The 56,859-nt window shown below is 63.9% G+C and carries 54 protein-coding genes (1 of these 54 only partly in view); 13 read left to right on the top strand and 41 right to left on the bottom strand.

From position 1 onward, the window contains the following. The 29 genes from trbF to QQK25_RS08465 form a co-directional block, all read right to left on the bottom strand. Positions 1-448 carry the 5' portion of a conjugal transfer protein TrbF gene (trbF, locus tag QQK25_RS08605; RefSeq protein ID WP_284187554.1) on the bottom strand. It extends 257 nt beyond the left edge of the window, so 448 of the gene's 705 nt are visible here — the first part of the coding sequence; its start codon is at positions 446-448; its stop codon lies beyond the left edge, outside the window. A gap of 11 nt (positions 449-459) precedes the next feature. Beyond that, a complete protein-coding gene (gene trbL / locus QQK25_RS08600; RefSeq protein WP_284187553.1) occupies positions 460-1,836 on the bottom strand; it encodes a P-type conjugative transfer protein TrbL in 1,377 nt (458 codons plus the stop codon). A gap of 11 nt (positions 1,837-1,847) precedes the next feature. Continuing rightward, positions 1,848-2,588 carry a P-type conjugative transfer protein TrbJ gene (gene trbJ / locus QQK25_RS08595; protein WP_284187552.1) on the bottom strand — a complete coding sequence of 247 codons (741 nt, stop codon included), beginning with the start codon at positions 2,586-2,588 and terminating at the stop codon, positions 1,848-1,850. After that, positions 2,585-5,035, bottom strand: a complete 2,451-nt coding sequence (gene trbE / locus QQK25_RS08590; RefSeq protein WP_284187551.1) for a conjugal transfer protein TrbE — start codon at positions 5,033-5,035, stop codon at positions 2,585-2,587. Before trbE ends, trbJ begins: the two co-directional genes overlap by 4 nt. Positions 5,036-5,045: 10 nt before the next feature. Continuing rightward, positions 5,046-5,315 (bottom strand): VirB3 family type IV secretion system protein, encoded by a 270-nt coding sequence (locus tag QQK25_RS08585; RefSeq protein WP_284187550.1) that lies wholly within the window; start codon positions 5,313-5,315, stop codon positions 5,046-5,048. Next, positions 5,312-5,695: a TrbC/VirB2 family type IV secretion system protein gene (locus QQK25_RS08580; protein WP_284187549.1), complete on the bottom strand. Its 384-nt coding sequence runs from the start codon at positions 5,693-5,695 to the stop codon at positions 5,312-5,314. The genes QQK25_RS08585 and QQK25_RS08580 overlap by 4 nt, the downstream gene beginning before the upstream one ends. Further along, positions 5,692-6,744 (bottom strand): P-type conjugative transfer ATPase TrbB, encoded by a 1,053-nt coding sequence (gene trbB / locus QQK25_RS08575; protein WP_284187548.1) that lies wholly within the window; start codon positions 6,742-6,744, stop codon positions 5,692-5,694. Before trbB ends, QQK25_RS08580 begins: the two co-directional genes overlap by 4 nt. After that, on the bottom strand, positions 6,741-7,205 hold the full coding sequence (locus tag QQK25_RS08570; protein ID WP_284187547.1) for a CopG family transcriptional regulator: 465 nt from the start codon (positions 7,203-7,205) through the stop codon (positions 6,741-6,743). Before QQK25_RS08570 ends, trbB begins: the two co-directional genes overlap by 4 nt. Next, positions 7,202-9,205 carry a conjugal transfer protein TraG gene (locus tag QQK25_RS08565; protein ID WP_284187546.1) on the bottom strand — a complete coding sequence of 668 codons (2,004 nt, stop codon included), beginning with the start codon at positions 9,203-9,205 and terminating at the stop codon, positions 7,202-7,204. Before QQK25_RS08565 ends, QQK25_RS08570 begins: the two co-directional genes overlap by 4 nt. A 221-nt stretch (positions 9,206-9,426) precedes the next feature. Beyond that, positions 9,427-9,702: an EexN family lipoprotein gene (locus QQK25_RS08560; RefSeq protein ID WP_284187545.1), complete on the bottom strand. Its 276-nt coding sequence runs from the start codon at positions 9,700-9,702 to the stop codon at positions 9,427-9,429. Beyond that, positions 9,699-10,643 carry a LysR family transcriptional regulator gene (locus tag QQK25_RS08555; RefSeq protein WP_284187544.1) on the bottom strand — a complete coding sequence of 315 codons (945 nt, stop codon included), beginning with the start codon at positions 10,641-10,643 and terminating at the stop codon, positions 9,699-9,701. Before QQK25_RS08555 ends, QQK25_RS08560 begins: the two co-directional genes overlap by 4 nt. Before the next feature lie 80 nt (positions 10,644-10,723). Next, the gene (locus QQK25_RS08550; RefSeq protein WP_284187543.1) at positions 10,724-11,431 is read right to left on the bottom strand and encodes a hypothetical protein; all 708 of its coding nucleotides are present in this window, start codon (positions 11,429-11,431) and stop codon (positions 10,724-10,726) included. Positions 11,432-11,479: 48 nt separating this feature from the next. Further along, positions 11,480-12,088 (bottom strand): hypothetical protein, encoded by a 609-nt coding sequence (locus tag QQK25_RS08545; protein WP_284187542.1) that lies wholly within the window; start codon positions 12,086-12,088, stop codon positions 11,480-11,482. Positions 12,089-12,124: 36 nt separating this feature from the next. Continuing rightward, positions 12,125-12,826: a CerR family C-terminal domain-containing protein gene (locus tag QQK25_RS08540; protein ID WP_284187541.1), complete on the bottom strand. Its 702-nt coding sequence runs from the start codon at positions 12,824-12,826 to the stop codon at positions 12,125-12,127. Between the two features lie 49 nt (positions 12,827-12,875). Next, positions 12,876-15,614: an MGDG synthase family glycosyltransferase gene (locus QQK25_RS24320; protein ID WP_284187540.1), complete on the bottom strand. Its 2,739-nt coding sequence runs from the start codon at positions 15,612-15,614 to the stop codon at positions 12,876-12,878. After that, positions 15,611-17,356 carry an ABC1 kinase family protein gene (locus QQK25_RS08530; protein WP_284187539.1) on the bottom strand — a complete coding sequence of 582 codons (1,746 nt, stop codon included), beginning with the start codon at positions 17,354-17,356 and terminating at the stop codon, positions 15,611-15,613. Before QQK25_RS08530 ends, QQK25_RS24320 begins: the two co-directional genes overlap by 4 nt. Positions 17,357-17,365: 9 nt before the next feature. After that, positions 17,366-18,856, bottom strand: a complete 1,491-nt coding sequence (locus QQK25_RS08525; RefSeq protein WP_284187538.1) for an efflux transporter outer membrane subunit — start codon at positions 18,854-18,856, stop codon at positions 17,366-17,368. After that, positions 18,849-22,172, bottom strand: a complete 3,324-nt coding sequence (locus QQK25_RS08520; protein ID WP_284187537.1) for an efflux RND transporter permease subunit — start codon at positions 22,170-22,172, stop codon at positions 18,849-18,851. The genes QQK25_RS08525 and QQK25_RS08520 overlap by 8 nt, the downstream gene beginning before the upstream one ends. Then, on the bottom strand, positions 22,169-23,227 hold the full coding sequence (locus QQK25_RS08515) for an efflux RND transporter periplasmic adaptor subunit (protein WP_284187536.1): 1,059 nt from the start codon (positions 23,225-23,227) through the stop codon (positions 22,169-22,171). The genes QQK25_RS08520 and QQK25_RS08515 overlap by 4 nt, the downstream gene beginning before the upstream one ends. Positions 23,228-23,503: 276 nt before the next feature. Beyond that, positions 23,504-25,462 (bottom strand): relaxase/mobilization nuclease and DUF3363 domain-containing protein, encoded by a 1,959-nt coding sequence (locus QQK25_RS08510; protein WP_284187535.1) that lies wholly within the window; start codon positions 25,460-25,462, stop codon positions 23,504-23,506. Next, positions 25,459-25,902, bottom strand: a complete 444-nt coding sequence (locus tag QQK25_RS08505) for a hypothetical protein (protein WP_284187534.1) — start codon at positions 25,900-25,902, stop codon at positions 25,459-25,461. The genes QQK25_RS08510 and QQK25_RS08505 overlap by 4 nt, the downstream gene beginning before the upstream one ends. Next, positions 25,899-26,498, bottom strand: a complete 600-nt coding sequence (locus QQK25_RS08500; protein WP_205230718.1) for a S26 family signal peptidase — start codon at positions 26,496-26,498, stop codon at positions 25,899-25,901. The genes QQK25_RS08505 and QQK25_RS08500 overlap by 4 nt, the downstream gene beginning before the upstream one ends. Then, positions 26,495-27,040 carry a DUF2840 domain-containing protein gene (locus QQK25_RS08495; RefSeq protein WP_205230717.1) on the bottom strand — a complete coding sequence of 182 codons (546 nt, stop codon included), beginning with the start codon at positions 27,038-27,040 and terminating at the stop codon, positions 26,495-26,497. Before QQK25_RS08495 ends, QQK25_RS08500 begins: the two co-directional genes overlap by 4 nt. Continuing rightward, positions 27,037-27,309: a chromosome partitioning protein ParB gene (locus QQK25_RS08490; protein ID WP_205230721.1), complete on the bottom strand. Its 273-nt coding sequence runs from the start codon at positions 27,307-27,309 to the stop codon at positions 27,037-27,039. Before QQK25_RS08490 ends, QQK25_RS08495 begins: the two co-directional genes overlap by 4 nt. Continuing rightward, the gene (gene parA / locus QQK25_RS08485) at positions 27,306-27,944 is read right to left on the bottom strand and encodes a ParA family partition ATPase (protein WP_205230716.1); all 639 of its coding nucleotides are present in this window, start codon (positions 27,942-27,944) and stop codon (positions 27,306-27,308) included. Before parA ends, QQK25_RS08490 begins: the two co-directional genes overlap by 4 nt. 265 nt (positions 27,945-28,209) lie before the next feature. Then, positions 28,210-29,088: a replication initiator protein A gene (locus QQK25_RS08480; RefSeq protein WP_438696431.1), complete on the bottom strand. Its 879-nt coding sequence runs from the start codon at positions 29,086-29,088 to the stop codon at positions 28,210-28,212. A 14-nt stretch (positions 29,089-29,102) separates the two neighbouring features. Beyond that, positions 29,103-29,399: a helix-turn-helix domain-containing protein gene (locus QQK25_RS08475; RefSeq protein WP_205230715.1), complete on the bottom strand. Its 297-nt coding sequence runs from the start codon at positions 29,397-29,399 to the stop codon at positions 29,103-29,105. A 125-nt stretch (positions 29,400-29,524) separates the two neighbouring features. Then, a complete protein-coding gene (locus tag QQK25_RS08470; protein ID WP_205230714.1) occupies positions 29,525-30,280 on the bottom strand; it encodes a DUF2285 domain-containing protein in 756 nt (251 codons plus the stop codon). Positions 30,281-30,650: 370 nt separating this feature from the next. After that, positions 30,651-31,001, bottom strand: coding sequence for a DUF2958 domain-containing protein (locus tag QQK25_RS08465; RefSeq protein ID WP_205230713.1), 351 nt, complete (start codon positions 30,999-31,001; stop codon positions 30,651-30,653). Between the two features lie 318 nt (positions 31,002-31,319). On the opposite strand from QQK25_RS08465, the gene QQK25_RS08460 reads away from it, so the two are divergent. Together QQK25_RS08460 and QQK25_RS08455 are read left to right on the top strand one after the other, a co-directional pair. Beyond that, entirely contained in the window at positions 31,320-31,610 is a 291-nt protein-coding gene (locus QQK25_RS08460) for a helix-turn-helix domain-containing protein (RefSeq protein WP_205230712.1), read from the top strand. Continuing rightward, complete coding sequence (locus QQK25_RS08455) at positions 31,607-33,388, top strand: SIR2 family protein (protein WP_205230711.1); 1,782 nt, start codon at positions 31,607-31,609, stop codon at positions 33,386-33,388. The genes QQK25_RS08460 and QQK25_RS08455 overlap by 4 nt, the downstream gene beginning before the upstream one ends. Before the next feature lie 37 nt (positions 33,389-33,425). Here QQK25_RS08455 and QQK25_RS08450 read toward each other — a convergent pair whose 3' ends face one another. The 5 genes from QQK25_RS08450 to radC form a co-directional block, all read right to left on the bottom strand. Beyond that, positions 33,426-33,740 carry a DUF736 domain-containing protein gene (locus QQK25_RS08450; RefSeq protein WP_070155852.1) on the bottom strand — a complete coding sequence of 105 codons (315 nt, stop codon included), beginning with the start codon at positions 33,738-33,740 and terminating at the stop codon, positions 33,426-33,428. 1,255 nt (positions 33,741-34,995) lie between these two features. Next, on the bottom strand, positions 34,996-37,041 hold the full coding sequence (locus QQK25_RS08440; RefSeq protein ID WP_205230710.1) for a ParB/RepB/Spo0J family partition protein: 2,046 nt from the start codon (positions 37,039-37,041) through the stop codon (positions 34,996-34,998). A 75-nt stretch (positions 37,042-37,116) separates the two neighbouring features. Beyond that, on the bottom strand, positions 37,117-37,944 hold the full coding sequence (locus QQK25_RS08435; protein ID WP_205230709.1) for a DUF932 domain-containing protein: 828 nt from the start codon (positions 37,942-37,944) through the stop codon (positions 37,117-37,119). A 792-nt stretch (positions 37,945-38,736) separates the two neighbouring features. Next, a complete protein-coding gene (locus QQK25_RS08430) occupies positions 38,737-39,129 on the bottom strand; it encodes an ATPase (RefSeq protein ID WP_205230708.1) in 393 nt (130 codons plus the stop codon). A 279-nt stretch (positions 39,130-39,408) separates the two neighbouring features. Next, positions 39,409-39,915 carry a RadC family protein gene (gene radC / locus QQK25_RS08425; protein WP_205230707.1) on the bottom strand — a complete coding sequence of 169 codons (507 nt, stop codon included), beginning with the start codon at positions 39,913-39,915 and terminating at the stop codon, positions 39,409-39,411. 397 nt (positions 39,916-40,312) lie between these two features. Between radC and QQK25_RS08420 the strand changes: the two genes are divergently transcribed. The 6 genes from QQK25_RS08420 (at position 40,313) to QQK25_RS08395 (ending at position 45,821) form a co-directional block, all read left to right on the top strand. Further along, positions 40,313-40,507 (top strand): type II toxin-antitoxin system RelB/DinJ family antitoxin, encoded by a 195-nt coding sequence (locus QQK25_RS08420; protein ID WP_205230706.1) that lies wholly within the window; start codon positions 40,313-40,315, stop codon positions 40,505-40,507. A gap of 48 nt (positions 40,508-40,555) precedes the next feature. Continuing rightward, positions 40,556-41,476 carry an ABC-three component system protein gene (locus QQK25_RS08415; RefSeq protein ID WP_205230705.1) on the top strand — a complete coding sequence of 307 codons (921 nt, stop codon included), beginning with the start codon at positions 40,556-40,558 and terminating at the stop codon, positions 41,474-41,476. After that, complete coding sequence (locus tag QQK25_RS08410; protein ID WP_205230704.1) at positions 41,473-41,721, top strand: ABC-three component system middle component 6; 249 nt, start codon at positions 41,473-41,475, stop codon at positions 41,719-41,721. The genes QQK25_RS08415 and QQK25_RS08410 overlap by 4 nt, the downstream gene beginning before the upstream one ends. Then, positions 41,718-43,439: an ABC-three component system protein gene (locus QQK25_RS08405; protein ID WP_205230703.1), complete on the top strand. Its 1,722-nt coding sequence runs from the start codon at positions 41,718-41,720 to the stop codon at positions 43,437-43,439. The genes QQK25_RS08410 and QQK25_RS08405 overlap by 4 nt, the downstream gene beginning before the upstream one ends. Positions 43,440-43,500: 61 nt before the next feature. Further along, entirely contained in the window at positions 43,501-44,763 is a 1,263-nt protein-coding gene (locus tag QQK25_RS08400; RefSeq protein WP_205230702.1) for a hypothetical protein, read from the top strand. Beyond that, positions 44,760-45,821 carry a hypothetical protein gene (locus QQK25_RS08395; protein ID WP_205230701.1) on the top strand — a complete coding sequence of 354 codons (1,062 nt, stop codon included), beginning with the start codon at positions 44,760-44,762 and terminating at the stop codon, positions 45,819-45,821. Before QQK25_RS08400 ends, QQK25_RS08395 begins: the two co-directional genes overlap by 4 nt. Positions 45,822-45,872: 51 nt before the next feature. Here QQK25_RS08395 and QQK25_RS08390 read toward each other — a convergent pair whose 3' ends face one another. The 5 genes from QQK25_RS08390 to QQK25_RS08370 form a co-directional block, all read right to left on the bottom strand. Then, on the bottom strand, positions 45,873-47,156 hold the full coding sequence (locus tag QQK25_RS08390; protein WP_205230700.1) for a hypothetical protein: 1,284 nt from the start codon (positions 47,154-47,156) through the stop codon (positions 45,873-45,875). Beyond that, positions 47,149-47,934, bottom strand: coding sequence for a TIGR02391 family protein (locus QQK25_RS08385; protein ID WP_240190311.1), 786 nt, complete (start codon positions 47,932-47,934; stop codon positions 47,149-47,151). Before QQK25_RS08385 ends, QQK25_RS08390 begins: the two co-directional genes overlap by 8 nt. A gap of 76 nt (positions 47,935-48,010) precedes the next feature. Then, on the bottom strand, positions 48,011-48,313 hold the full coding sequence (locus QQK25_RS08380) for a helix-turn-helix domain-containing protein (RefSeq protein ID WP_137819144.1): 303 nt from the start codon (positions 48,311-48,313) through the stop codon (positions 48,011-48,013). Beyond that, a complete protein-coding gene (locus QQK25_RS08375) occupies positions 48,297-48,680 on the bottom strand; it encodes a type II toxin-antitoxin system RelE/ParE family toxin (RefSeq protein WP_284187533.1) in 384 nt (127 codons plus the stop codon). Before QQK25_RS08375 ends, QQK25_RS08380 begins: the two co-directional genes overlap by 17 nt. Positions 48,681-48,819: 139 nt before the next feature. Beyond that, positions 48,820-50,022 (bottom strand): tyrosine-type recombinase/integrase, encoded by a 1,203-nt coding sequence (locus QQK25_RS08370; protein ID WP_205230697.1) that lies wholly within the window; start codon positions 50,020-50,022, stop codon positions 48,820-48,822. Between the two features lie 248 nt (positions 50,023-50,270). Here QQK25_RS08370 and QQK25_RS08365 point away from each other — a divergent pair, with 248 nt between their 5' ends. Then, positions 50,271-50,690: a DUF1178 family protein gene (locus QQK25_RS08365; protein WP_284187532.1), complete on the top strand. Its 420-nt coding sequence runs from the start codon at positions 50,271-50,273 to the stop codon at positions 50,688-50,690. A gap of 71 nt (positions 50,691-50,761) precedes the next feature. Here the strand turns inward: QQK25_RS08365 and QQK25_RS08360 are convergent, their stop codons facing one another. Next, entirely contained in the window at positions 50,762-51,316 is a 555-nt protein-coding gene (locus QQK25_RS08360) for a flavodoxin family protein (RefSeq protein ID WP_284187531.1), read from the bottom strand. Positions 51,317-51,359: 43 nt separating this feature from the next. Further along, positions 51,360-52,061, bottom strand: a complete 702-nt coding sequence (locus QQK25_RS08355) for a pirin family protein (RefSeq protein WP_284187530.1) — start codon at positions 52,059-52,061, stop codon at positions 51,360-51,362. Between the two features lie 104 nt (positions 52,062-52,165). On the opposite strand from QQK25_RS08355, the gene QQK25_RS08350 reads away from it, so the two are divergent. From QQK25_RS08350 to QQK25_RS08335, 4 genes are all read left to right on the top strand, one after another. After that, complete coding sequence (locus QQK25_RS08350; RefSeq protein ID WP_284187529.1) at positions 52,166-53,113, top strand: LysR family transcriptional regulator; 948 nt, start codon at positions 52,166-52,168, stop codon at positions 53,111-53,113. Continuing rightward, positions 53,110-53,928 carry a helix-turn-helix domain-containing protein gene (locus QQK25_RS08345; protein WP_284187528.1) on the top strand — a complete coding sequence of 273 codons (819 nt, stop codon included), beginning with the start codon at positions 53,110-53,112 and terminating at the stop codon, positions 53,926-53,928. The genes QQK25_RS08350 and QQK25_RS08345 overlap by 4 nt, the downstream gene beginning before the upstream one ends. Before the next feature lie 105 nt (positions 53,929-54,033). Beyond that, a complete protein-coding gene (locus QQK25_RS08340; protein WP_284187527.1) occupies positions 54,034-55,794 on the top strand; it encodes an arylsulfatase in 1,761 nt (586 codons plus the stop codon). Between the two features lie 10 nt (positions 55,795-55,804). Next, positions 55,805-56,859 (top strand): multiheme c-type cytochrome (locus QQK25_RS08335; RefSeq protein WP_284187526.1); only part of this gene is annotated, 1,055 nt, incomplete at its 3' end.

The following is a 56,859-nucleotide window of genomic DNA, read 5'->3' as shown; positions in this document are numbered from 1 at the left end:
GGGTGAACGGGTCATGGGTGCGTGCGTAGTCGTTGAGTACGGCCGCGCCCCGGTCGGTGGTGCAGTCGTAGGCGTCGAGCCAGTTCTGCCGCACGACGATGGGGTCGATGGACAATGAGCGCACCAGCGTGACGAAGTGCGCCAGGTGGTAAGCGATCTGCGCATCGTTCGGCCGGTACGGCGTGGCGGCCTCGCCGACAGCACGCACCTGGCCGGTCTTGTCCACCTCCACTACGAAGGGCGTGACTATGGACTGCGCCGAGCGCCAGACCAGTCCCCCGGCCATCAATAGCGCGAGCACCAGACAGCCAAAGGCCATCAATCGCCAGTTTTTGGCCTGCACGCGGGCGGAGCCAATGCGCTCGTCCCACACCTGCGCGGCGGATTGGTAGGGCGTAGCAGGCTGCGGCGTATCGGCGTAGCGCACCTGCGGTCGTTTGAATCGCATGGTTGTTCTCCTTATGAATCAGAATCGTGCAGGCTCGGGCCGCTGCTTGAACCACCGCCGTCGCCCCCACGCAGCGTGTGGGCGGCAGTGGATGCGGCATGGCTGATCTGTTGGCGACGGTGCAAGCGCTTGGCCCAGGCGGGTTGCGCCTGCTGCTGGTCGGCTGCGCCGGAATTGGCTTCGTTGGCGGTGGATTGGCCTGATGCGGCAGCGCCGCCAGATGCCGGCCCCGCATCCTCGGAACGGAAGGCAGCCGCCGCCCGCTCCTTAAGCGAGCGCATGCCATCGGCGGCTTTCTGGCCAACCGCCTGCGCGCCGGTCTTGGCGACATTGCCCAAGCCAGCAGCGGCACCCTTGAAGCCACCGCCAGCGGCTGCGGAACCGGCTTGATAGGCCGAGCGCGCACTGCCTGCGGTCGAGGCCGCAGTACGCGCACCGCTGGCGGCCATCTTGGCGGCAGCGGGTGCCATGCGCGCCCCGGCCGCCACAGCGCTGCCCACGCCGGTCGCGGCAGCACCAACCGCGACAGCCGTACCGGCCGCGCCCATCGCTGCACCCGCCATCGCACCCGCGCCGAGTTGCGGCGCTCCGGACACCAGCCCGGTAGCGATGCCCGGCCCGAAGATGCCGAGCGCGAGCATAGCGAGCGAGGCCAGCATCACCACCAGTGCGTGGTCGATGGACGGTTCACTGGGTGTGACTTGGAACTCGGCGAAGAGGCCAGTGCCGATGCCTACGATCACGGCCAGCACCAGCACCTTGATGCCTGAGGACACCACGTTGCCGAGCACCTTTTCGGCGAGGAAGGCGGTTTTGTTCCACAGCGCGAACGGTACCAACACGAAGCCGGCAAGCGTGGTCAGCTTGAATTCGATCAACGTAACGAAGAGCTGCACCGCCAGCACGAAGAAGCTGATGATGACGATCAGCCAGGCGAGGAACATCACGACGATGGGCGCGATGTTGATGAACACCTCCGGGAACCCAGCCATCTCGCTGATCTGCTGCAGGATGGGCGCAGCGGCGTCGATGCCGGTCTTGGCGAGGCGCCCCGGCTGCAGGAAGGTCGCCATGGTCAACGTCGAACCGGAAGCCGTCAGGCCGAGGCCGGCGAAGGACCGGAACACGATGCCGGACAACCAGTTGAAATTGCCGATGATGTAGGCGAAGGCTCCCACGTAGAGCACCTTGCGCAGGAGCTTGGCCATCACGTCTTCGCCCTGGCCGGTGGCATGCCCCAGGGCCCAATAGAGGCCGGCCAGGGTCATGTCGACCGCCACCAGCGTCGCGGTCAGGAAAGCGACTTCACCGTGCAGCAGGCCGAACCCCGAATCGATGTACGTGGAGAAGACATTGAGGAAACGGTCGATGACGGAGACGTCGTTCATGGCCGCATCCGTCAGTTGCCGTAGAAGTTCACGGATTGCGGCGTGTACGCCGTGCCACTGCCGATGAAGCGGCGCGTCACCTCACGTCCACGCTCAACAGCGGCGGCTTGCCGCGCCAGTTCCAACGAGGCCGCACGGCCCTGCGTGAGTTGGAGTTGCTGGGTCTGGATGGACTGCTTGGCTTGCAGGGCCAGGAGCTGGTTGGTGGCCTGCATGGCCTGCAAGGCGCCGGTGGCCGATTGACTCTGGTCGACCAGATCGGCCAGCACACCCTCATCCTGGTTCAGGTTCTGCGACACCTGCGCCTGCATGCGCATGGCGGTCTGCAAGCCCTGGAGCGTGTTTTGCCAACGCTGGTGCGCATCCTGGAACATCTGGTTCCCGCTCACGCTGGCGGCGTACTGCTCCGGGTAGAGTTGCGCGAACTGCTGGTCCATGTTTTGGATGTCGAAGGCCAGCCCACGCGCCTGGGCGATCAGTTGCCGCGTCGTGTCCAGATTGGACCGCAGACGATTGACCACGTTGAACGGCAGACTTGCAAGGTTGCGAGCCTCGTTCATCAAAGACTGCGCTTCGTTCTGGAGCTGCTTGATCTGGTTGTTGATCTGCTCCAGCGTGTGCGCGGCAGTCAGGATGTTTTGGGCCAGATTCGTGGGATCGATGACGACCCATTGCGCCTGAGCGACGGGTACGACGCCGACGAATGTGACAACAACAGCAGCGACTGCAACGGCAAGAAGACGTGTTTTCATGGCGAAACCTCCAGAGGTTGGGAAGCAAGAAAGGACGCGGCCGAGGGGGCGGACGGCAACAGGTCGGCCGCCCAATCGAGGCCGCGATGGCGCAGCCAGGCACCGGCGAAGCCGGGTGTTCCGACATCGCGCAGCATGCCGTCGATGGCGCGCTGGTCTTGGGGCGTCGAAGCACCTGCGAAGGCGAGCGTGACCGGCCCGAGGTCCAGATCGAACAGGCGGTTACCCAGGCGCGACTGGTAGTAGTAATCGCGCTTGGGCTGCGCAGTGGCGACGATCTCGATTTGCCGACTGTTGAGTCCGAAGCCCTCGTAGATCGTGCGAATCTGCGGCTCGGTCGCCTGCGGATTCGGCAGGAAGATGCGGCTGGCGCAGCTCTCGATGATCGCGGGCGCAATGGTCGAGTCCTTGATGTCGGCCAGCGACTGCGTGGCGAAGATGACGCTGACGTTCTTCTTGCGCAGGGTCTTGAGCCATTGGCGAATGCGCGCCGCGAACACCGGGTCATCGAGGAACAGCCAGGCTTCGTCGAGGATCAGGAGCGTGGGCGCGCCGTCGAAACGCTCATCGAAGCGCGCGAACAGATAGCCCAGCACGGCCAATACTGCGGCCTTGCTGTGCATCAGCTCCTCCATCTCGAAGCACTGCACGTCACCCACACCCAGCCGATCGCTGTCGGCATCCAGCAGCTTTCCGTGGGCGCCGCCGAGCACATAGGGTGCGAGCGCCTGGCGCAGTGCGTTGGATTGCAGCAGCACGGAGAACCCGGTCAGCGTACGTTGCTCCACAGGGGCACCGGCAAGACTGCCGAGCGCCGACCAGATCGCCACCTTCTCATCGGGGCCGATGGTCACGCCCTCGTGCCGCAGCCGGCCTTCGATCCATTCGGCCGCCCAGGTGCGGTAGCCTTCCCGGTCGATGCGCGCGAGCGGTTGGAAAGCAATGGCTCCGTCAGCACCCAGGTCGTAGTGCTCGCCCCCCAGGCCGAGGATGGTGGCGCGCATCGAGCGCCCCATGTCGAACGCGAAGATGCGCGAGCCGGGATAGCGGCGGAACTGCATCGCCAGCGTAGCGAGCAGCACCGACTTGCCCGTGCCGGTCGGGCCGGCCAGCAGCGTGTGCCCCACGTCGCCGATATGCGTCACCAGCCGGAACGGCGTCGCACCCTCGGTGCGCGTGACGATCAGCGGCGGTCCGTCGAGGTGATCGTTCTTCTCCGGCCCGGCCCACACCGCCGACACCGGCATCAGGTGCGCGAGATTCAGCGTCGAGACGATGGGCTGGCGTACATTGGCGTAGGCATTGCCCGGCACCGACGACAGCCAGGCCTCCACGGCGTTCAACGTCTCCGGGATCGTCACGAACCCACGACCTTGGATGACACGTTCCACCCGGCGCAGCTTCTCGTCGGCCACGTTGCCGTCGATATCGAATACCGTCACGGTCGCCGTGACGTAGCCGAAGGCGACTTGATCGCCGCCCAACTCTTGCAAGGCCGCATCGGCGTCGCCAGCCTTGTTGTTGGCGTCGGTATCGACCAGCGGGCTTTCCTGCTGGAAGATGGTTTCGCGCAGTAGCGCGAGGACGTTCTTGCGCTTGGCGAACCACTGTCGGCGCAAGCGGCCCAGCTCCTTCTCGGCCTCGGCCTTGTCCATGCAGAGGAAGCGCGTGCTCCAACGGTAGGCGAAGCCCAGCCGGTTGAGGTCGTCCAAAATTCCCGGCCAGGTCGAGGTCGGGAATCCACGCACCGTTACGACGCGCAGGTGCTGGTCGCCCAGCATGGGTGCGAGGCCGCCGACCAGCGGTGCGTCGGCCAGCAGCGCATCGAGATGGAACGGCACTTCCGGCACACCGATCCGATAGCGTCGCGTCGAGACGGTCGCGTGCAGGTAGGTCAGCGTTTGGCTGTCGTCAAGCCAGGCGATCTCCGGCATCACACCGTCGAGCAGGTCATAGATACGGCAGGTTTCCGCGACGAAAGCCGACAGGCGTTCGCGCCAGTCCACACCTTGCGTGGGGGTGTTCTCGTAAAGCAGCTTGGCCGCACGGGCGCGGGATTCTTCCGCCGGGAGGTATTGCAGCGTCAGGTGATAGACGCTCTCGAAGTGGCTGCCAGATTCTTCGAAGTTAGCGCGTCGCTCCTCGTCCACCAGCCAGGACAGCGGTTCCGGGAAATCCGAGTGCGGATAGTCCGCAGCGGGCCGGCGTTCGGCTTCGATGAACAGTGCCCAGCCCGAGCCAAGCCGACGTAGCGCGTTGTTCAGCCGCGCCGTGGTGGCGATCAGCTCGCCTTGCGTTGCACTGTCCAGGTCCGGCCCACGAAAGCGTGCCGTGCGCTGGAAACTGCCATCCTTGTTGAGCACCACGCCCGGCGCGACCAGACCGGCCCACGGCAGCCAGTCGGCAAGCAAGGCCGGGCGCTGGCGGTATTCGGTGAGGTTCAGCATCGCATGGTCCTCACACGTCCAGCAGCGGCTTGTGCTTGATGTGGCGGGCGAACACCTGCATGAACTGGGCATCGGCACGCGCGCCCCACATCGCCAGCGATTGGCCGACGATCCAGAGCACCAGTCCGGGAATCCACAGTTGCAGGCCCAGGCCCACGGCGGCGGCCAGCGTGCCGTTGGCGATTGCCACGGTGCGCGGCGCGCCGCCCAGCAGAATCGGCTCGGTCAGCGAGCGGTGCAGCGGAATCTCGAAGCCCGGCAGATCGTTGGCCGTGCTCATACGACGGCCCCACCGGAGAAGCTGAAGAACGACAAGAAGAACGAGGACGCGGCGAATGCGATGGACAGACCGAACACGATCTGGATCAGCTTGCGAAAGCCTCCTGACGTGTCGCCGAAGGCCAGCGCCAGGCCCGTCGAGATGATGATGATCACCGCGATAATCCGCGCCACCGGCCCCTGGATGGATTCGAGAATGGACTGCAGCGGTCCTTCCCAAGGCATCGAGGAACCAGCCGCTTTCGCGGTGCCTGCGGTCATCAGCATCACGGCGGCTAGCAACAGACCGTGGTGGGCCGGCGCGGCCAGATGGCGCAGGCGAGCGAGGATCGAAGCCGGATTTACGGAAAAGCGGAAAGCATGGGCGTGCAGTTGCGTCATGGAAGTTCTCCAGGTTGGTTGGGGGACAGGGAAGAAATGGCGGAAGTCAGCGGCAGCAGTTCGGGAAACGGCGTTTCCTGTGCGTCCGCCAGGCCATCGATGAGCCGGTAGCCCACGCCGTCGAAACCAGCGATGCGGGCAATGGTTTCGATGCGGCGTTTGCGGCCGCGGCCGACGATGAAAACGACGACGTTCACCGCCTCGGCGATCAGGGCGCGAGGCGGATTCACCGCGACTTCGAGGATCAACTGCTCCAGCCGCAGCAACGCGCCCAGCGCGGAGCCGGCATGGATCGTGGCAATGCCGCCAGGGTGGCCGGTACCCCAGACCTTGATGAGATCCAGCGCCTCGCCGCCGCGCACTTCGCCAACGACCACGCGGTCGGGGCGCAGCCGCATCGTGGCGCGCACCAGCTCGGTCATGGAGACGACACCCGCGCGCGTGCGCAGCGGTACGTGGTCACGCGCGGCGCATTGCAGCTCGATGGTGTCTTCGAGCACCAGCACGCGATCGCCGGTGGCGGCAATCTCGGCGAGCAAGGCGTTCGCCAACGTGGTCTTGCCGGTGCTGGTGCCGCCAGCGATCAGGATGTTGTGTCGCTCGCGCACCGCGCGGCGCAGGAAATCGGCCTGTGCGGCGGACAGGATACCGTCGGCGACGTAGCGATCCAGGCCGATGATGTTCACGGCGCGCTTGCGCAGCGCGAAGGCCGGCCCCGGCGCAGCGGGCGGAAGGATGCCCTCGAAGCGTTCGCCCGTCTCGGGCAACTCGGCGGTCAGGAGCGGTTGGCCGCGATGGACCTCCGCGCCGACGTGGGCCGCCACCAGCCGGATGATGCGTTCGCCATCCGCTTCGGACAGTTCCACGCCCAGCGGTGCGCGGCCAGAGGACAGACGATCCACCCACAGCGACCGGTCGGGGTTGAGCATGATTTCCACCACGTCCGGGTCTTCCAGTGCGTTGGCGATCACTGGTCCCATGGCCGTGCGCAGCATGCGGATACGGCGGTCCAGCGACGTGGCGATGGGTGACTGCGGAATGATACTCACTGGGCACGCTCCTGCGCTTCGGCCAGTGCAGCCGCGTCATCCATCCACGCACTATCGGGTTGAAGTTCCTCCACCACGTCGCGCACCAGGCTGCGCCCGCGCAGCAGGTGGCGGCCAAGCTGTTCGACGAACTGCTCGAAGCGCGCCTTGCCCTGGGCGCGGGCCGCTTCCTGGTGTGCCTCGGGAACCGGCGTGCTGACGGTGAGGAAGTAGCGAACGAACAGCGCCAGCGTCTCGATCTCGATGTTCTGGTCGCGCTCCAGCCGCTCGAACTGGCGAGACAGCCGATCCAGCCGCTTGGCAATCGCCGCCTCTCGCTGGTCGCCGGCGTCCGGCGACAACCAGGACGCCAGTGCCGCCGCGACGATGGACGACTTGGACACGCCTTTCTTGGCGGCCAGTTCGTCCAGGCGCTTGGCGTGTTCGGGCGGGATGAACAGATTGAGGCGGTATTGGCTCATAGCTGGATTCCGTCGTCGGGGTCGAGGGAGGCCAGCCGGGCCGTGCGCTGCATGGCCGGATCGAGCTGGCGGGGAAGCGGCAGTGGCAGGTCGTCGTCATCGAGTAGCGCCAGGTCGTTGCTCGCGGGCTCCTGCTCGGGGTGGTACCCGGTGACTTCGGACAGCTCCGGCTGACGGCGCGGGCCACCGTCATCGGCGGTGCCGGTGTCGTTGCCGGTCAGGCCCGGGGCAGCAGGCGCGGCGGGTATGGCGGGAATCGCCAGTCCGTTCCAGTCGTTGGGCCGCAACGGCGGCGCATCCGCATAACGCCCTGCCGCGAGCGCGGGCGGCGGCAGCACGCGCCGCTTGAAGTTGGCGTCCGCGAAGTAGCGCAGCTTCTTCGCGCGGATCGGTGCCACGCTGGACACCATCACCACGGCTTCGTCAGGTGGGAGCTGCATCACCTCGCCCGGTGTGAGCAACGGGCGCGCTGTCTCCTGGCGCGACACCATGAGATGCCCCAGCCACGGGGCCAGCCGATGGCCAGCGTAGTTGCGCTGTGCGCGCAGCTCGGTGGCGGTGCCCAGCGTCTCGGAGATGCGCTTGGCCGTGCGTTCGTCGTTGGTGGCGAACGTCACCCGGACATGGCAATTGTCGAGGATGGAATGGTTCTGGCCGTAGGCCTTGTCGATCTGGTTGAGCGACTGAGCAATCAGGAAGCTGCGAATACCGTAGCCCGCAATGAAGGCCAGGGCCGTCTCGAAGAAGTCGAGCCGACCCAGCGCAGGAAACTCATCGAGCATCAGCAGGAGCTTGTGGCGGCTGGCAATGCCGTCAGAGCCGTCCAGCGATTCGGTGAGCCGCCGGCCAATCTGGTTGAGGATCAGCCGCACCAGCGGTTTGGTGCGGCTGATGTCCGAAGGTGGCACCACCAGGTACAACGACACAGGATGCTCGGACGAAATCAGGTCGGCGATGCGCCAATCGCAGCGCGAGGTGACTTCGGCCACCGTGGGGTCGCGGTACAGCCCCAGGAAGGACATGGCCGTGGACAGCACGCCCGAACGCTCGTTGTCCGATTTGTTCAACACCTCGCGCGCGGCAGATGCGACAACGGGATGCGGGGCATCGCCCAGGTGGCGCGTCGTCATCATCCGATGCAGCGTCAGCTCGAAGGGACACGCCGGGTCGGATAGGAAGTTGGCAACCCCGCGCAGCGTCTTGTCCTCGCCCGCATAGAGCACGTGAAGGATGGCGCCGACCAGCAGCGCGTGCGAAGTCTTTTCCCAATGATTGCGACGTTCGAGCGCGCCTTCGGGATCGACCAGGATGTCGGCGATGTTCTGCACGTCGCGCACTTCATGCGCGCCACGACGGACCTCCAGCAGCGGGTTGTAGGCGGCCGACTTCGCATCGGTCGGGTTGAACAGCAGGCAGTGCGAGAAGCGCGAGCGCCAGCCTGCGGTGATTTGCCAGTTCTCGCCTTTGATGTCGTGGATGACGGCGGACGCAGGCCACGACAGCAGCGTGGGCACCACCAGGCCGACGCCTTTGCCCGAACGCGTCGGCGCGAAGGTCAGGATGTGTTCCGGTCCTTCATGCCGCAGGTAATGACCGTCATGCAGACCGAGAAGAACACCGGCCTGCTGATTCAGCCCGGCTTTGCGGATGTCGGTAGCATCAGCCCAGCGCGCGGAACCGTAGGTCGTGACCAGTTTCGATTGCCGCGAGCGCCACACCGACATAGCGATGGCGACGACGACGGCAATCAGCCCGCTGCCACCCGCGAGCGCGCCGCCGATGTCGAAGACATGCGGCGCGTAGCCATCGAAGAAGAACCACCACTCGAACAGCCGCCAAGGGTGATAGACCGGCGTGCCGAAGAAATCGAACCAAGGCGAGCCCAGGCGTAGTTGGTAGCCCAGGGCGGCGGCTGTCCATTGCGTGGCGCCCCACACGCCGGCGATCACGATGCTGAATACAGCAACGATCTGCCCGAACAGCACACCTTGACCTTGCATCCTGACCTCCCGATTTCTCCTGCGCGGCAAGCGGCACGAAAACGTGCCGCATGCGCGAGATTCAAGGCTGGATCAAGGACGGTCAAAGACCGTTATCGGGACAAAGTTCTCCCAAAATGCATTAATTCATGCTGGGGTCAAGAGAAGGAAAGTGCTTCAAGCGAAAGCGCGTTGCGGCGTGTTGAGAATACAAGCGAAGTCTTGCTGCAAATCGGCCGCGGTCAGAACTTCGGCCGCTCCTTCGGCGGCGTGTACGGCGCCTTACCGTCGCCGAGAAAGCGGCGGTTCGTCTCCTCGGCCACTCGATTGCAAAGTTCATCGCCGAGCCTTGCACGATCGGTTTTGCACCGCTGGCGTAAATCTTTCAGCCGCTCGGGATTGGCTACGAGCGATTCGACCGTTTCGGTCTGGCCAGACGCACTCGGCGTTGCAGTAGGTTCGGATTTGCCACAGGCTACAAGCATTGCAGCAAGTAGAAATGGGATGATCTTCTTCATGATTCGATTTCCTCCAACGGATCAGGTTTTGCTCGTGTAGCAGACGTCTTTCCATATGGGGGTTCAACGGCATAGACCCGTTCTATGAAACGCGCCAAAGCATCCGACGGTTCGCCCCCGACACGCAGCAGGTACGTCGTTAGTTTGTGCGAACCACCGGCCAGCGGCCGTGCTACGACACTTGGTTCTCGGCTGGCGGCAATTTGCGAAGCGCCAGCTAGTCCGAGAGCAAATCCCGCTGACACCAACGTCACCATCAGATCGAAGGACGCGACCCGTTCGGCGATTAAAGGCTCCATTCTTGATTGACGCAAAGCTCGTTCAATTTGACGAGCGTGTCCTTCACATGTATGCGCGTCGCCGAGTGCCAGGGGATAGCGCAAAACCTCGTCCAGCGGAACACGCTTGTAGGCGAGCAAGGGATGGCGTGCCGGAACTGCCACCATCAATGGATCGTGCCAAATGGCTTCAGCAACAAGTCCATCTCCGACTTCATCCAATTGAGCAAACCCTACGTCGTAAAGATCGTCATGCAGCCCCTTGACCTGCTGCGATAAGGGCACCTCAGATAGACGAATCTCGATTTCAGGCTCTTCCTGTCGGCAAAGTGCCAGGAGGGCTGAGAAGCACGTCGGTGTAATGCAGTCGGATAAAGCGACGCGCAGTTGGCCGTGGAAGCCGTTGGCGGCGGCTTTCACACTATCGCGAGCCTGCTGAATAGCAGCGAAGACACGAGGTACGTGCTCAAGAAAGAGCATCCCAGCTCGCGTTAGACGAGTGCTGCGTGTTGTGCGGGAAAACAGTTGGGTCCCCAACTCATCTTCCAGATCCTTGATAGCACGCGACAGCGGCGACTGCTCGATATGTAACCGCTCGGCCGCACGGGCGAAATGGAGTTCTTCGGCCACGGCCAGAAAACAGCGCAAGTGACGAAGTTCCATACGTCACCTTCCTGAGTATGTGCCCGTGAGCCGGAGACGTAAATGCGTATAGCATGTTCACGTCCCCGGCGTTGGGGAAATTACTTCGACGCCTCGTCGATAGACTGACGGATGGACGCGTAGGTCTCGGAGAAGAGCCGCTGGGCCTCCCCATAGCTCTTTTTTGTGGTCTCCCATACCTCGGCCGAGGCTTTTGAGACCCGGGCCTTGGTTTCCTCCACATCTGCATTCAGTGCGGCAATACGCGCTTCAATGGCTGTGCGCTGATCCCCGGCGAGCTTGGCCGCGTCGGCACGCAATCCAGCAAGCGCTTTCTGCTGCGCATTCAGTTCAGCCTCCAGTACGGCACGCTGCGTAGCGATACTGGCCTTGCTTTCTTCAAGATACTTGTCTCGGGCGGCCTGGAAGGCGGCCCAATCATTGTCGAGTGCCTGACGTGCTTCGGCGACCTGGGCATCGCTCCAGTTCTTTGCGTTGGCTGCGGCATCTTGAGCCCGGCGGCGATAAGCGTCCCGCTGCTTGCGCAGGTCCGCCAACGCCGCATCAGCTTTAGTGCGCGCCTCGCCACGAAGCTTGCTGGCATCCTTTTCCAGGGCAGTAATGTTGGCATCAAGCTGGGCCAGCCGGTCCTGCGACCACGCCAGTGCTTGGTGAACCCTTGAGGGCTTCTTCTGTGTGGCGGCTGAATCGGCCTGTGCTTCTGCATTCTGTGCCAGGGCGGGAGGAGCCGACAGCAACGCTGCCTGAGCAATCAGCGCCAAGGCGATCGTGTAAAGGCGAAGTTTCATGGTGATTTCTCCTGATGAGCCAAAACAAAAGCAACGTGGCGCCTAGGTTCAGAGAACCTTGGAAAAGGCATCCTTGATTTTCTGGACCGTGATGGCGTGAGCGGCCTTGGCATCAGCGAACCCCTGCTTGACGGCACGCCAGGATTCATCGCCAGCGTCCCTGACCTCACCGATGCGCGCCTGGAACTTTTCGGCCTCGATAGACAGTTGATCGAACGCGGTATCGAGTTCACCGCGGGCCTTCTCGACGGCATCGGCCGCCTGGTCATGCAAATCCTTTAGGTAGTTTTGCCACGCTTGCCGCTGTGCGCGCGCACGGACGACGACGATGCTGCGCACGGTCTTCACCTGATCGCCGGTCGTGGCGACAAATTGCTGGAGGGCAGACTCGACCTCGATCCATTCGGCTTCGAGCTTGTCCTGAATTTCGCCCGCTTCCTGCTTCGCGGTATCCGCTTGGGCGCGCAGATCGTCGTAGTACTGCTGCAGCTTCGCGCGAGATGCCGCGAGGCGTGCGCGAGCTGCATCGGCTTGCTTGCGGGCATCCTCCTTGATACTGGCGGCCGATTTCTCGACCTCGGAGAGAATGGCATCGGTCTCATCGAGACGCTGCTTCGCCCATGCGATGGTCTGGTGTACGTAGGATTGGAGAGTCATGATGCATTTCCTTTCAGTTGAGAGGGATTGATGGAATCAAGTGGGGCCTGTTTTTCGGTTCGCGCTGTCATCAGCCGGCCGAACAGCAAGAAAGCCGCTTCGGCAGAGATCGCGGACCATGTCCGTGATCTGCCTGACGGCTTCGTTCTGAATGCTTTGCCAGTCCATGCCACGGAGCATCACGCCGCGCAGAAACCTGAAACTGAAAATTGCCGTCAGAATTGCGATGACGCGCAGCCGCAGTGCCTCGTCATCGGAAGATCGGCCGCTGAACTGGCTGGCGGCATGCACTAGACGCTCCTGCAGCGGCGCGATCGCGCGTCCGTGAATCAGGGCGAAGGCGTCGTCGTTGTCGTAAGCGCAGCGGGCCACGAATGCCGTCCAGGCATGGGGCTCGGCTTCCTCCAGCATGGTGTGGAGCAGTTGGATCAGTGCGAGTTCGAAGCGAGCGGAAAGCTCGACGTTCGACGTATCGTCAAGCAAGGCTGCGGCTTCCACGAAGCGATTGGCCGCATATTCGGCGATCATGTCCGCTGCGGCCAGATAGAGTTCCTTCTTGCTGCCAAAATGGTAGGGAATGGCCGACAGCGTGGTTTTAGCCGCTTGGGACAAGGCGCGTGTGGTTGCCCCCTCGTAGCCAACAGCAGCGACAACGTCAATCGTCGCTTCGATCAACTGCGATCGGGTCTTGGCACTGCGGGCCTCGTGGCCGCTGGTTGTTTCGGCATGATTTGGCATACATCCTCCGGCTGTTCCAATAAATATATAGTTCATACGAACGAACTTTTCAATGATAATGGAACTGCGAAAAATCGGGTGACTCATGTTCAGTGGCAGCTGTCATATGGGTCTCAAGCCGATGAGGAACGCCGCCTGGCTGATCCGAAACTATTTCAAGGGCATCGTCGCCTCGCCCCAGATCCACCGGACCAACGGCATCCTGGAAGCCCTGAATGGGCTCTTCCTGGTCACCAAGCGTCAAGCGCGTGACCGGATCAGCTTCGAGATGATGCGCACCGTGCTCTTCCGCATTGCCGTTAGGCTCGACTTCGCCCGGATCAACCCGCATGCCGCTGCTGAACCCACTCGCCCCCCTGCTGCGAGGGTACGACCGCGCACTAGTGCGAGCGAGCGTCACCATTCTGTTCCACCAGGCGGGCAGGAGCGCCCACGAAGTACCGGGGGGCACGAGTTCACGCCCTAGCGCCGACTCGAACACCCGAAGCCGCGCAAGGTATGCCCGCACGTGGCGCGACTCCAGGCGCAGCGGGTCGATCCGCCCGTAGTCCTCCACGAGTTGGGTGAACAGCGCGCGCAGGCGATCGGTGCGAGGACGAAAATCATCTTCGACATGCTCAGTGGCGAGTCGGGCGAGTTCGAGCCCACGGTCGACGAGACGGTGGAACTCCTGCGCAGCGGGAAAGCTGCCTAGGCGTTCGATCCGCTTGAGCGGCAGTTTCACGTATGCCGCGAGCAGGCGCTGCAAATCGGCGAGGATGGCCTGTTCCAGCGCCAAATGGGGACGGCTGGTCAAGGAGGAGTCCGCAGATTCCGAAACAGGCCAGCATGCCCGCAGGTCCTCCACGTAGAGCCGCCGGTCACCGAAATAACTGGTGACCTGCCGGGTCGTCGCCTGTTCGAGCACATCCCGCGGCGCATCGCTCAGGACGCGCGCCATTGAGCGCAATGGCTGCCCGACCGATAGCGGAAAACGGGAGAAGCGGTAGCTTGCCTGCGTTCCTGGCAGCAATCGGTAGGCCACCAGTTCTTCCCGCAGGGAAGTATCGGCCTCGAAGTGCGCCCGCATCCGCTCGAACAAATCCAGCGGCATGCTCGGCAGGCCCGCCCGGTCGTACAGGGAGCGGTCGTCGTAGCCACCGGCGGCGAGAATTCGCGCAACCACGTCGGCGCAATTGAGACCGCTCCTGCTCCAGCGCAGGCTTGCGTCCCGGAATCCGTTTTCGATGCGGTGGGCCTCGACCACCATCGCCGCACGGCGCTCGGCGGGAATGCCTTGGACCCGCAGCCCGAGCGTCTCACGGCCATAGGCCATGCCGTAGGTGTTGGTGTGAACTTGCGAACAGGACGGACGATGGATGCCGTACAGGTAGTCCGCTAGGCTCACATGCTGCAGGAAGTTCGGGTCGACGGACGGGTTCGCGATGTAGTTCGCGCTGTAGACGGTGTCGCCGATGCGGACGGCAAGATGCCCGAACGGGTTTTCGAGAACGACCCGTTGCGGCGTTTTGGACGTGGCGTAGGACAACAGCAGCTCGACCTCTGCCGGTGCTTCGGAATCCAGTTGCGCCAGCGCCTGATCGATGCCCTGGACGGGCGCGCCGTTCTCGACGCCATAGCCGGGCAGCGGGCGGCCTGGCCTGAAGCCATCGTCCAGCGCAAACCGCACGATGCTTGCGATGTCGATGCCCTGCCGGAACTCCTGCTGGGCTCGCAGCATGGCCTCGCGTTCGGCGGGGTCGCCCAGCAGTTCCATCACGGATCTGCCCGCATCGTCGGCGCTGGCCGCGAACCGGGCCAGGCCCTGGCGCTGGAACAGCGCGGCGTTTTCGCGTTCATGGCCGCTGATCACGTCGAGCAGCACGGTCGGCACCCCGAGGGCAAAAGCCTCTGCTGGCGTCATCCCGCCGGCCTTGGTGACCAAGATGTCGGTGGCTGCCATGCACGACGCCATCTCGCTGCGCGGCAGCAGCCCCAGCGGCTTCAACGTCACCGTGTCCGGCAGCCTTTCGCGCAGATCGGCAAGCGCGTCGTATTGCCGCGTATTCGTGCCGCACACCGCGATGATCTGCAGGCGGCCCGGGCAGCGGCGAACGATGCTTTCGACGACCCCCAGATAGTCGCCCGCCCCTTCCTTGCCGCCGGTCAGCAGCAGGGTCGGCACGTCCACCGACAGCCCAAGGCCCTGGAGCGTGGCACGGCGGGCGTCGGCGGATGCCGCAGGAATCCGCACCGGCATGCCGCTGGTAACGACTTTGTCGGCCGGAACGCCTGCGGCCAGCCAGCGCGTTTCCAGTTCCGGGTGGGCAAGAAAGGTACGGTCGATCCGCTTGGAGATGCGTGGGAAATAGCCCTCGAAGAAGTCCGTGTGCAGCCAGCCGATTCTCGTGTCAGACAGCAGTCCTTTTTCCCGCAATGTTCCCAGCACCTGGGCTGCCCCGTAGTGGGTGGCGAGAACGGCATCCGGCCGCTGCGCGGTCAAGTAGGCCGATACGCTCTCTTCCGGATAGTCATTGGGCAGCATCGACAGCGAGGCCACACGACTGCCGCGCGCCTGCATCGCACGGAACAGACTCTCGAAGCACGCCGGCAGATTGTTGGCGATGAACCAGTACAGGCGCTCGTCAACCCGTCGCCACACCGGATGCATGAACGTACGGATGTCCTGCAGCAGCACCCGGGTCGCCGGAGATCGCTGCCGTATCTCGTCCTGAATGGATTGCGCGGCACTGATGTGTCCGTATCCGATGGAGGAATAGAAGATGACGACCTTCCCGATGCTGCTCATCGTCCTCTCCCGCTGCGCAGAATGGAAAGCAGAAGCCATAGGCTGCCGGCCACCGCGCCAAGGAATCCGAGAAGGCCGAAAACCGGTAACCCCAGAAGCGTCGGTCCTCCCGACACGGTCATGACGATGGACGAGCCGACGATGAGCGCGGCGACGACGATCCCGATCACCAGGCGGTTGGCGGCATTGTCGAGTTGATCGCCGACCCGTCTCAGATGGGTGACGTCGATGTGTACTTCCAGACGGCCACGGCGGGCGGCTCGCAGCAGCCTGGAGATGTCCTGGGGCAAGCCAGCCAGCAACGAGAAGATGTCACCGGCCGCCCGCCGCCCCCGTCTGAGCAGCGCTGCCGGGGAGTAGCGCACGTGCATGGCACGCTCCAGCAGCGGCAGTGCCTGGTTGGCCATGTCGAAGCCGGGATCGAGTTCGCGGCCCAAGCCTTCCAGTGTGACGAAGGCTTTTACCAGCAGGGACAGGTCGTTAGGCAGGACGAGGTGATGCTGGCGCGGAATCGCCACGAGGTCGGACAACATTGCACTCAAGCGCAGTTGCTTCAGCGGCACGCCGTGGTAGCGATCAATGAAAGACTGGATTTCCAACAATAGATCCTGCTCATTTGCCACGCCGTCGCTCGTCCATTCGAGCATGACGTCGACGACGCCGCCGGCGTCGTTCCTCACCAGCCCCAGCAGCAGGCGGATCAACTGGTCGCGGCGTTCCTCCGCCAGCCTGCCAACCATGCCGAAGTCGATGAAGGCGATTCGATTGCCCGGCAAATAGAACACGTTGCCCGGATGGGGGTCAGCGTGAAACACCCCGTCCTCGACGATCATCTTCAGTACCGCATTGGCGCCACGCCGTGCGAGCACCTTGCGGTCCAGGCCAGCCTGATCTACGGCCTGAAGCCTGCGCCCGGAAATACCGCCGATGAATTCCTGTACGCAGACCCGCTCGCCTGTCCACTGCCAATACACGCGGGGAATGACGATGATGGGAGGTGTGCCATCCGCGTCCGGCTTCTCCTCGCGCGTGACGACAGGAGGAGAATCCTGATCGGTATAGCCGGTGAAGTTCTCGGCGATGCGTTCGGCATTGCGGCATTCGCCGGCGAAATCGAGTTCGTTGCGCAGCGACTGGGCGAACTGGCGCACCATCTCGCGCGGATGCAGGACGCGCCATTCCGCGCTCTCCGTCTCGGCGAGTTCGGCCAGGCGCGCAAGCCAGCGCAGATCAGCTTCCAGAATGGGCCGAATGCCGGGCCTGCGCACCTTGACCACGACTTCGCCGCCATCGCCGAGACGCGCCCGATGCACCTGTGCAATGGAAGCGGCCGCCAACGGCTCGGGATCGAAGGCAGCAAAGATTTCCTCGGGTGGTGCGCCGAGGTCTTCGATGAGCTGCTGATGTACGGCTGCCCAGGGAGCGGGCGGTGCGCTGTCCTGCAACTTCCCGAATTCGGCGGTCCACTCGGGTTCGAGCAGATCGACCCGGGTAGCGAGCACCTGACCGAGCTTGACGAAGGTCGGCCCCATTTCCTCCAGCGCCCGCCGCACTCGTTCGGGTGGCGTCATGTGGGCGAAGTCTGCCGCTTCGCTCCAGTGCAGTGCTGTCCCCGCCCGCTCCAAGGCGTTGGACAGCCCCATCCGGCGCACCATGTCGCCAAACCCGTAACGGACCAGGATCGAGGCGATTTCGTGCAAACGCCGTAGATCACGCATCGCGGTCAGTGCCTGCCAGAACATTGCGTTTCCTCATCTTTTCGGGGGCTGGTTCGTGTCACCGCCCAGCGCCGCGTACAGCCCGATTTGGCTTGACAATGCCGCCCTGCGTACCTGCACCAGTTGCTGCTCGACGGCAAGCAGGTCGCGCTCGGCGTCCAGTACCTCCAGGTGCGCCGCCGAGCCGGCATCGAACAGCATCCGCGCCAGTTTCAAACGCTCGCTCTGCTCGGCGTGGGCCTGGCGCGCCACGACGAGCTGCTCGGTGAGCTTCTGCCTTGCGGCCAGGGCGTCGGAGACGTCGCGAAACGCTGCCTGGATCGCGCGTTCGTATTCGGCAATGGCGATGTCACGCCGCACGACGCTAGCGTCGAGATTGGCCTGTCGCATGCCAGCATCGAAGATCGGTAATTCGATCGTCGGCTGGAACAACCATACCCGGGTGCCCGACGAAAACAGGTCGCTCAGGCTGGTACTGACCGAGCCGGCACCGCCGGTCAGTGCGATGCGCGGGAAGAACGCGGCGCGCGCCGCACCGATGTTGGCCTGGCGCGCCCGCAGCGCATGCTCAGCGGCCAGGATGTCCGGGCGGTTCGCCAGCAGGTCCGATGGCAGCCCGGGCCTCAGTTCGGGCATAACCAGGGCTTCATCCATCGGGGCCGATGGCGGCGGCAATTGGGGGTCGCTGCCGAGCAGTAGCGCCAGGGCATTGCGCTGCTGTTCGCGCTGCAATTCGAGCTGCACCTGTAGGGCTTTGCCCTGGCTGAGCAGGGTACGCACCTGGGTCAGTTCCAGCCGGGAGCCATGGCCCAGCTCGAAGCGTTTCTGGAAGATTCGTTCCAGTTCTTGCTGGTTTTCAACGGTGCGCCTTGCCAGCGCGATGCGCTCGTCGAGTTCGCGCAGGCCCAGGTAGGCATCGGCGACCTGGGCGACCAGCGCCAACTCCACGGCGCGGTGGCCCTGCTCGGTGGCCAGCCATTGCTCCAATGCGGCGGTCTTCATGCTGCGTACGCGGCCCCACAGGTCCAACTCCCAACTGCTGATGCCCACGGAGGCTACGTTGACCTCCAGGACCGAGCGGCCCGCCAGCGGCTGTAGCCCATCGGGCAGGCCAGTGCGGATTTGCTGCGCCCCCACGCCGACCATTGGCGCCTGCTGCGCACGCTGGATGCGGAAGGCGGCGCGCGCCTCCTCGGTGCGCAGCACCGCCACGCGCAGATCGCGGTTGTTTTCCAGGGCGGTCTCGATCAGTGCCTGCAAGGCCGGGTCGGTGAAGTACTCGCGCCACGCCAGGTCAACCGCGGCCGCAACGCCCGGCGTGTCGGGCTGCGTCCGCCAGTTGGATGCGACGGGGAGCGCGATGGGATCGAGCGCGGGTGCCAGCGAGGCGCAACCGCTCAGCATCGCCAGCACCGCCACCGCCAGCGTGCCGACGAGCCAATGGTGAGCCGACGAGCCGGTCTCATGGCCTGCGCGGGCCTGACGACGGCGAGCCGATGACGTGCCGCTGTGGTTCTCATGCATGGTTTGCTCCTGTGGCCGTCGGGGCCGCATGGCGCATCGCATGCAGCTCGTAGAGCAGCGGCACGACGAATACGGTCAGCGCGGTCGAGACCAGCGTGCCGAAGATCAGCGAGATGGCCAGCCCCCCGAAGACCGGGTCGGTCATCATGATGGCCGAGCCGAAAATGATTGCTAGCATCGTCAGCAGGATCGGCCGCAGACGCACCGCGCCGGCCTCGCGTACCGCCTCTTTCAGCGGCATGCCGTGCCGGATGTTGTCCTGGATGAAGTCGATGATCAGCAGCGAGTTGCGGATCACCACGCCTGCCAGGGCGATGATGCCGACCATGGATGTCGCGGAGAAATCCACGCCCATCAGCCAGTGCCCCGGAAAGATGCCGATGATGCCCAGCGGCACGGCCGACATGGCCACCAGCGGAATGATGAACGAGCGGTAGTAGGCGACCAGCGCGAAATAGATGATGAGCAGGGCGCCGCTGAGGGAGAGGGAGAGATCCCGGTACACGTCCATCGTCATACGCATCTCGCCGCCCCACAGCAACTGGTAGCCATCGATGGTGTCGGGCACGTCCTCCTTGAAGCGCAGGTTGCCGGTGCGCAGCGGACGTCCGTCCGGCGCGGTGATGCCATGCAGGCGCCGCTGCAGGTCGAGCACGGCGTACAGCGGCACCGAGTCCGACATTTCCGCGCCGACGAAGGTGACCTTCTCGTTGTCGCGGTGCAGGATGGGGCGATCGACCGATGCGGGGACCACCTTGACCAACTCCACCAGAGGCACGGGCTGGCCGGCGGCGTTGTCCACGAATACCCGGTCGAGCCGGGCGGGATCGACCTCGAAGCGGCGCGGCACGAAGGCCCTGACTGGCACCGGCAGTTTCTCGTCCGGCAGGTGGGCGCGGCCGAGGGTGGTGCCGCCATAGACCAGCGCCAGCGCCTCGGCGATCTGCGCGGTCGAGACGCCGGAGAGCGCGGCCTTGTCCTTGTCCGGCACGATACGGTATTCCCGCACGTCTTCCGGTTCGGTGTCGGTGATGTCGACGGTACCGTAGGTTTGCACGAAGGCCTCGCGCACCTGAGCCGACAGCGCGCGCAGACCCTCGGTATCAGGACCATAGAGTTCCGCCAAAACGGTCGAGCGTAGCGGTGGGCCTGGCGGCTGCTCAACCAGCGCGACCTCGGCACCGGGCCAAGCAGCGCGGACGGCTTCCACCTTAGGGCGCAGTTCGTGCACGATGTCGATGGAGCTTTCTTTGCGTAGATGCTTGTCTACGAGATTGACGCGGATCTCCGCTACGTGGCTACCGACGCGCGCGGCGGTACCCTTGAACAGGCCGTTGAAGTCGGCCACACCTGCTTGGCCGACCCAAGTCTGGTAGTTGACCACCTGCGGTTCCCGCGACAGCAACGCGGTGACCTGGCGCACCAGACGATCGGTGTCTTCCACCGGAGTAGTTTCCGGCATCGAAACCACCACGTTGAAGGTGTTTTGGTTGTCCTTGGGCAGAAAGCCGATCGGCACGCCCAGCGCGGACACGGCTCCTCCCACACCTGCCGGACGGACAAACTGCCAGGCGCCTTGCATCAGCGAGACTGTCATCAGCAGCAGCACTGCCAGACCGAAGCTGATACGTACGTTTCTGCGCTGTTGCAGGGGGCCGAACAAACGCAGGTAGAGGTGCTCGATTCGCCCCGGCGTGCCATGACCATGAACAAGCTGTCCATGCACTGTTTCCGGCCACGATGATTCTTCCTGCTGGACTTCGTGGCGATGAAGCCAGCGGTTGGACGCCCATGGCACGACGATGTAGGCCACGACGATGGATGCGGCCATGGCCACGGGTACAGTGACCGCCACAGGGAAAAAGTACTGGCGCGGCATGCCGGTCAAGGCCAGCAGCAAGGTGATGAAGACCAGCATTACCGCGAAGGTGGCCAAGTTGGTGGCGTTGCCGATCTCGTTGGTCGCCAGCACGGTTTCCACTTCCTTGTCTGCCTTCGGTTTGCGGCTGGCGTAGTGGCGGTGGATGTTCTCGATGACCACGATGGCGGCATCCACCAGCAGTCCCAGCGCAAGGATCAGGGCGAACAGTGTGACGCGGTTGATGGTGACGCCGCCCAGCAGGTTCGCCATCAGCGTGATGCCCATGATCAACGGCACCGTGATCATCACGATCAACGCCTCGCGCCAGCCCAGGAAGAGGATCAGCACCAAGCCCACGGTGACCAGGGCGATCGCCAGGTGTTCCAGCAGCAGGTTGACCGCGTCGTCGGCTTTCTGGCCGTCGTTGCGCGTCACCACGACCTGGATGTCCTGGGGCACGAAGGTGGCCTGCATGCGCTGCATGCGGTCGATCACTGCATTGGTGACAACCACGGCGTTGGTGCCCTTCTTTTTAGCCACAGCGATGGTGACGGCGGGCAGGTCTGTGGCATCGGCCGTGCCAAAGCGTGGATCGCCGGGACCGAAGGAGAGGCGGCTGACCGTGGCCGCCTCCGGCGGCGGGCCGTCGGTGACGGTGGCCACGTCGCGCACGTAAACCGGCCGCTTGTCGCGCACGGCGATGAGCTGGTTACGCACATCCTCGGCCGAGGTATAGGCCGCATCCAACTTGATGGCTTGTACCTGACCGTCACGTACGGTGGGCTGTAGTGGCAACGCCAGGTTGCTGGTTGGGAAGGCCGCTCGGGCTTGGCCGAGGGTCACGCCGTAAGCCTGTAGGCGATCGGGGTCCAGTTCGATGGTGATTTCGCGGTGCTGCCCGCCGCGCAAGGAAACCACCGAGACGTTTTCGGTACTGCGCAGGCGCTCGGCCATGCGTTCGGCCATGCGGTTGAGCGCGTAGTCATCGTATTTCGACGAAGCCAGCGTGAAGGTGACGATCGGCACGTCGTCCGCGTCGACGCTTTGCACCAATGGCGTCGTGGCATCGGCAGGCAGCCAGGCACGGCTGGCCATCACGCGGTCATAGAGCTTGACCAGCGACTGCTCCTTGGATTCACCGACCTTGAATTGCACCTGAACGATTCCCTGTGAGTTGCGGGAAGTGCTCTCGATGTGATCAACGCCGGGCAGTTCGCTCAGGATGCCTTCGAGCGGAGTAACCACCAGCGATTCGACCTCCGCGGCCGAGGCACCGGGCAGGCCGACCACCACGGCGGCGGCGGGCACGATGATCTGCGGGTTCTCCTCGCGCGGGGTCTGAAGCACCGCCACGACACCCATCAATGCCACGGCGATGATGAAGACCAGCGTGAGCTTGGAGGTGATGAAGTGCTTCGCGAGAAAACCCGCGAAGTTCAGGCGCCGCGACGTCATCGCGCGCCCCCGGCGGCCTGGATCGGCATGCCGTCATGGACGGTGTCGGCGACGCTGGCGAGGATGGTTTCTCCGTCCGACAGGCCGGCGGTCACCTCCACCACATCGCCCAGGCGCTGGCCGGTGCGCAGCCATCGAAAACGCGCCACGCCGTCCTGGAGCACGAACACGCCGTCCAAGCCACCGCGTCGCACAAGGGCCGCACGCGGCACCGTGACGGCCTGCTTCTCGTCCAGCAGGATTTCGAGGCGGCCGAACATTCCCGGTAGCAGGCGTGCGTCCCGCGGCAGCACGATGTCCACCTCGTAGCGGCGGGTCACGCCATCGCCCGATGGCACCACGCCCCGAACCCGTCCCTTGAAACGCTCATCGCCCAGCGCGTCGATGCGCACGGGAATCGAGTCGCCGGACTTGATTGCCGCCAGGCTGCGCTCGGGCACGAACGCTTTGAACAGCAAGACCTCGCGCGACTCCACCGTCATCAGCGGCGCGCCGGGAGTTGCCATCTCGCCGCTGCGCCGGGCCACCGAGACGACCACGCCGTCCACCGGACTGGTGATGGTCACGTAGTTGCGTTGCGCCTGTGCCGCTGCCAACGCCGACTGTGCTTGTTCCAGCATCGCGCGGGTGGTTTCCTCGCGCACCCTGGACTTGCGCAGCGCATCGGCCGAGATCGCGCCAGCCGGCACCAGTTGCACGTTTTGATTCACGTCGTGCCGCGCATCCCGCCAAGCCTCTTGGGCGGCCTGCACACCGGCGCGTGCCTGCGCAATGGCCGCGTCGATGTCAGAGGCGTCGATGCGCAACAGCAGGTCGCCGCGCCTGACCGCTTGACCCTCCCGAACATCGAGCTGGCGAATGAATCCGGTCACGCGCGAAGCCACGTCGATGCGTCCATCAGAGACTACGCTGCCAGTCACATCGTTGGTAACAGGCAATCGTGCCTGCCGTACCACGGCAACTTCTGCAGCGACTGGCGTGGAAGCTATGCGCGAGTTTGAGCTATCACCGCAGGCAGCCAGCTGAAGTACGCATATAGACAGCACAACCACCATGCGAGCCTGCGTGCCCCTATCTGTGTTCTGCGCGCTGGTTCCCCAGATTGACGGCAAGGGCCTACAAAGACTGAGCGCATAAGTGTTCAAGCGATGCATGGGTGTCTCGAAATCATGGTCGGGTTAAGGTTCTTGAAGTTCGTACGATCGAACTATATTTGCGATATGGAATGTAGTCAAGTTCAGGTCGAACCGACTTCCGCGCTCGACACCTGTTTGACTGAACGCGTACGAGTACTCCGTACCGCGCAAATACAAAACGTTTCGCCAAGCTCCTCAACTGATAGCAGGCCCCCGTTTACGACCAATCTCCCACGACACCCCGCCGCCGCGTACTGTCGCGACGAGCTGCTGCCCCAGCCGCTGTTCGATCACAGGTTTCCACGGCACCAGACTGAACCCCATGCCGTCATCGAGCACCGCGTAGCGCCCGCTGGCGAGCATGACGGAACGTCGATAGACGCCGGCCACGCGCTGCCCGTCGGCCACGGGCAGATACTCCAGGCCGGTCTCGGTAGCTATGTCCTGTGCGGCCTTCGCCAGCTCGCGCCCGCGCAGTGTCGCCAACAGGTTGCGCGCGAGGACGACGCGCTGCCCATGTCGCTCGGCCAGCCCCTGTTCGGTCAGAATATTGGCACGCTGCTGCAGCGCGTCCTTGACCTCGCTGCCAAAGCCCAGGTCGCCCAACCCCTTGCCACCGTCGATCAACTGCTGGTCAAGCCAGGTAGCGCCGATCACACGCGCCTGTCGCTCGATCGGCAGATGCGATTTCAATTCCACCGCAACCCCACCGCCGAGACGCTGCGCGTCGTACTGGCGGCCTCGCTCGGCCAGGTCGTCAGGCACACGCCAGACGCTTTCGGCGACCCGCTCCACGATGCCGACGCGGCGCAGAGCTTCGAGCCGGCGCACATGAGTGGCCACCACATCGCGCGGATCACGGTCGGGTGATGCCTGTCCTTGCGCGACGGCCAGGTGATGGTCGGTGCGGTACACGCCATCAACGGCCAGCGCGGCGATGTTCCGGTCGGCCGCGCGCACGTCGGCCACACCCTTCACCTCCACCACGGCGCCAGTCGGGTACTGCTCCAGCTCTGATCGTGGTGGCAGCGCGACGTAGTGCGCCTTGCCATCGATCCCGTCGATGACCAAATAGCCCTTGTCGTACAGCTCGTCGGCCAGCCCCTTGCCGACGACGCGGCCTACGATGGCGCGGCCATCCTCGCCGGCCTGGAACACGGCCAGCTCGCGCTGCTTTCCGCTCATGGTGCGCTGCATGGTGCGGATGATGTCGCCGCGTTCGCCCATGGCTCGCAAGGTCGGTTCGGCCTCGGAATGGATGGCCCAGGTGCCGGGTTGCTGCTCGGTCGCCAGCCCCATGCGTTGCAAGTGCTGTAGGCGTCCGATCAACATTTGTCGCTGGCGTTGCAGCCGGGGTACAGCCAGCCTCTCCAGCTGCACCAGACCATCCACGGCTTCGCGCTGCAAGGTGCGATCCAGTCCTGCCCACCGCTCCTGATTAACTTCGCGCTGCATGGCGCGCTGGATCTCCAGCTCGGTGCGCGGCCCCAGCCATTCGGTCGCCAGTTCCGCCGCCCGGTGACGCATTCCCTCAGCGATGTAATCGCGGGAGATGATGAGGTCTTTGCCGGTGTCGTCCTTGCCGCGCAGGACGACGTGCGTGTGGGGATTGTCGGTGTTCCAGTGATCCACCGCCACCCAGTCCAGCCTGGTGCCCAGGTCGGCCTCCATGCGTGCCATCAGGTACCGGGTGTAGGTGCGAAGGGCGTCGAGCGGTTCGGCATCTTCCGGCGAAACGATGAAGCGGAACTGGTGCCTATCCTCGCGCCCGCGTTCCTCGAATGCGGCGGTGTCCGCCGTGTCGGTTGTCGGACCGTAGGCGTGGCCTGGACCGCCTTGGCGATCCACCCCTTCGCGCTCGATATAGCGCAGGTGCGCGGTAGCTGAACGTGGTCCGGCCTTGGTCAGATTGACCAATCGCGCCTTGATCATCACTCGCCGGGCATTGGGCGTGAGCGAGGCCCCGGCGAAGCGGGCCGCGACGTGGCCGCGCCCCAGCCGGGAGCCGGGCCGCTGGCCGGCCTTGCCGACCGTCTTGCCGAGCTTTGCGCCAGCCTTGTTGGTCTGGTGCAGGACCTTGTTGATGAAGGCATCGCCGCGCTGTTTCGGCGTGCCGGGGCGGATGCGAAAGCGGTCGTCATCCTTGCGGTTCATCGGGCGGCTCCATCCAAGACCGGCGCAGTCCAGCGGACAAAGCACGCGCTTTCACCAATGGCGATGCGGCATTGCGCACTCTCGCGGCACGCTGCCGCCTCTTGGCGCGTGCCGCGCCACCCCCACGTGCAGACAGGGTTTTCAAGCGGCTGGGTGCCGCGACCTTTTATCTTGCCTTCCGCCTTTGCCTGTCGCTTCCGCTCCAGGCGTCGGCGGCCCGGCGGCGCTGTGCTGCTCGCAGCCAGCCCACCGGCAAACGCGGCCACGGCCTTCGGCCGGGCGCGTTCGAGGCAAGACGCCTGCACGTAGGAGGACAGCGCCGGATGTTGCGCCAAGTGCGGCACGGATGCGTTCGCGCTGCATGAGCGGCGACACGGCGATGGCCAGCGGAGTGACACGCCGGATGGCACGACGAAGCGCAGCGAATCGGCGACCATCATCGACGTGTCTCCAGCCAGACCGGACGCGCGACACCGATCACGGTGGACGCGCTGACCGGCCCGAAATACCGGCTGTCGAACGACGCCGGATTGGTCACACTCAACAGGAACAGTTCGCCAGGGTCGAGGCGTCGGCACTGCTGCCACGAAGGCAGCGGCCTGCCCAACCGGTCGGCACGCAGCACGCTGGCCGCAGGCACGCCGTCGATGCGGACGCTGCCGCCCGCGATGCACACCTCCTGCGGTGCCACTGCGCCCACGCGCTTGAGCAGTGGAACGCGCATTGGCAGGTAACCGCGCTGCGCAGCCAGCGCGGCGGCTTCGGCCGGCAGCGGAACCAGCACGATGCTGCCCGTGGACAACGAACGTGATAGTGAGGCGGCGCGAGGGTCAAGCGGATTGACGCGATACCAGCCGACCGCCACGCTGTCGGACGGGTTGTAGATCAGGCGCGGCAACGGCTGCACGAAAGCAGCCCAGGCCAGCGCAGCGAAGCCGCAGGCGGACAGGCCAGCCAACACGATGCGAGCGCGTAGGCGCGAGCGAGGACGCGGCGCGGCGTTGCTGGTGCGTGTGGCGGTGAAAGGGGTTGTCATGGCAACGCCCTCCCTGCTAGCCAGGCAGCGTGCCGCTCGACGGTGTATTCGGGCAGCGGTAGACGTGCGGACAGACGGTTGCCCAGCGTGCGCCAGTACGCGGGCGACACGTCGATGGTGGCGATGCTCAGTGCCTCGATAGCGTCGATGCGTTCCAGCACGGCGCGCACTGCAGGTTCGCACTCGGCGTGCAGCAGCAGGCGCGCACCAGGCAGCACACCGGGGATGCGCTGCAGGGCGTCCAGCGCCGTGCCAGCCTGCATCACCATGAGCTGCCATCGCACCGTCCCATAGTCGTTGGCCTGCCAGCGAATGCGGCAGAACATGGCGCCTGGTAGGAATACCGCGCAGCGCCGCCAGCGGTCGAGCTGGAGTGTGCGCGCGGGTTCGCCAAAGCGCAGATAGAGCTTGAAGCGCGGTTCGACGTAGGCCAGCGATACGCGGGTCGGCGCTGCGGTGCCAGCGCGGCCGGCGAGCGCCGCGAGCGACGGCGCAACGGCGGGGGGCGTGGCAGCTTCGGCCGCCAAAACGTGAGCGGTCATGGTGCTCTCTCCGTGGATACGTCCAGGAACTCGCGCTCCAGCAGCGCGCGCAGCAGTTCGGCCACCGTCACGCCCTGCGTGAAGGCCGACACCTTGATGCGCGCGCGCATCGCGGGCGTGATGTCGAGGGTCAGGCGCGCGGTGTAGAGATCGCCTTTCTGGATGTCGTTGGCTTCGCCCTGGCGAACCCACGCCTCGACGTGCGGGTTCGCTGGTGGTCGCACTCCGATGCCGACGCGCTTGCCACGCCTAGATCGCTCTGTGGTCATGTCGGCCACCGTAGCAGTTCATCGACCAGCGCCGCGATCTCGCGCGCGGCGGCGCTGTCAGGTGCCGTCTCGCGGGCGAGCCGACCAGCGGCCACGCTGTCCGCGAAAACGATGCGTTGATGCACTTCCGAACGCAGCGCGGGCAGCGGCTGGTCGGCCAGCGCCTGGCGTGCCTCACGGCCAATGATGGTCGTGCTGACGCGCCGATTGATGGCGAAGGCCGCGCGCAGTGTCGGCCGAAATACCTGCGCCTCGCGGATCAGCGCCACCATCTCGGCAGATGCCCACAAGTCGTAGGGACTGGGCTGCACCGGGATCAGCACGCGCTCAGCCGCCAGCAGCGCGGAGCGCGCCAGGGCGGCGATGCGCGGCGGGCCATCGATGACGACGTGATCGGCCCTGCGTGCCAGCTCGGGCGCTTCCTGGTGCAACGTCTCGCGGGCGAGGCCCACGGCGCTGAATAAACGTGGCAAGCCCTGTTGGGCGCGCCGCTGCGTCCAGTCCAGCGCCGAGCCTTGCGGGTCGGCATCGAGCAGGATGACCTGCTGGCCGCGCATTGCCAGCTCGCCGGCAATGTGGGTGGCCAGCGTGGTTTTGCCCACTCCGCCTTTCTGATTCAGCAAAGCGATGATCATGGCGCGGCCCTCCTTGCTGGAAAGCCGGTTTTTCTTCGCCGTGCGAAATGCTGTGCGCTGTGCCGTTTGGTGTTTATCCACCAAAACGGCGCGCTGTTTTTATTAGTTAAAGAATTTAAGTTAGGGAAGTTAGAGAGACGGGAAACCCGCGCCGTTATTGGGTTTTCGGCGGTTTCGCACGCCTGATAGCACGATAGGGACACGCCCGATAGCACGATACCCGTCACGCCTGATAGCACGAGGCCGTCCACAGTTTTTCCCCGAGTTATCCCCGTGCCGTCCGCGGCACGGGCCGAAAAGTCAGCAGTTCGGCTCCGTCGTCCAGCGTGCGCTCGATGCCCAGGACGTAGCCCGGCATCGACTGCCGCGCCACCAGCGCGCGCAGGTCGCAGGCGAAGTCGTAGGGCTTCGCTGTACTGCCCGATTTGCGGTGCAGGTGTTTGAAGTCGAACTGCCAGCCGCCCGGCTGTTTGCCGCCGTGCTTGCGCACTAGGCGGTACAGCCAGCGTTCGATGCCGCCGGTGAGCTTGAAATAGGCCGGGTCGATGGTCAGCACCAGCGCAGCGTCGAGCACGCCCGCGTAGAACCAGTCCGGCAGGATCAGCTCGATGCCCAGCGGCGTGCCTCGGGCGTCGGCCAGCTCCTTCCATTCGTTGATCCACGAGAAGCGATGCAGGCGCCGCCCGGTCGTCTCGCGGATGGAAGTGGCCACCGTGGTCGATTGCAGGCGATCCAAGGCCGCTTTGAGGCGCTGGTAATCGCGCAGCGATGTACCGCGCCCGATGAAGCGCAGGATCTCGTAGGGCGTGGCACGCATGAGGCGTGACGGGCGAATGCCTGCGTCGCGCGCTTCCACAATCTGGCTGGCGGCCCAGATCAGGATGTCGGCATCCCAGATCGTGGCGATGCCGTGCTCCTGTGTCCCTTCCACGCGGATCGTCACGCCCCCGGCGCGGAAGTCGATTGGCTGGACGCGCTTCGACTTCGCCAGCGAGAAGAACGGAAAGGCCATCAAGTCCTGGCTGTCGCGCGGCGCCATGTCGCCCGGCAGCGCGCGGAACAGATCGAGCTGTTCCCGCTCCTGCGTCGATCGCTGCCCCGATGATCGGGATAGCAGCGACGGGCTGGACATGGCGATGGCCACCGGCGACGCGCCAATCAGCGCGCACGGCTGTCAGCCGAGTGGCGCTCGGCATATTCGGGGTCGGATGTGGCCTCGAAGCTGCGCTGGTCGGCCCAGGCGTCGAGGTCGGCCACCGCGTACATGACCCGACGGCCGAACTTGCGGAAACGCGGGCCGCCACCGATCACGCGCTGCTTTTCCAGCGTGCGCGGCGACAAGCGCAGGTATTCGGCGGCCTCGTCGTTGGTCAGGTAGCGTTGGGGTTGTGCAGCAGCAGCGGGTTGCTGCTGAGTGGCGTGTGCGGCAGCAGGCCGCAAGGGAGCGGGTCGCATCGGGTCAGCCTCCATCGGTCAGGAAAACCCGGCCGCACCGCGCGGCCAGATGGAGGCAGTCTCAGGAAAGCAATGCGTCCCGTTGAGGGTCGTTTTGCAAGGGATGCAAAACGACCCTCCCCAAGCTATTTGACTCGGGCTAGGCGGCGATAGCCGCCGCGCATCAGTGTCAGGCCACGCCGCACCAGACGGCGCACGCGGGAACGCAAACCGCCATCGGCATACCACCCCGCGACCACGGCATCGACGCCAAACAGCCCCTCGGCTATTTCGCGCAAGGACGCCCCAGCCAACGTGGCGTCGAGCGCCTGCAAGGTGTTCAGCTCCTGCAGCGTGGTCGGCGCAGGCCGTGGCCGAACTACTGCGGCCGGCGTGCCTTCGGAGGAAACGGCCAGCTTGTCCAGTTCGACCCGAAGCATGCAATGGCGTGCGCAGGGCATGTCGCACGCACGGATGGCGTAGACGTAGGCCATGCCATCCACCAGGTTCGGCGCCAAGGTCAGGCGCAGGCAGCAGCCGGGCCACTGCGTTGCGAGCATCAGGCGTCGGCCGTCGTGGATCAGTTGCTTTTGGCCGGGGATGCGCCAGAACTCGAACGCCACGGCATCCTGTGGCGGATCGATGTCCGAGTGAAGCTGCGCCGTGCAAGGATGGCCAGGAAACCAGGCCGGATGCGCGTCGCGCGCATCCAAGGTCGGGTCTTCTAGCATGCGCAGCCCCCAATGGTGGGCAGCGTCCGGCTGGTGAAGACGGCGCAGCCAGTCTCGGCGGTAGTCGGGGTGGCGGCGCAAATACTCCCAGGCCAATGCAAGGTCATCCAAGTGCAGCACGTAGAGATACGCGGCGGTGGGATACCAAGACTCGGCGCTTCGATCAACCATGAGGCAACCTCCTGTTGGGCAGGAATCGTCGCCACGATCGGCACGCTGGAGCTACACCATCAAAACCTCAACGCACCACGAACAAAGGGATACACTCATACTGTAACGAGCGGTGTCAAGACTGATTGGCTCCGAGGTCTTACGTGGATCGTCCGGATGCGACGGCTGCGCAGCCCGGAAATGGGGCGCAGCACCGGACACCCTGCCGCAAGCCGCGAAAAGCATCATGACCGTTTCGGTCAGGACGTACCGACATGGCGCAAGAGCGGCGATTCAGATTGTCGATGTCATAAACCAGACCGAAAAAGACACAATGCGCCGCAACGGCCTGTGACTGGATGGCCCGCCGCAGCGGGGCCATGCGGTTCGATCAGTCAGGGATCGAGCCATCGATCTGCGCTAGCCGGACGTAGTCCGACAACGCCCGCGATGCGCGGAAATACAGGTCGCGTAGGACGGGCTGCTGACGCGGCCCGACGATCCCTGCCAAGTCGGACAGCTTGACCGTTCCCAGTTCCGGCATGCCGATGCCCAAGTCGATGAGGCCCCAGGCCGTATCGCCATCGACCGGATCGAGTGCTGCCAGCAACCAGGTCACATGCGCATCCGGCGTGAACAACCGCACCACGGGCCACGGGTCGATGGACTGGCCGGCGGCGCGTGCCACGCCGTTGGCGAGCAGTTGCGCGCGCTGGTCGTTGGTGGTGAGTGGTTGGGTCATGGTCAGGAACCCCACGAAACCGAGAATGCACCAATCCGCCTTCCCGCGAAAGCGTGGAAGCACCGAAGCGGCTGTGTGCTTTCGTGCGCAAACACGGATGCGCAAGGCATCGAATCCGTACATGCACAGAGACGTAGAAGCGGAAACGTGGAGGTCAAGAAAGGCACGGATACGGCTCTCCGTTTTTGGCGGAATCCGCAGATGCGGATTTCCATAAAGGCACGAAGGCGGAAAGGCCCATCGTTAAATGAACACTATAGATTGTAGCTCTATAGGGCGCAATCGACTGTCATCTTGGTTTTTGGGGGAAACCATTGGATGGCAGCGAAAAGTTCTTTGGCGAAGGCATTGAAGACGGTCAGGAAGGCACGCGGCCTGAGCCAGGAAGCGTTCTCCGACGTGTCCAGCCGGACCTACCTGAGTTCGCTGGAGCGTGATCTGAAAAGCCCGACGCTCAACAAGCTGGCTGAGCTGTGCGAGGTTATGGAGATCCATCCGGTGACGCTTCTGGCATTGGCGTATTCGGGGAACGACTCCAAGAAGGCGGATCAACTACTCTCGCAGGTTCGGCATGAGCTTGAACTGCTGGCACAGACAGACGACGAATGACAGTTCTCCAGAACGACCCCATCACCCAACTTGGATTTTCCGTCTACGAGAACAAGGGGGTCTTCGCTGTTCTTCTGGGGTCGGGCCTGTCGCGCTCTGCAGAGATTCCCACCGGCTGGGAAATCACGTTGGACCTGGTGCGCCGTGTAGCGACCGCCCAAGGCGTTGAAGACCAGTCCGATTGGGCGCAGTGGTACCGGGAAAAGACTGGGCAAGAGCCAAACTATTCCGTGTTGTTGGAGGAGATCGCCAGTTCACCCGATGAGCGGCGGGCGATATTGCATCGGTACATCGAGCCAGATGAGCAGGACCGCGAAGAAGGCCGGAAAATCCCGACCAAGGCGCATCATGCGATAGCGCAGTTGGTCCGTTCTGGTCACGTCCGGGTCATTGTCACGACCAACTTTGACCGGCTCATGGAAAACGCCCTTCGGGAGCAAGGAGTCGAGCCCACAGTGGTGTCCTCCGCAGACGTTTTAGCGGGTGCCGAGCCATTGACGCACAGTCGCTGTTACCTGCTCAAGCTGCATGGCGATTACAAGGATGCCCGCATCCTGAACACCGATCAGGAACTGAGCGCTTACCCGGAAAGCTACGACAAACTGCTGGACCGCATCTTTGATGAGCATGGTCTGATCATCTGCGGCTGGTCTGGTGAATGGGACCATGCGTTGCGGGCAGCCTTCCTCCGTGCACCGAACAGGCGCTATCCGGTGTATTGGGCAGCCCGGAGAACTCTGGGTACGGGAGCCAGCGAGCTGGCCACCCATCGAAGTGCCAAGACGATACCGATCTCAGGTGCAGATGAGTTCTTCCAGACGCTGCAGCAGCGAGTCGAAACGCTTGAACAGAGCCAGCGCCAGAATCCACTGAGCGTCGAGTTGTTGGTCAACAGCGCGAAACGCTACCTGGCGAAGCCGGAACATCGTATCCAACTGGACGAGCTGCTTTCGCAAGAAACGGAGCGGTTAATGGCGCAGCTCGATGGAGGCCAGTTCGCGCCGCATGGCCAGTGGAATCAGGACGAGTTTCGATTGCGGGTACGGCGATACGAGGCACTGGCGGAACCGTTGACGCGCATAGCTGGCGTGCTTGGCAGATGGGGGGATGGTTCTGAATTGACGACAATCCTCGACATCATCAGGGGGGTGTATCTTCAGGCCGAGAAAATCGGAAACGGTCTGATGGTTTGGCTGGGCCTGCGATCCTACCCGGCCGTCTTGATATTCACTGCCTACGGAGTCGGTCTGACGCGCTCACAGCGATGGCAGACACTTCACGAACTGTTGGTTGCCCCATGGCCTCGGGAAGATCGTGATCCGAAACGAGTCGTTTCCACGTTGTTTCTGGATGAGTGGAAGGGCGCGAAAAACGAGGTCTGGAAAGAGTTGGATGGACTCGACCGCCGCAAGACGCCCCTTAGCGATCATCTGCTCGAAGTGATGACGAACTGGCGGTCCAGCTTTGCAGGTGTATCCGCAGAATTCGAGCTGGTGTTTGAGCGATTTGAATTGCTTGCTGCTCTTGCCTATCTGGAGGAGGACAGCGAAGCGAGTTTGGAACAAGCCTTGGCCAATAATCCTCACGGCCTGTTCGCCCGTATGCCCGTAGGGCGCGTTGGGTGGCATGACTCGTCAGCCAATTCGCTGATTCTGGAGCTTCAATCGGAAGCGACCATCACAGCTTTGCTGGGCGCAGGCTTTGCGCGGAACAGCCGCCGCTTCTTGGAACTCTCTATCGAGAGTTTCAAGCGCTATGTAGGCAAGATGTCGTGGTAGCAGTCGCCCCGCCGCAATGGGCGGGGCGCTGCGGCGGTCACGCCGCCTGGGGTTTGCTGCGCGACCAGATCAGGTCGTGCGTGCCATCCTCGCCCTCGATCAGGCGGGCATAAACCGTTGCCGGGAACGAAGGATCGTCGAGGGTCACGGACAGGTACTCCCGCCCGGCCTCGCTGGTTTTCTTCCACGCCGCACCGATGTCGTGACTGGCCGCCTGCAGGCGGAAGTCGGGGGCGTTCTCGCTGCTGCCCTTGTCGTTGGGAACCAGCTTGACCTTGACGTTGAGCGTCAGGGTGCGAAGCGTGCCGGTGAAGCCGTCTTTGTCTGCGGTGAAGGTGCCGATGTTGGCCATGATGTTTTTCCTTTCGGTTGAACAAGGTTCGCGCCCATCGCGTCCTTGTTGTGATCCGGCCGGCGGGGGACGGGCGGGCTGCACCGCTTGCGGTCGCAACGCAGAGGAGAGCCGGGAGGAGCAAAGAATTTGTCCCGCGAGGAATGCGCATAGCGCAGGGGAAATTGTTTGTGCCGGACGGTTGCAGCCATGAAGCACGAGGCGCAGCCGCGCCACCGCCAGGATTCACAACGAGACAGGGACGCCTTGGGCCGAACCGCTCCGAAAGGAGATGAGGCCGGCTCGGCATCCCCGCACGAAGGCTTCACTGGCGCGCTTCCTGACGCGGGCAAGGTCGATCCCCCGACGACAAGCAAGAATGCCCCTGCCGCACCGTTCGGCGCCGGTCTTGAGGCGTGGCGTGGAAGCTCCATAGGGATGCCGGGCGGTGTGTCCGTGAACCATCCTTCGTGACGTGATGGGCAAGTACCGCCAGCGTTGAGGACGGCACGCATTCGCGCAACCTGCCGCAGCAAACCACGGCGTATCCGCTACGCCCTGCCCAACGCGGCGGGGCGCTGGTCTGGCCGATCCGGCGATGCCGGTTCGGCGGTGTTCGAGGGGCGCCAAGCTGCGCGCGGCGGGGATGGGCCTTGCGCCGATCCCCTGGAGGGCAAGCGCAGCGCGCAGCGCCGCAGGCGCGAAGGCGTGAGGGATTGAAGCCGAATGGCCGTGACGGCAACGACGACACGGGGCGCAGCCCGAAAGCCCGGCGGCGCATCGCGCCGACACGCCCAGGCCGTTCCAGCTTTCCATGCAAGAAACGCGACTATGCGTCTGACGGAATCGGCACTGCGCAAGCTGCGGGCCTGCCCGGCTGCTTCAATGCCGCCTGAGCCACCGCGAAGGCGGCGGCATTCCGATTCGGCTGTTAGCTTTGAACACCGGGCGCGGCCACTGCCGCGCCCGGATTTTTCGACCACCGCGCCCAGGACGGAACGGCCTGGGCGCGGTGCTGATCGCGGTTATCCCTTCGTCTCGATGAGCCACCACACGGCACGCGGCAAGGTGCGGCCCGTGATGGGGTGAATGTCCGTAAGGTCGGCGCGCGCCGTCCAGCCAGAGGGCGGACGGTAGCCGCGCACGTCGCCTTCACCGTGCCCGACGCATAGATCGCCGCCATATGCGGGCGACTGTCGGTCGTGCGGGTCATTGGCGGTTCTCCTTCCAACCGAAGCGCCCCGGTCAAGGCCGGGGCGCTTATTCTCGGTGCGATTCAAGCGGCCAGCGCCTCGGCTGGTTCATACGCCACGGCCTCGGCATCCTCCGGGCCATCCTCCTGCGCGGCTTCCTGCACTGCCGGGCTTTCGGCCTTGAAGATGGCGGGCATCCAGCCCGTACCATCGGCCAGCCGTTCGGCCTCGCTTGCAATGTCGGCCTTCTTCAATTTCGCCAACCGGGTGACGTGCTCCGGCGCGTACTCGCTCACCGCTCGCAGAATCGCCGCCTTTGGTACGTGCCGGAAATACCCCTCGGCGGTCGGCTGCCACCACGCGGCCATGTCGAGGCCCACGGCCTGCGCCAGTTCCGCGCCAGGCTGGCGCGGCGTGGCGCGAGGCGTCACTACGTCCACCGTGGAAGCCACGCACACGGCCAGCAGCTTGATCAGTTCGCCTTGCTCCATTGCCAGCAACGCGGCGAACAGTTCAGCGCTGTCCTCGGGCAGCTTGCCAGCCCATGCCTGTTGCAGTTCGCGCAGCGCCACGGCGGCGGACGATTCCGGCCAGTCCGGGGCCATGCCTTCCAGCCGGTCTTGCACCGTGAGGCGCACGCCCAGCGGCAGATCGTTCCCGTAGTGGCTTGCCTGCAAGACGGCCTGCACCATGCCATGCACCAGCGCGGCCAGTGCCACCTGCGGATGCCGGGCGACTTCGATTTGCAGCGCCGCCGTGCGATGCGCGCTCAAGCGTTGCGCCAGCCGGTCGGACATAGCGGGGGCTTGGGCTTCTTCTGCCGTGTCGCCTTCGTCATCGTTCGCGGCTTCACCCTCCGCGAAACCCTGCCGCAGCCGTTCCAGCGTGCGCAGCGCCTTGGCCTCGGCCTCGCGCAGCAGCCCGCGATGAATCACGGCCTCGCCGTTGCGGTTGATAGTGACGATGGCACCGGCTGCGGCTTTCACGTTCGGGCTGTAGCCCTGCAAGCCATCTTCCAGCGCCTGCAATTGTTCGCCCAAGGCTTCGCCTTCTTCCTGCAACGCATCGGCCTTGTCTTCCTCCTCGGCGTCCAGGGCGGTTTCGAGGTCTTCGCCTATCTCCTGCATCTTGGTTTGCAGCTTCTCGATGCGCTGTGCCTCGCGCTTGGTTGGTTCGCGCCGTTCTCTCGGGGCACGCTGGAAAGCGTGCAAGTCGGCATGGGTCACGCCCGGCGTGGCATCCACCCATGCCCACCCCTCGGTGCGAACCGTGGCGGCGATGCCTGCCAGCTTGTCTTGCGCCAGCCGTTCCAGCAGCGCGGCGTCGGTGAGATACACGCCTGCATCGCCTTCCGCGAACAGGTCGCGGCGAATGCCGCCGCCCGCCTGCTCGTAGACGTTCAGTCCGACGAAGCACACCAGCGGATGCCGGTAGGCGTCGATTTCGCGCTCGGTCAGGCGCTCGCGCAAGTTGGACGGCTGGCGCTGCCACGTCGGCGTATCGTAGAACGCGCTTTCCTGCGCGGTGTGGTCGTCCGTGATGGCAAGGGCCATCAACTGGTCAAGGCTCACGGCATCGGCACGGTAGTCGGCCATCAGGCGCGGCGAGACGTTGGCCAGCTTCAAGCGGCGCTGCACCACCAGTGGCGTGACGCTGAAATCCGCCGCAATGTCTTCGATGGGCCGACCTTCCGCCACCAGCGCGGCGAACGCCTCGAACTGGTCTGCCGGGTGCATGGCTTCGCGCTGCACGTTCTCGGTGAGGCTGGCGGTGCGGGCCGTGCCATCGGCCACCAACAGGCAAGGCACCTCCCAATCCTTGGAGATGCGGTGCTTCTTCGCCAGCAGCTTGAGGGCTGCGAGGCGACGGCCACCGGCCACGACTTCGTATTGATCGCCGTCAGGGGCGGCAATCACGATGAGGTTTTGCAACAGGCCCACGCGCTGGATGCTCGCGGCCAGTTCGGGAATCGACATGCGCGGGGTCTTGCGCACGTTGCGGCCCGAGGGGCGCAGCACCAGCCGCGACAGGGGAACCAGAATCAGGTTCTTGGTCGGGTCGGCAGCTTCCAGCGGAACAGCGGTGGCGGTATTGACGGCGCGGGCTTCGGTTTGAGTAATGGCGTTCATGGTGGTTCTCCAATCAAGTGAAACAAGGAATGGAGGGGAAACCGCCCCTCCTGCGGGGAAACTCTCGGGAAGGGATCAGGCTTTGAGCTGGCGCATGCCATCGGCCAGCAGCCACAGGGCACGATTCAGGCGCACATCGGAATCAATGCCCTGCACGGGGCGGGTGTGGTGGCGGCGTCCGTTGGCGCTACGCCCGGACAGTCCGCCCTTGGTCAAGTTCTCCTGCGTGCGGTTGAACACGCTCCACAGATCGGGGCGGCGGTCGTCGAAACGACGCGGCATCAGGATTTGCGATTCGGTGATGGGCGCGGGCTTGCTCGGGTCGTCGTACTTGAGGGCCAGCGCGGCGCGGGCGAACACTTCGGATTCGCCATCGTCCAGCGTGATGCCGCGCATCAGGTCGCGGGATTCCTTCACCCGGTCGAAACCGTCCAACACCTCGAAAGCACCTTCGATGACGTGTCCGGTCACGTCGCCTTTGTGGGGCACGCGCACATCGGCCACGGTGTCGCCGCAGACAAGGCCATTGCTGCAAACGAAGCGGAACATCCCGGCCAGCATCTGATAGCTGCTCGTTCCGTCATGGGAGTTGAGCAACACGATTTCATTGGCTTCCGCGCCGTTGATCTGGCTGGCGTGGCGCAGCCGGATCATGTGCTTGGTGTGCTCGCGCTTGCCTTCATCGCGCACGCGGGTCTGCGTCACCATGAAGGGCTGAAAGCCTTCTTTGCGCAGTTCGGTCAGCACGGCCGCGGTGGGGATGTAGCTGTACCGCTCGGAACGGCTCTCATGCGGGGCGTCCGCGAAGATGGACGGGGCCACGCGGCGAATCTGGTCATCGGACAGCGGGTGATCGCTGCGCAGCGACGGGGAACGGGAAGCGAAGCGGGATGCGAGTTGCATGGCATTTCTCCTGACAAAAAAGGGTTGGCTGTTCACACCGCACACCGGATTCCTAGATTCGGAGCCCAGCCTTTCGGCTGTTCGGTGCGGTCGGCACGAAGAACCCGGTTGGCCTCGTTGCCACCGTCTTTCCTGAGTTCATCGCCCGCGACGGTCAGGAGCGCGCGGACGGGGGCCGTCAAGGAGACAAGCGCAGGGTTGGTGCGGCCCGCAGGCGCAGCCGAGGACACGGCCCTGCGCGCCTTGACGGCACACGGCCGCGGGCTACAGTCGCGAGCAAGGTGATGGAGTCAGGAAAGACGGCTGAACAAGGCAACGGCCATCCCCGTGTGCCGACCGCACGGCAAGCGAAGCGCGCAGGCCCGGATCTGGAAGCCGGGCCGGAGGCGTCAGCCGAGCGGAGCGAGGGAACGATGGAAGCCCGACAGGGACGAGACTCGCGCAGCGAGGCTCGATGCGCAGCACGACAGCGCGACCGGCCATGTTGCTTGGCCGGAGACGCCCGGACTTCAATGCTTGATGAGCACCACGCCCAGGACAGACCCCATGCCCAAGGCATCGGGAAGCTGGCTCTGCTGCTGGGGTTGCGGTTGGTTTCTGGCCGAGCCGGCGCAGCCGGTTCGGCGGTCTTTGAGGGGCGCCAAGCATCGCGCGGCGGGGATAGGCCGCAGGGCTTTCCCCTGGAGGCAAGCGCAGCGCGCAGCGCCGCAGGCGCGGAGAAACCGGCACCGGGCGCAACAAAAAAAGTGCGCCGCCCCGCAGGGACGACGCACCGAAGCCAGCGCGGCGCGATCAGCTCGCCGCCGGCGCCACCATCGACTGCAACTGGTCGATCACACCGGGCTCGACGAACACGCAAGCCTGCGTGTCCTCGATCGATACGTTGAACATCTGGGCGAACACCGTGCGCCGCAGATGGGCCAGTCGCCCCGTTCGGTACGCCTGCTCGGGCTTCATGCGCCCGCCGGTCTGCGAGCCGCTGCGCTGCGGATCGCATTCGACCAGCGCGACGAAGCCGTCATCGGACAGCTTCTGATGCTCGGGGCACAGACCCCAGCCCGTCGCCGTATGGCGCTCCATGCTCGCGCGCAGGCGCTTGTCCAGCAGGATGGCGCCGGTATCGAACGCCTTGCCGCAGACCAGGCAAACGTGCTGTTCGAGGGAAACGTGTGATTTGTCGTTCATGACGATCTCCGGTTGCTCGGGCGGAATTGCCCGGAACCGTCGCCAGCACGGCGCAGCGCAAGCGGTCAGGGGTCGCAAACGGCCGCCAGGACGCCAGCGCGCAAGGCGCGCGCAGCCCTTGACGGCGAGAACGCCGTGATACGGTGAAGGGAACAGCAAGACCGCCTCACACCACCACCCACGCACACCTACCTTCGGCAAGTGCGCAGCACGCGCAGGCCCACGAGGGCCGGAGCTGCACCGCCAGGCGCAGCAAAAAGGGGGCCGAAGCCCCCGGGGTCAGAGCAGGCCACACTCGGCGAATGACGTCGTGACCGCGCCACCGACGACGATGTGATCCAGCGTGCGCACATCCACCAGCGCCAGGGCCTCCTTGAGGCGCTGGGTCAGATGCCTATCGGCCTGGCTCGGCTCGGGACTCCCGCTCGGATGGTTGTGCGAGAAGACCGCCGCCGCCGCGTTGAGCCGCAGTGCTTCCTTCACGACCTCGCGCGGATACACCGATGCCTGGTCGATGGTGCCGCGGAACAGTTCCACGTACTCGATCAGCCGATGCTGGCTGTCGAGGAACAGCGCCGCGAAAACCTCGTGCTCGAAGCTGGCCAGCTTGGTGCGCAGGTAGTCCTTGACCAGCGCCGGCGACGTGAACAGCGTCCCGCGTGGGTTCTTCTGGTCGATGACCTGGCGGGCCGCCGCCAGAATCTGGTCAGCCGACGCCAACAAGTAGCGCCCCTGCGCGTCACGCACCAGCAGCGAGGAATCGAGAGACAGAGAAAGTTGCGACATGATCGTGCTCCAGTTGCTCAGGCGGAATTGCCTGGAACCGGGTCCAGCACGGCGCAGCGCAAGCAGTCAGGGGTCAGCGACGGCCGCCAGGACGCCAGCGCGCAAGGCGTGCGCAGCCCTTGACGGCGAGAACGCCGTGATACGGTGAAGGGAACAGCAAGACCGCCCACACCCCACCCGCAGAAACGACGGATGGGCAAGCGCAGCGCGCAGGCCCTCAAGGGCCGGAGGCGTCAGGGATCAAAGCCGAATGGCCGCGACTCGGCACGAGGCGCGGGGCGGTAGCCCGCGAGCCCGACGGCGGTACGCCGGGACGTCCAATCGCTTGCAACAAGATGCAAATGACACCGCAGCACAAATGGAGCACAATGTAGCTACAACATTCGTGAGGCATGTAATGGCAAGCAGCAGTGATGTCGTTCGCGCCCGGATCGACGGGCACATCAAAGAGGAAGCCACGAACGTGCTGGCCGGAATGGGTTTGTCTGTTTCGGACGCCATTCGGATGTTGCTCACGCGCATTGCGGCCGACAAAGCACTTCCCTTCGATATCAATCGTGCTCAGTCCCAATCGGATACCAAGAAGCCATGAGGTTTTGCCTGAAGAATTCCAAGAACACTAAGTCACGGGCCTGAACCCATGGATCGCATACAGCAGCTCAACTACGAAAAGGACTTCCGCATTGCCTTCTTGGAATCCAAGGGGGACGGGTTTCAACGCCTGTTTGAGAAGCTGATGTCGAAGGCACACCCCAACGATTTCATGGCTTGCCGGCCCTGGGGCAATGTTGGAGACCGGAAGAACGACGGATATCTACCTTCCGCACGAATCCTGTTCCAGAGCTACGCCCCCAATGAGTTGAGCGCCGCCGACGCCATCAAGAAAATCAACGAGGATTTCGAGGGGGCCAAGGAGCACTGGGAAAAATATTTCGATGAGTGGACCTTCGTCCACAACGCTCCTGATGGGCGTCTTGGTCCCCACATCATCGAAGCCCTGGCCAAACTCAGGCAAGACAATCCAAAAATCAAGATCGGCCACTGTGGGTATGAGGAAATGCTGGCGAAGTTCCGCCAGTTGAGCCTTCACGATCTGGAATCCTGGTTTGGCCCTTCGCTGACGATGGAAGCGAACGTCAATCTGGGCTACAGCGACCTGATCGCTGTACTAACCCACATCAGCATCACGCCGGTACCTACGACGAGCGACGTGAAAGACGTGTCGCGCGGGAAGATTGAGGCAAACCTTCTGTCTCAGGCTGTCGCCGATTTCCTTAAGATCGGCATGCAGAAATCGCCACTCGTTGCACAGTTCTTCAATAACTGGAAGAACCCTACCTACGGCGAACAAATCGCGCAGGCATTCAAGAGTGAATACGTAGGGCTGCGGGACGGAGCTCCCCAGCTCCATCCTGATGAAATATTCGGCCGCCTCGAAGCATGGGCCGGGGGCACTGCGAACACCACGCCCACGCACAAGGCGGCCGTGTTGGCAGTCATGGCGTACCTGTTCGACAAGTGCGAGATTTTTGAAGATGCTCAAGCGGTGGGGGCGGCATGATCCTGCCGTCTAAGCATCTCCCACAAGATCGCGCGCTGCTGACCGTCGGCGCGCATGTGTTGACCTTTCTCGCCCGCCCGAAGACTGTCTCAGCGCTGTGGGAGGAATTGAACAAGCATGACGCAGGTCTGGCCGCAATGCCCCGGAGAATCACCTACGACTGGTTCCTGCTCTCCCTCGACCTCTTGTACGCCCTTGGAACCATCGAACTCGAAAGCGGCCTTGTGACACGGAGGACAGCGTGATTCATCATATTTTCAGCACGCTGCCCAGTTTCAAGAACCTTGGCGATCTGAAACCCGGCCTGAATGTGCTGCTTGCCCAGAAAACCGAGGGTGCGACCAGCAAGCAAACGCGCAATCGTGCCGGCAAAACCAGTTTCGTTGAGCTGGTGCATTTTCTGCTGGGTGCCGACGCCGGTCCGGATTCGATTTTCCGTACCCCGGAGTTGGCCGAACACACCTTCGGCATGGACTTCGATCTGAAGTCAGAACGCACGGTCGTCGAGCGCAGTGGTGGTTCCAAAGCCAAAATCTTCGTGACGGCTCTGCCTGCAGCGAAGGTCAAGTTTTCGGCCACCGAGTGGTGCACGTTCCTCGGCGAACAAATGTTTGGTCTGAGCAGCCTTGAAGCTGCCGGCAGCAAGCCGCCTTCGTTCCGGTCGCTGTTTGCCTACTTTGTACGCCGACAGGCGAGCGGCGCCTTCATGACGCCGGAAAAGCAGGCCACGATGCAGGGAACCGGCGACATGCAGATGGCGCTGATGTTCCTGCTTGGATTGGACTGGCAGATTGCCCGGGATTGGCAAGCTGTGCGCGATCGGGAAAAGACCCTCGAAGAGCTGAAGAAGGCGGCCGGGAACGGTGCGTTTGGCTCCATCATTGGCAAGGCCGCTGACTTGCGCACGGAGCTGACCATCCAGGAAGCTCGTCTCAAGAAGCTTCACGCGGAAGTTGAGACTTTCCAGGTCTTGCCGGAATACCGGGAACTGGAGGTCGAAAGCGCCACGTTGACCCGCCAGCTCAACGAGTTGGCCAACGCCAACACCATCGATTTTGCCGCCATTCGCGATCTGGAAAGCGCGCTCGCCTCAGAGGTTCCTCCGGACCATGAAGACCTCCAGGCCGTCTATCAGGAGGCAGGCATCGTGCTTCCTGGCCTGGTCAAGCGTCGCTATGAGGACGTGAAGAGCTTTCACGAATCGGTGGTGCGCAATCGCAAGGACTATCTGTCCAGCGAACTCGAAGCTGCCAAGCTTCGTATCGAGCTGCGCGATAGCAAGAAGGCGCAGCTCGACCAGCGGCGCGGCGAAATCTTGGGCATTCTCAGGAGCCATGGTGCGCTCGAACAGTTTCTCAAACTGCAAGGAGAACTGGGACGGCTGGAATCCGAAGTGGAATCGCTGCGGCAACGCTTCGAGGCTGCCGAGCAGCTTGAAGGCACTAAGAACGAGTTGGAGATCGAGCGCAATCGGCTCACGATCCGCCTGCGGCGTGACTTCGCCGAGCAAAAGGACCGACTGGCCGAAGCCATCGTCGCCTTTGAGGAAACCTCGCAACGTTTGTATGAATCGGCCGGCAGCATGACGGTCGATGAAACCAGCAACGGACCGATATTCAAGTTTCCGATGCAGGGCGAACGCAGCAAGGGCATCAAGAACATGCAGATCTTCTGCTTCGACATGATGCTGATGCGCTTGTGCGCCAAGCGGCGGATGGGGCCGGGATTCCTGATCCACGACAGCCATCTGTTCGATGGCGTTGACGGGCGCCAGGTCATCAGCGCCTTGCGTCTTGGTTCGGAGATCGCGCAGGAGCTTGGTTTTCAGTACATCGTGACGATGAACGAAGACGATGCCTTCAAGGAAACCATCGATGGCTTCGATCTTAACGACTTTGTGCTGCCTAAGCGCCTGACAGATGCCACCGAAGACGGTGGATTGTTTGGCATAAGGTTTGGGTAAATAGATTGGTAGAAACTGGTATCTAGGCGTGGCGGCTCATCGCTGCCCTTAAGGGAGAAAAATGGATAAGAAGACCAAGGGATCGTGGTTGATCCATCACACCAATAAGCTGCAAGGGGTCACCAACCAATCCGGGTATGAGAAAACCTACCTGGCGGGAAAGGCCGGAATACTGCTGTCAGCCATTTCCGCCAATAAGGACACGACTGTCAATAATGACAGGCTGGCCGTTTTGGCGAAGGCAGCCAACATCAATGCAACATTTGAGCTTCCAAAGCTTATTGAAGTGTTGCAGCAGCAGAAGCTCATCGACAAATCATCAGGCGGAGTTGCCGTGCTTGGCGTGACAACGGCCACGGCGCTGCAGCACACCTCTGACCTCTTCGATTCGCTCACACCCGGTGCTAACGAGGTCGCTTCAATCGCGCTTGCAGAGCGCGCCTCAGTGGCGCCGATTCTCGCAAACGATGTCGCCAGTGATCTGGCCGATACGTACAAGCTGGCTGCCGCCGATCTAGGCCAGCTATTCTCAGAGGCAGAGCAGATAGGTTTTGTCGACGCTGAGAAACTGGGTGGTAACCAGACGCTTTTATTCAACGGCAACCTATTTCGACGCGATACCACTCAAAAGATCAAGGCCGTCCTGGATTCGTTGAGCGCGGCAGAGCAGGCGAAGCTCAATGAGCTTACCGAAACATTGCGGAAGCGAGCATGTGTTAGTACCGACCAAGCAAAGCAGTTTCTGGGTGAGGCTCTCTTTCAGAAGGTGACGGCGATCGGCCTATTCGACATCAGTGTCGTCAGTAACTCAACAGAAGATGTTGGTTTCCTTACCTTGCCGTCGGCGTTCTCCAAGTACAGCAATTCGATGGTTGATGACGCCTTCGACCTTGCGAAAGCCTTTGTCAGCTCCGTCACCTACGGTATGACAAAGAGCTACTACGAGCGCGGGCAAATTCAGATGGTCGATGCTTTGTTGGGTGCTTTGGTGCGGGGCGAAAGCGTTGGTCCGGTTCGGGCAATCGCTGAAGATTACAAAGTGCTCGAATTGAAGGGAGTGGTCGAAGTAAAACAAGGGACCAAGAAGGGGCGGACCGGCCCGATGCTTCGCCTTCTGAAGACAGAAGTTGGCGAACTGGCTCTCCAAGCGATTCGACAAGGGGATGTCAGCGAGCATTCTCTGAACGCTCTACCAACCGCGGCAGTTACCACATTCAACGGCCCTGAGCACAATCGTGAGAAGGTTCGGAGGACACAAACAAAGATGAGTCCGAAAGCAACGAACGATATGCTCTCCATCCTCCGGACAGGAGGTGGGCTGTGAGCAAGAGTCAACAAGCCTTGTCCAAGGGGCCGAAGATGGAAGAGCTGCTACGCAGCTATTTCCTTAAGGCCGGGTATTACGTTGTTCGTGGCGTCCCGTTTGTGTACGAGGGTTTTGATGTCACTGATATTGATCTGTGGCTCTACAGCCGAACGTCTTCCGTATCGCGCGAAGTTGCCTTGGTTGATGCCAAGAACAAGAAGACCCCCCAGGCCATAGAACGCATCTTCTGGGTGCAAGGATTGCGGATCGCCACGAAAGCGACAAACGCAATCGTTGCGACGACGGAGAAGCGTCAAGAAGTCAAAGATTTTGGCCGAGATCTTGGTGTACTCGTTCTCGATGGCAGCTTTCTCGGAAAGCTTGCCCATGCGGATGACCCAAATGCGACGAGACTTTCGGACGAAGAGTTTTTTGCCAGGATAAATGAATACTCCCTGAGTAAGCTGGATGGTGACTGGCGAGGACGAATAGTTCTTTCCAAGAGCCTACTGGCCAAATCGCTTTCGTTCGATAGTTGTAACGAATGGCTTGGTCAGGGGAGATTCTTTGCCGAGCAATCCATCACCAAGGGAACCCAGCGCGAAACAGCTCTCAGGTGTCTTTACCTCGTTTGCTCGTTCATTGCCATTGCGGTTGATTACTGCATGAAGGAGCTTTCGTTCCACGAGCAGTCAGAGCGTAGTGCGCTGATTAAAGATGGGTTCACGTATGGTTCCAGGGGTAGTTCGGGCTTGAAGAAGGTATTAAATGTCGCAATGGGGCTGGTCGAAGAACATGCGAACGATGGGCCAGCTATTTCTCGGCAGGTGAGAACAAGCGTTGAGAAACAATTGGCCCAACTGAACACTTCGATCTTGGGGGACTTCTTCTCAAAAAACGATGTCGCCCGGACGCTATTCACTGTCGCCAAGGAATTCGAGCAACTGGCCATGGCAAGGGAATTTGCCTCTCATGGTGCAGCAAGCATCGAGCTTCGTAGTACGCTTTTCTGCTTGCTCGACTACTGGGGGATCGACAGGGTGATGTTTTCTGAAGCTCTCGAAGCAAAAAGCTGACCCTTAGCTCCGGGGGTGTCTGCGCGCAGGATGATTTCCGGCATGGGATGGTCATGCCTCTTGGCCAGCTACGGCGTGATTGCGATGCAGGTCCGAAACTACTGCGATCAACCTGTTGATCGGTTCGGCCAGCCGCTTCGGCAATACGCGGTGCTGGGTATGGGTTTTCAGGTCCGCAATCCAGCGATGCGCCACCCACACGTCTTCTTCGGGGTGGTTGTTGTCCACGCCGTTGCAGTATTTGTAGCCAACGAGCGCATCGGTGTGCGATAGCAGGATGCGCGCCATCGTCATGTGGAAGCGATGGGCTTGGAGATCGGCCGGGCCTTTGGGGCGCGGCAAGGTCAGCCGTAGGCACCGCTGGTCGTTGAATTCACTCCAGTCGGGGCCAACGACTTGTCCCGCGCGTTCCAGCATCTTGCGCGACTGCTCATTCTTGCCGTTGACCAAGGCAACGGCGACCGTACCCTTCGGGTATTCCAGTTTCTCGGCGAGCAGGTTCATCCAGCGAACCAGCTTGTTCAGGGTCTCATCGTTGGCAAACACAAGAAACTGATGGCGCTGCTCGTCGTCAAGAAACGTTGGCAATTGCGCATAGAGGGGGTACAGCAGGTCGTGGAGATAGATGTAGGTCTGCCTGCGCCCTTGTTCGTGGCTCCGCGTGGTCGCGGTCAATACCTGCTGTGCCCATTCCGGCGTGAGTTCGGCCAGCGTCATCTCGGTGATGTCGATGGAGATCAGCGGGAACCCGAGCGACTTCCCGATCAGCGCCTTGCGTCCATCAAAGGCGTGGCCGAGTTCGATTTCAACGCCGCCCAGCACCATCGGCTCGGCCTGGACCGGCGGCCCGAGCACAGCAACGTCGAGCCGAAATCTGCTGCCGAATGGCGTCTCCAGGGGATGCTCGGTTGCCACACGGTCGGCGCCGAGCAACAAATTGCCTTCCAGCGAATAGTCCGACGCATCTATATCCTTAAACGCCCACGGCATCGCAAGCCCGGCATTCAAGCGTCGGGAGAGTTCAGCCGCGACAAGCTCTTTCGCTTGCCGGTGTTCGGGACTTTCCTGCACGGTGCGCCACCGGCTGGCTTCTTCATCGTCGAAGTGCGCTTTGGGGTTGAAGGTGTGCTGGGCAGGAAGCACCCGGAAATGGGAACGTCGGCGCAACTTCCCGTTCTCAAAGGAAGGGCTGACCCATGTCACCATCTGCCGCGATGCGCCGGGAGACACTAGGGGCCACAGCTTGCGCGCATGTTCCCGGCTGCGAACGTCGCGCGCGGCGATCGTGGTCTGGAAAATTCCTTTTCGAGAGAAGACTACGATCGCCTCATCCATTCTTGTCTTTCCCATATGGCGATACGGCAACTACTTTTGTGGTGCCATCCAGCTTGCGATGGATCAGTGATACCAGCGTCAGGATGTCCAGTGCGTCCTGTTCGGACATGGGCCAATTCGTCTTCGGTGCATGGGCCAGCGGATTGCGCACGGCGCCGAACAAGCCGATCAGCAGGTTGGCAAAGCCTTTCTGCTCGCTCTTCTCGGACTCCGTAGTGAGTGGTCCCAAGGCGAGAACGGGCTGCTGGCCCGCGAATGCCTTGTTCACTAGGTCAGCGCCATCGCCGTTCAAGCCCGACAGTAGGCGAATCCGCTCCGCAACGCCTTTCGTCGCCTCGAACACGGCATGGAAGTAGTTTTCGTCCAGCAGTTCGGCGCGGCAGTAATTCAGCACTTCCGCGTGCACGACGCGACTTTCCAGGGTTGCCTTGAGTCGTCCCGCACGGGCGCGCGCAGCATCGAGCGTCGTGGCCTTGTCGGCGTGCCCGACCTTGCCATCGTCGCGCACGTAGAAGCCGGAGAAGGCAAGGACGACATTGAGTTCATCGCGCCGCCAGGCGAACGTCGCAGGATCGCGGGCATAGTTCACCGGGTTCATCGCGCGGTTGATGAACATGATGAGATGGTTGCCGATCTGATGCTGGTTCTGTGCGCCGGCCAGCGCATTGAACAACCGCTTCCACTTGGTCATGCCGGGGGACGTGTCGGCAATCTCGATTTCTTGCAGCAGGCGTTCGATCTGCGTGCCGCTCAGGCCGCGCTCGGTATCGGCGAGCACGCGGCACGCGGCTTCAAGATGCTGTGAGCTGAAAGGGTCAATTCGTGTCGCCAATGCCTGTCTCCCTCGTCAGGCATCAGATGATGGCCTGCAGGCCCTTGTCGGCGATGACGTTGAGCAGCTTGAGGGCCGGCCCGGTGGGATGAGTGTCGCCTTGCTCCCACTTGCGCACGGTCGAGGCCGACGTGTGCAAATGAAGAGCGAACACCGGCTGGCTGAACTTCAAGGCTTCGCGCAGGCGTTTGATGTCGGCAGCGCTGAACTCCCGCACCGGCGGCGGGCAGATCGCGTCGAACTCGCGCATCGTCACCTTGCTGATCGCTCCCGCTTCGTGGAGCGCAGCCAGGTCGCCACGCAGGGATTCAATGATCTTGCTCACAATGCACCTCCAATAACACGCCCGACTGCAGCGCCTTCGACAAAGCCTCGGCGGACAGTTCTAGGAACACCTTGCCGGCGAATTGCAGCGCCTTCTTCTCTTCCTGCGTGATGTTCGCCTTGTCGCTCTTGGGGAACCCATGCAGGAACACGTAGCGGCTACCGATCCGGGCCGACAGCAGCGTGCGGTAGCCGCCGCTCTTACCGCCGCCGGGGCGGGCAACCCGCTTCTTGTAGAGGAAGCCGCCCAAGTCCGCGTCAATCAGACCGCTTTCCATCTCCTGAACCGCTTTGCACAAGGCGGCATCGGGCAGTTTCTCGCCCGCCTGCCACCGCGCAAAATCCTTTCGCTTGAGGATGCGCGTCATCTTGACCTCCGAACTATACCCGAAACGGGCATACTTTTCCAGCCTCCGGCGCGTTGCATGGGCGGGGAGGGCTGTCGAGCCGATTGGCGTGATGGCGACACGACAATCGGGGCCGACATGGCGGGGCGCTGGCCACTGATCATGTGGCCACCTCTTTCGGTTCTTGGCGCGTGCCGACGACAGACTTCCGCCGGCTTGCCACCAACTCGGCTGCCCTGCGCACCGGGTCGTCCTCGGTGTGGACATAGCGCATGAACATCGCCACGGTCTTGTGCGCGGTCAGCGCCATGCCGACCTTGACCGGGATACCGGAGTTGGCAATGTCGGTCGCTGAGCGGTGGCGGATGCCATGGGTGCCGACCTTCGGCACGCCGGCGCGATCAAGGATGCGGCGCCACGCCTGGTAGTAGGAATGGGGGCCGAGTGGTTTGTCGTGATCGTTGATGGCCGGGCAGACGTAGGGCGATTTGCCATAGCGAGGCGCGTTCGTCAGCAGCCGCCGGGCTTCCTCGCTCAACGGCTTCGACATATCACCCGTCTTGCTGTCCGGCCAGACAACCCGGCCATTGGGCAAATCGAGCCAATCCCATTGCAACAGCAGGATTTCCGACATGCGGGCCGCGAACTCGAATTGCAGCCGGACGGCCAGCAGATAGATCGGATGCTCCAGCCCCTCGGCTTCGGCCTTGTCCAAGTAGGCGAACAGGCTGACCATCTGCTCGTCGGTGATGAGGCGGGTCGAGCCTTTCTCCGGGTACTTGGGCACGTGGCGGCATGGATTGGAGCCGTCGGGCCGGTAGCCCCACAGTTCGGCCAGGTTGAACATCTTGCGGACGAGCGACAGCACGCGGTTGGCCTGCGTGGGGGACTTCTCCATGCGTTTCATCAGCGCAGTGATGTCGTGGCGGGTAACCTCGTGGACCTTCTTGGTTCCGAAAGCTGGGATGACGAAGTTGTCGATCTGGTACTGGTAGCCGTCCTGCGTACTCGGCTTGTTGTGCAGCTTGGAGTGGTCTTCCATGAACCGGCCGCACAGTTCCTTGACCGTCGGTGCTTTGCGGGCTTCGCCCTTGTCGTGGCCGGGGTCGCCGCCGCGCCGGACTTCGGCCAGCCAGTCCTGTGCCAACGATCGCGCCTGTTCGACGGTCAACTCGCCGAACTGGCCCAGCGCCGGCTTGCGACGCACGCCGGAGTTCGTCCGGTACTGAAGCATGAATACTTTGCGGCCGGTTGGTGTAACCTTGCACAAGAAGCCCGGAACAATCGTGTCCCGGAGTTCAACGTCGCAGGTCTGTGCCTGAGCCGCGTCAACAACGCTTTTGGTTAGCTTGATCTTTGCCATTTGGCGCTCCTAGAGTCCCCCGATTCCAGGAGCCGGCTAGGAGCCAAGCGAAATAGAACCGGGGCGGTTTGCATCGCACACCGGCATATGATCCAAGGCATTGGCTCTACGGAAAACCTGCCACAGCAAGCTGTATCCAAGCCCGGCGTTACCCCGGTGCGGACTCCATGCTGTGGCTTAAAATCCGCCGCCGTAAGGCTTACGGGTTCAAGTCCCGTTCCGGGCACCACTTACTGAAGGCAATTTCCGTGATCGTCCTCGACCTCATCTGCGACCAGGAGCACCGTTTCGAGGCATGGTTCGCCTCGGGCGACGCCTTCGAGCAGCAGCGGGCCGCCGGGCTCGTCAACTGCCCTCACTGCAATTCCCACGAAGTGCGCCGGCTGCCGTCGGCCCCCTACGTGCAGACCAGCTCCCATTCCGCGCCGGTGCTGCCCGAACCCGATCCGGCCGCCATCGCCGCGCGGCTCGTCGAAGCCCTGCGCAGCGCCGCCAGCCAGTCGGAAGACGTGGGCGAGCGCTTCCCCGAAGAGGCCCGCCGCATCCACCGGGGCGACGCCGAGGAGCGCGCCATCCGCGGCAAGGCCAATCGCAGCGACCTGCTCGAACTCATCGACGAAGGCATTCCCGTACTGCCGGTTCCGCCGGACAAGGAAGACCTGCACTAAGCGCCACCGCACACATTAAAAGCCGCCCGGCTGGCATGGCCAGGGGCGGCTTTTTTGTTGCTGCGGCGCGATCAGCGCTTGAAGCGCTCCGTCACCTCGGCCACGCGCTGGCCAAACAGGCGGGCGGTTTCCAGATCGCCGGCCGGGATTTCGTCGGGGCTGGCGTCGGCCGGGGTCTGGGCCATCGCGCCGGCGAAGGAGCCCAGCACGTTGATGTCGTCGCGCTGGGCAGCCTTGGTGTTGGCCGGCAGCATGCCGGTGCCAACCCACACGCCGCCGTGCTGCATCGCCAGGGTGAACAGCGCGTGCAGGGTGGCCAGCTTGTCGCCGTTGAGCGACGCGCTGTTGGTAAAGCCGGCGAACACCTTGTCCTTCCACGCCTGGGTGAACCAGGCCTTGCTGGAGGCGTCGGCAAACTTCTTGAACTGCCAGCTCACGGTGCCCATGTAGGTCGGGCTGCCCATGATGATGGCGTCGGCGGCGTTGAGGCTTGCCCACGCGGCTTCGGGCAGGCTGCCTTCGGCGTCGATGGCGACGAGATCAGCGCCCGCGCCCTTGGCGACGGCCTCGGCGAGGCGCTGGGTGTGGCCGTAGCCGGAGTGGAAGACGACGACGATCTTGGACATGGTGGGGTTCCTTCTCTCTGGGGTTGGGGTGTGCAATGGGAAATCAGGGGGCGAGGTCGAAGACCAGCACTTCGGCATCCTCGCCGCCGGTGAGGGCCAGGCTGGCCTCGCCGGAGAGCAGCGCGGCGTCGCCGCCAGCGAGCGCCTCGCCATTCACCGTCAGCCGACCACGCACCAGATGCACGTAGGCCTTGCGGGCCGGGTCGAGGGCCAGCGTGGCGGCCTCGGCGCCGTCGAACAGCCCGGCATACAGGCGCGCGTCGGCGTGGATGGTCACCGAGCCGTCGGCACCGTCGGGCGAGGCCACCAGACGCAACTGGCCGCGCTTGTCGGCGTTGGCGAAGCGCTTCTGCTCGTAGCCGGGGTCGATGCCGGCCTGGCTCGGCTCGATCCAGATCTGCAGGAAGTGGGTCTGGCGGTCGGCGGCGTGGTTGAACTCGCTATGGCGCACCCCGCGCCCGGCGCTCATGCGCTGGACTTCGCCCGGGGTGATCGCGGTGCCGTTGCCCATGCTGTCCTTGTGGGCCAGCTCGCCTTCGAGCACGTAGCTGATGATCTCCATGTCCCGATGGCCGTGGGTGCCGAAGCCGGTGCCGGGGGCGATGCGGTCTTCGTTGATGACCAGCAGGTTGCCCCAGCCCGTCCAGGCCGGGTCGTAGTAGCCGGCGAAGCTGAAAGAGTGGTGGCTGGTCAGCCAGCCGTGGTGGGCGTGGCCTCGGTCGTGGGAGCGGCGGATGGTCAGCATGGCGTTTCCTCCTGTTGATGGGGCCATTGTGGCGGCCCGCGCTGCCGTCGCGGTGCAGGGACTTTGATGGCATCATTCAAAATATCTGAACGATCAAGCCACCCATGCCCCAAAACCCACCCACCCCGCGGGACGTCCTCACCCCCGAGGCCTTCGCCCTGCTCCAGCGCATCGCCGACACCGGCAGCTTTGCCGCCGCCGCCCGCACGGTGGGCATGGTGCCCAGCGCCCTCACCTACCGGGTGCGCCAGATCGAGGACGCGCTGGATGTGCTGCTGTTCGACCGCAGCTCGCGCCAGGCCCGGCTCACCGAGGCCGGCCACGAACTGCTGCGCGAAGGCGGCCGGCTGCTGGGTGAGATCGACGCGGTGGCCAACCGGGTGCGTCGCGTGGCCACCGGCTGGGAGCCCCAGTTCACCGTGGCGGTGGACGGGGTGATCAACCGCAGCACGCTGCTGGAGCTGTGCGCGCGCTTTCTGGCGATGGCGCCGCCCACCCGCCTGCGCCTGCGCGACGAAGTGCTCTCCGGCACGCTGGAGGCGCTCACCTCCGGCCAGGCCGATCTGGCCCTCGGGCTGGTCGTCACCGCCCCGCCGGCGCCGGATCTGCTCACCCGCCCGATGGGCGAGCTGCGCTTCATCTTCGCGGTGGCGCCCCACCACCCGCTCGCCCAGTCGACCGAGCCCATCAGCGACGCGGCGCTGCGCGCCCATCGCGCCGTGGCGGTGGCCGATTCCACCCAGCGCGGCGGCGGCGTCACCTACGGGCTGCTCGAAGGCCAGGACGTATTCACCGTGCCCGATCTGCCCACCAAGCTCGACGCCCAGCTGCGCGGCCTGGGCGCCGGCTTTCTGCCCGAGTGCATGGCCCGCCCCTTCCTCGACAGCGGCCGGCTGGTGGAGCGCCCGGTCGAGCGCCAGACCCGCGCCTTCCAGCTGAGCTACGCGTGGCGCAAGTCCAAGGCGCCGGGCAAGGCCATCCAATGGTGGCTGGAACAGCTGGACAACCCCGTCACCCGGGAAGCCCTGCTCACCCGCGGGCGCAGCGCATGAAGACCATCGACGCCCTGGCCCGCGGGCTGGAGGTGCTGCGCAGCTTGGAGGAGCGCCGCGGCCAGTCGCTGGCCGAGCTGCACCGGGCCACCGGCATCCCCAAACCCAGCCTGCTGCGCATCCTCGACACGCTGGAGCAAGGCGGCTTCGCGTGGCGCGCCATCGGCGACGGGCGCTACCGGCGGCGGGTGTCGCTGATCTTCCGGCCGGGCATCGACGACGAGCTGCTGCGCATCGGCGAGATTGCCGCGCCCTTCCTTGAGGCCCTGCGCCGCAAGGTGATCTGGCCGTCGGACGTGCTGGTGCATCGCAACTTCCGGATGGAGATCGTCGAAACCTCACGCCGCCAGAGCCACCTCAACGTGGCGGTGTACGCCATCGGCTTCCGGGTCGAAATGTTCCTGTCGGCGCCCGGGCGGGCCTATCTCGCTTTCTGCAGCGACGCCGAGCGCGCCGCCGTGCTGACCGACGCCGCCGCCAACCCGCCGCTGCTGGTGCGCGCCCGCCAGGTGCTGGCCGGCGAGCTGCCGGCGATCCTCGACGAGACACGGCGCCTCGGCTACGCCTCCCGCGATCCGCTCTTCGGCGGCGACGGCGAGAAGGAGATGAACGTGTCCGACGACGGCATCGACGCCATCGCCGTGCCGGCCATGCACGACGGCAAAGTGCTCGCCACCATGAACCTGGTGTGGCCGCGCAAGTACCGGCTGAAGGCGCAGATCGTCCGCAACCATCTGGCCGACCTGCAGGAAACCGCCGCCGCCATCGCCGCCGCGGCAGCCGAGGCCGAAACGGAGAAACGTTCCACTGAGTGAAACGGGCGTCACCTGGAACTGCAAATCTCGAGATACCGTGCAAGTATCGCGATACCCGACGAGCCCCATCAGCCCGCCGGCAAAACAACAGCCAGGAGATACCCGATGAAAACCCTTCCGCCGCTTCTCGCGAAGCTGTGCCTGCCCGCCCTCGCCCTGCCGCTGGCCTTTACCGCCAGCGCCGCCGAGCCCGCCAAGCGCCCCAACATCCTGCTCATCGTCGCCGACGATCTGGGCTACACCGACCTCGGCGCCTACGGGGCCGAGATCGCCACGCCCAACCTCGACCAGCTCGCCAGCACCGGCGTGAAGATGACCAGCTTCTACGCCTCGCCCTTCTGCTCGCCCACCCGGGCGATGCTGATGTCGGGCAGCGACAACCACCTGGTGGGTTTTGGCGACATGGCCGAGCTCATCACGCCGGAACAAAAGGGCAAGCCCGGCTACGAGGGCAACCTCAACGAGCGCGTGGTGCCCATGGCCCAGGTGCTGAAGGACGCCGGCTACCGCACCGCCATGGCCGGCAAGTGGCACCTGGGCGTGGCCGAGCAGTTCAGCCCGGCGGCGCGGGGTTTCGAGCAGTCGTACGCGATGGTGATGGGCGGCGCCAGCCACTGGGGCGACCAGACCGGCATCGTGGCGATGGACCCGGCCAAGCCGCCCAAGGCCATCTACCGCGAGAACGGCAAGGCCATCGACATCCCCCGCGACGGCTTCTATTCGTCCGAGGCCTTCACCGACAAGCTGCTCGAGTACATCCGTAACGGCGAAGGCTCCGGCAAGCCTTTCTTCGGCTACCTCGCCTTCACCGCGCCCCACTGGCCGCTGCACGCGCCGGACGCCGACATCGCCAGGTACGAAGGCCGCTACAAGGAAGGCTACGACAAGCTCCGCAAGGAACGCATCGAGCGCATGAAGAAGCTCGGCCTCATCGCCGCCGACACGCCGGTGTATGAAGGCCACCCCAACTGGCCGAAGTGGGACAGCCTGACCCCGGCCCAGAAGGAATCCGAAGCCCGCCGGATGACGGTTTACGCCGCGATGATCGAGAACATGGACCGCCAGATCGGCCGCGTCCTCGCCTACCTCAAGGAGCGCGGCGAGCTCGACAACACCTTCGTGTTCTTCATGTCCGACAACGGCGCCGACGGCAACTCGGTGTATGACGTGGGCCGCACCCGCGAGTGGATCCACAAGGACATGGACAACAGCACCGCCAACATCGGCAAGCCCGGCTCCTTCATCGAATACGGCCCCGGCTGGGCCCAGGTGGGCATGAGCCCCTTCAAGCTCTACAAGTCGTTCATGTACGAAGGCGGCATCTCGGTGCCGGCCATCGCCTGGGGCCCCGGCATCCACGGCGGCAGCGTGAAGCGCGAGTTTGCCCACGTGATGGACGTCGCCCCGACGATCTTTGAGCTCGCCGGCGCCAGGCACCCGGGTACCGAGTACAACGGCCGCGAAGTGCTGCCCCTGCGCGGCAAGTCGATGCTGCCCTACCTGCAGGGCAAGGCCAAACAGGTGCGCGGCAAGGACGACGCGGTGGGCTGGGAGCTCGGCGGCCGCAAGGCGCTGCGCAAGGGCGACTGGAAGATCGTCTATGCCAACCAGCCCTGGGGCACCGGCGACTGGGAGCTCTACAACATCGCCCGCGACCGCACCGAGAGCCGCAACCTCGCCGCCAGCCAGCCCGCGAAGCTGAAGGAAATGCTTGCCGAGTGGAAGCGCTACGTGGCCGAGACCGGCACCCTCGAGATCGACAACCTCGCCAACCGCCCCGGCTACAGCAACGGCGCCAAGTACTACGAGGATCTGGAGATCGAGGTGAACATGAAGCCCCGCAGCGCGGCCCCCGCCACCAACTGAGCACCTCCGAATGCGCGGCCTCCTGGGCATCCTCGCCGCCCTGGCCACCCTCCCCTCCCTTGCGGGGGCGGCGACGCCCCCAGGAGCGCCGCGCGCCCACTACGTGGCCGACACCCAGTGCGCCGCCTGCCACCCCCGGCAGGCGGCCGCCTGGAAGGATTCCAAGCACGCGCTGGCCATGCAGCCCGCCACCCCGGCCACGGTGCAGGGCGACTTCAACGACACACGCTTCAGTGCCCCCGGCGAGACCGCCCGCTTCTTCCGCCGGGATTCGCGCCTCTTCATCAACACCATCGGTGCCGACGGCAAGGCGGCGGACTTTCCGGTGAGTCACGCCTTCGGCCTGCGCCCGCTCCAGCAGGTGCTGATCCCCCAGCCCGGCGGACGCCTGCAGGCCTTCACCGTCGCCTGGGACACCCAACGGAAACGCTGGTATTCGCTCCACCCGGAAGGCGCCCAGCCGCCGGGCTCGCCGCTCCACTGGAGCGGCCGCTTCCAAAACTGGAACCTGATGTGCGGCGAGTGCCACACCACCGCCTACCGCAAGGCCTACGACGACACCACCGACAGCTACCGCAGCACCTGGGCCATCGGCCACGTGGGCTGCCAGGCCTGCCACGGGCCGGGCAAGGATCACGCCGACAGCGCCCGCCAGCCGGGGAAGAAGCCCACCGCCACGCCGATACCGACGCCCAATGGCGCCCTCGCCAGCGCCCACGGCCAGGTGGACCAGTGCGCCACCTGCCACGCCCGGCGCACCCGCATCGTGGAAGAAGCCGCCCCCGGCAAGCCGCTCTTCGACAGCTTCATCCCCGACACCCTGCGCGCGGGCCTCTACCACCCGGACGGGCAGCAGCTCGACGAGGTGTTCGAGTACGGCGGCTTCCGCCAGAGCCGCATGTACCAGGCCGGCGTGGCCTGCGCCGACTGCCACGAGCCCCACGGCGGCAGCTTGCGCGCCAGCGGCAACGCCCTGTGCGTGCGCTGCCACAGCCCCGCGCCCGACCCGCGCTTCCCCGGCCTGCAGGCCAAGCACTACGACGCCCCGGCCCACCACGGCCACGC

It is taken from the genome of Zoogloea oryzae (genome assembly GCF_030161255.1).
GTDB lineage: Bacteria > Pseudomonadota > Gammaproteobacteria > Burkholderiales > Rhodocyclaceae > Zoogloea > Zoogloea oryzae.
This window is presented reverse-complemented; position numbering and strand designations above follow the sequence as displayed.

Excerpts from the sequence above, each read along its gene's own strand:
- QQK25_RS08415 (WP_205230705.1), top strand. The coding sequence starts at position 40,556 with ATGGATCGCATACAGCAGCTCAACTACGAAAAGGACTTCCGCATTGCC.
- trbE (WP_284187551.1), bottom strand. The coding sequence starts at position 5,035 with ATGCTGAACCTCACCGAATACCGCCAGCGCCCGGCCTTGCTTGCCGAC.
- QQK25_RS08350 (WP_284187529.1), top strand. The coding sequence starts at position 52,166 with ATGCCCCAAAACCCACCCACCCCGCGGGACGTCCTCACCCCCGAGGCC.
- QQK25_RS08490 (WP_205230721.1), bottom strand. The coding sequence starts at position 27,309 with ATGACCACAGAGCGATCTAGGCGTGGCAAGCGCGTCGGCATCGGAGTG.
- QQK25_RS08565 (WP_284187546.1), bottom strand. The coding sequence starts at position 9,205 with ATGCAAGGTCAAGGTGTGCTGTTCGGGCAGATCGTTGCTGTATTCAGC.
- QQK25_RS08440 (WP_205230710.1), bottom strand. The coding sequence starts at position 37,041 with ATGAACGCCATTACTCAAACCGAAGCCCGCGCCGTCAATACCGCCACC.
- QQK25_RS08450 (WP_070155852.1), bottom strand. The coding sequence starts at position 33,740 with ATGGCCAACATCGGCACCTTCACCGCAGACAAAGACGGCTTCACCGGC.
- QQK25_RS08375 (WP_284187533.1), bottom strand. The coding sequence starts at position 48,680 with ATGACGCGCATCCTCAAGCGAAAGGATTTTGCGCGGTGGCAGGCGGGC.
- QQK25_RS08370 (WP_205230697.1), bottom strand. The coding sequence starts at position 50,022 with ATGGCAAAGATCAAGCTAACCAAAAGCGTTGTTGACGCGGCTCAGGCA.
- QQK25_RS08505 (WP_284187534.1), bottom strand. The coding sequence starts at position 25,902 with ATGATGGTCGCCGATTCGCTGCGCTTCGTCGTGCCATCCGGCGTGTCA.
- QQK25_RS08470 (WP_205230714.1), bottom strand. The coding sequence starts at position 30,280 with ATGGTTGATCGAAGCGCCGAGTCTTGGTATCCCACCGCCGCGTATCTC.
- QQK25_RS08555 (WP_284187544.1), bottom strand. The coding sequence starts at position 10,643 with ATGGAACTTCGTCACTTGCGCTGTTTTCTGGCCGTGGCCGAAGAACTC.
- QQK25_RS08355 (WP_284187530.1), bottom strand. The coding sequence starts at position 52,061 with ATGCTGACCATCCGCCGCTCCCACGACCGAGGCCACGCCCACCACGGC.
- QQK25_RS08520 (WP_284187537.1), bottom strand. The coding sequence starts at position 22,172 with ATGACGTCGCGGCGCCTGAACTTCGCGGGTTTTCTCGCGAAGCACTTC.
- QQK25_RS08560 (WP_284187545.1), bottom strand. The coding sequence starts at position 9,702 with ATGAAGAAGATCATCCCATTTCTACTTGCTGCAATGCTTGTAGCCTGT.
- QQK25_RS08510 (WP_284187535.1), bottom strand. The coding sequence starts at position 25,462 with ATGAACCGCAAGGATGACGACCGCTTTCGCATCCGCCCCGGCACGCCG.
- QQK25_RS08345 (WP_284187528.1), top strand. The coding sequence starts at position 53,110 with ATGAAGACCATCGACGCCCTGGCCCGCGGGCTGGAGGTGCTGCGCAGC.
- QQK25_RS08435 (WP_205230709.1), bottom strand. The coding sequence starts at position 37,944 with ATGCAACTCGCATCCCGCTTCGCTTCCCGTTCCCCGTCGCTGCGCAGC.
- trbJ (WP_284187552.1), bottom strand. The coding sequence starts at position 2,588 with ATGAAAACACGTCTTCTTGCCGTTGCAGTCGCTGCTGTTGTTGTCACA.
- QQK25_RS08340 (WP_284187527.1), top strand. The coding sequence starts at position 54,034 with ATGAAAACCCTTCCGCCGCTTCTCGCGAAGCTGTGCCTGCCCGCCCTC.
- trbL (WP_284187553.1), bottom strand. The coding sequence starts at position 1,836 with ATGAACGACGTCTCCGTCATCGACCGTTTCCTCAATGTCTTCTCCACG.
- QQK25_RS08570 (WP_284187547.1), bottom strand. The coding sequence starts at position 7,205 with ATGAGCCAATACCGCCTCAATCTGTTCATCCCGCCCGAACACGCCAAG.
- QQK25_RS08525 (WP_284187538.1), bottom strand. The coding sequence starts at position 18,856 with ATGCATGAGAACCACAGCGGCACGTCATCGGCTCGCCGTCGTCAGGCC.
- parA (WP_205230716.1), bottom strand. The coding sequence starts at position 27,944 with ATGATCATCGCTTTGCTGAATCAGAAAGGCGGAGTGGGCAAAACCACG.
- QQK25_RS08465 (WP_205230713.1), bottom strand. The coding sequence starts at position 31,001 with ATGACCCAACCACTCACCACCAACGACCAGCGCGCGCAACTGCTCGCC.
- QQK25_RS08420 (WP_205230706.1), top strand. The coding sequence starts at position 40,313 with ATGGCAAGCAGCAGTGATGTCGTTCGCGCCCGGATCGACGGGCACATC.
- QQK25_RS08410 (WP_205230704.1), top strand. The coding sequence starts at position 41,473 with ATGATCCTGCCGTCTAAGCATCTCCCACAAGATCGCGCGCTGCTGACC.
- QQK25_RS08540 (WP_284187541.1), bottom strand. The coding sequence starts at position 12,826 with ATGCCAAATCATGCCGAAACAACCAGCGGCCACGAGGCCCGCAGTGCC.
- QQK25_RS08400 (WP_205230702.1), top strand. The coding sequence starts at position 43,501 with ATGGATAAGAAGACCAAGGGATCGTGGTTGATCCATCACACCAATAAG.
- QQK25_RS08495 (WP_205230717.1), bottom strand. The coding sequence starts at position 27,040 with ATGACCGCTCACGTTTTGGCGGCCGAAGCTGCCACGCCCCCCGCCGTT.
- QQK25_RS08500 (WP_205230718.1), bottom strand. The coding sequence starts at position 26,498 with ATGACAACCCCTTTCACCGCCACACGCACCAGCAACGCCGCGCCGCGT.
- radC (WP_205230707.1), bottom strand. The coding sequence starts at position 39,915 with ATGTCGCAACTTTCTCTGTCTCTCGATTCCTCGCTGCTGGTGCGTGAC.
- QQK25_RS08530 (WP_284187539.1), bottom strand. The coding sequence starts at position 17,356 with ATGTTCTGGCAGGCACTGACCGCGATGCGTGATCTACGGCGTTTGCAC.
- QQK25_RS08475 (WP_205230715.1), bottom strand. The coding sequence starts at position 29,399 with ATGCGACCCGCTCCCTTGCGGCCTGCTGCCGCACACGCCACTCAGCAG.
- QQK25_RS08515 (WP_284187536.1), bottom strand. The coding sequence starts at position 23,227 with ATGGTGGTTGTGCTGTCTATATGCGTACTTCAGCTGGCTGCCTGCGGT.
- QQK25_RS08580 (WP_284187549.1), bottom strand. The coding sequence starts at position 5,695 with ATGACGCAACTGCACGCCCATGCTTTCCGCTTTTCCGTAAATCCGGCT.
- QQK25_RS08360 (WP_284187531.1), bottom strand. The coding sequence starts at position 51,316 with ATGTCCAAGATCGTCGTCGTCTTCCACTCCGGCTACGGCCACACCCAG.
- QQK25_RS08390 (WP_205230700.1), bottom strand. The coding sequence starts at position 47,156 with ATGGATGAGGCGATCGTAGTCTTCTCTCGAAAAGGAATTTTCCAGACC.
- QQK25_RS08430 (WP_205230708.1), bottom strand. The coding sequence starts at position 39,129 with ATGAACGACAAATCACACGTTTCCCTCGAACAGCACGTTTGCCTGGTC.
- QQK25_RS08545 (WP_284187542.1), bottom strand. The coding sequence starts at position 12,088 with ATGACTCTCCAATCCTACGTACACCAGACCATCGCATGGGCGAAGCAG.
- QQK25_RS08460 (WP_205230712.1), top strand. The coding sequence starts at position 31,320 with ATGGCAGCGAAAAGTTCTTTGGCGAAGGCATTGAAGACGGTCAGGAAG.
- QQK25_RS08550 (WP_284187543.1), bottom strand. The coding sequence starts at position 11,431 with ATGAAACTTCGCCTTTACACGATCGCCTTGGCGCTGATTGCTCAGGCA.
- QQK25_RS08585 (WP_284187550.1), bottom strand. The coding sequence starts at position 5,315 with ATGAGCACGGCCAACGATCTGCCGGGCTTCGAGATTCCGCTGCACCGC.
- QQK25_RS08455 (WP_205230711.1), top strand. The coding sequence starts at position 31,607 with ATGACAGTTCTCCAGAACGACCCCATCACCCAACTTGGATTTTCCGTC.
- QQK25_RS24320 (WP_284187540.1), bottom strand. The coding sequence starts at position 15,614 with ATGAGCAGCATCGGGAAGGTCGTCATCTTCTATTCCTCCATCGGATAC.